We start from the raw sequence: 55,199 nt of genomic DNA, 5'->3' as shown, positions 1-55,199 counted from the left end.
GGGGGCGGAAATCAGAGGGTGAGGGTCTTCAGGGCCTGGAACAGCGCGCGGTAATGCTTCTTCTGCGGTTCCTGGCCTTGCAGCAGCGCGCCGTTGGCGAGCTTTTCCTTGCGCGCGGCGCGGATCAGCGCACGCAGCTGCTGCACGTCGGCCTGCGGATTGTTGTTCAAGAGGCGGGTGAGGGCGTCGTCGTCGTCCAGCAGGCGGTCGCGCAGGGTTTCCAGCCGGTGCATGGCCGCGGTTTCCTCGCGCGAGCCGTTTTCCCAGATATCGAGCTGGGTCCGGATCTCGTCGGCGGGGGCGTCGCGCATCAGCTTGCCCACGAAATGAACCTGGCGGCGCAGGCCTTCGCGGCCGGTGGTGCGCTGCGCCATGCGGATCGCTTCATACAGGCGCTCTTCGAGCGGCAGCTGCTTGAGGCGTTCGGGGGACAGCGCGATCAATTGCTTGCCCAGGTCCAGCAGGGCGTGCATTTCACGCTTGACCTGGGACTTGCTGGGACGGTCGTAGCCGTTCTCGTCGTAACCGTCGTCGACGGATTCTTCTTCAGGATGGGAATTCATGGAAAACTGCGCAATGACAGACTTGGCTATGATAACCGTCTCTGCAAATTGGACTGCAATGGTTAAAACCTCCTCTTCCTTGCCGCTGGCGGCGAATCACGCGCGTTTTTCCGAACTCGTCGAGCAAACCCTGGCCTACGCGCGCCAGATCGGCGCTTCCGATGCCGCCGCGGAAGTCTCGGAAAGCCTGGGCCTGTCGGTCTCGGTACGCAAGAACGACATCGAAACCGTAGAGCAGACGCGCGACCGTTCGCTGGACCTGACGGTCTACGCGGGCCAGAGCCGCGGCTCCGCCTCGACGTCCGACTTTTCCGAGGCGGCGCTGCGCCAGACGGTCGAAGCCGCCTGGCACATCGCGCGCCACACCGCCGCCGATCCGGCCGCCGGGCTGCCCGACGCCGACCAGCTGGCCACCGAATTTCCCGACCTGGACCTGCACCGCGCCTGGGGCGTGTCCACCGAAGAGGCCGCCGAACTGGCGCTGCGCGCCGAGCGCGCCGCCCGCGAGGTCGATCCGCGCATCACCAATACCGACGGCGCCACCGTGGGCACCTACGAAGGCCAGTTCGTGATGGGCAACACGCGCGGCTTCCTGGGCGGCTATCCCTATTCGCGCCACAGCCTGTCCGTGGCGCCCATCGCGGGCCGCGGCAACGGCATGCAGCGCGACTACTGGTACAGCTCGGAACGCGACCCGGCCAAGCTGGCCTCGCCCGAGGCCATCGGCCGCTATGCCGCCGAACGCACGCTTTCCCGCCTGTCGGCGCGCCGCATCCGCACCGGCAAGTTCCCCGTCCTGTTCGAGGCGCCGCTGGCGCTGGGGCTCGTCGGCGCGCTGACGCAGGCGGTGAACGGCGGGGCGCTGTACCGCAAGGCCAGCTTCCTGGTGGACTCGCTGGGCAAGCCCATCTTCCCCAAGCACATCAACCTGACCGAAGACCCGCACATTCCCGGCGCCATGGGCAGCTCGCCCTTCGACGACGAAGGCGTGCGCACGCGCCGCCGCAACGTGGTGTCGGCCGGCGTCCTGGAAGGCTATTTCCTGTCCTCGTATACCGCGCGCAAGCTGGGCATGACCACCACCGGCAATGCCGGCGGTTCGCACAATCTGGTGTTCAGCTCCACGCTGACCCGCCGCGGCGATAACTTCGAAGCCATGCTCAAGAAGCTGGGCACGGGATTCCTGGTCACTGAACTGATCGGGCAGGGCGTCAACTACGTCACGGGCGACTACTCGCGCGGCGCGTTCGGCTACTGGGTGGAAAACGGCAAGATCCAGCACGCGGTGCAGGAAATCACCATTGCCGGCAACCTGGCCGACATGTTCCAGCAGATCGTCGCCGTCGGCGCCGACACCATCTCGCGCGGCACCAAGACCACCGGCTCGATCCTCATCGAGCAGATGGCCATCGCCGGGACCTGATTCCCCCTGCTGGCGGCCCGCAAGGCGCCGCCAGCCGCGTGCGCCGCTTCTTTGCAATCCCTTACCTGCTGGGGAATTCCTCTAGCCATTCCAGCCCCCGCCAGCGTGTAATATCCGGCGGGTATTGCTCGAAGTCCCGGGTGTTGCTGTACAGGAGCAAAGAGATGCAACGACGTTCATTCTTGAAGCGCGCCGGCCTGGGCGCCGTCGCGGGAGCCGCCGTCAGCGCGCCCGCGTTCGCGCAGGACATGCCGTCGCTCAGCTGGCGCCTTTCCTCCGGCTTTCCCAGCGCCCTGGACCTGCGCGTTGGCGCGGCAGAAAACTTCTGCAAGTTCGTGTCCGAGTCCACGGGCGGCAAATTCAACATCCGGCACTTCCCCGATGGCGAGATCGTCGCCGCCCAGGATCTGCTGGAAGCCGTGTCCACCAACAAGGTGGAATGCGGTCACGTGTCCTCGCGCCTCTACTACGGCAAGAATCCGGCCTTCTGCTTTGACGCGGTGGTGCCCTTTGGCCTGAACGCGCGCCAGATGAACGCGTGGATGAGCGAAGGCGAAGGCCTGCGGCTGACCCGCGAACTTTTCAAGCCCGAAAAAATCATCAACTTCCCGCTGGGCAACACCGGCGCCCAGATGGGCGGCTGGTACACCCGGGAAATCAAGCGCCCCGGCGACCTGAAAGACCTGAAAATGCGGGTGGACGGCCTGGCCGGCGACGTGCTGGCGCGCCTGGGCGTGGCGCCGCAGCAGGCGGATCTGGCCAAGCTGGCGGAGGCCTTCGAAAAAGACGGCCTGCAGGCGGTGGCGGGGGCGGGCGCGTATGACGACGCCAAGCTTGGCCTGAATAAGGTAGCTAAGTATTACTACGCACCCGGCTGGTGGGCCGGCGGCGAGCAGTTGTCGCTCTATATCAATGATGAGGCGTGGAGCAAGCTGCCCAAGAACTACCAGGCCGTGGTGCAGGCCGCCGCGCAGGCGGCGCATGCCGCCACCACGGCCCGCTACGACGCCCAGAACCCGCAGGCGCTGGCCCAATTGACGGCCAACGGGGCGCAAGTGCGGGCATTTCCGCGATCCATCATGGACGAGGCGTTCGAGGCCACGCAGCAGGTCTACAAGGATTTGGGCGCGAAAGACCCCAGATTCAAGGCGATGCACGACAGTTACATGGGCTTTCGCGACAGCGAGATGCCGTGGTTCCGCCTGACCGAGAGCGCTTACGGCCAGTACCTGGGCGTGGCGCTGTCGGGCAGGAGTTAGGGAGGCGCCGTTGCCGAATGGCATTCGGCGGGATTTAGGGTTTTTGCTAGTAACCACACGTTTTTTACAAAAAAATGGGCGGTTTTGAGGCTTTTGTTGAACGGCATTCGAGTTTCGGCCTGATACAAAGGAGTAATATCCCGGGTCTTGACGCGCAAACACGCCGCCTTTAGGCGGTATCCGACGTCAATCCGGCAGGATTACAACAGCCCGGATTACCAATATTCCGAGACAGACTTTAAGGTGGTAAGAACCATGCAATCCAAGACCAAGAAGCTGCTGGCCGCGCTGATCGCTGCCGGTATCGTTCCGGCTGCCCACGCGGCCGACATCAAGCTGGGCGTGGCGGAAGCCCTGTCCGGCGGCGCCGCTCAGTACGGCGTCTCGATCCGCAACGGCTTCCAGCTGGCGGCCGACGAAATCAACGCCGCGGGCGGCATCAACGGCAACAAGCTCGTGCTGGTGGTCGAGGACGAACAAGGCAAGAAAGAAGAAGCCATCAACGTCTTCAAGAAGCTGATCTTCAAGGACAACGTCCTGATGGTCTTCGGCCCGACGCTGTCGAACTCGGCCCAGGCTGCCGACCCGGTCGCCCAGGCCGCCAAGACGGTCGCCTTCGGCACGTCCAATACCGCTGACGGCATTACGTCCATCGGCAACTACGTGTTCCGCAATTCGGTTACCGAAGCCGACGTGCTGCCGGCCACCATCGCCACCGTTAAGGCCAAGACCGGCCTGAAGAACGTGGCCGTGCTCTATGGCAACGACGACGTCTTCACCAAGAGCGGCTACGACAACTTCAAGAAGGCCCTGGAAGACCAGAAGATCCCGGTCACGACGACCGAAACGTTCGCCAAGGGCGACGTGGACTTCAAGGCCCAGCTGACCAAGATCAAGGGCACCAACCCCGACGCCATCGTGCTGTCCGCACTGCTGGCCGAAGGCGGCCCGATCATGGTCCAGGCCCGCCAACTGGGCCTGAACGTGCCCGTCATCGGCGGCAACGGCATGAATTCGGTCAAGATTTTCGACCTGGCCCCCGGCGGCGCGTCGAACAATCTGTGGATCGGCAGCCCGTGGTCGATCGAGAACAAGGCTCCCGAGAACATCAAGTTCATCGACGCCTACAAGGCCAAGTTCACCAACGCTCCGGACCAGTTCGCGGCGCAGTCGTATGACGCCATGTACATCGTGGCCCAGGCGCTGAAGAACACCAAGATCACCGGGGAACTGGCCAAGGACCGCGCTGCCCTGCGCGATGCTCTGCCGAGCGTGACCTGGACGGGCGCCACCGGCCCGTTCAAGTTCCGCCAGGCCACCGACCGTGCCGGCAAGCCTGCCGGCTACGACGCCGACCAGGCGCCGATCGTCAGTGTGACCAAGGACGGCAAGTACGTCATCGAGAAGTAAGCAGTACGCATCCCCGCGCGGGGGGATGCGCCTTGCGGACGGCCTCCCGGCTGCCCGCAAGGCGCTTTTTATCGCAGGGCCGCACCAAGCAAAAAGCTTCGCCAGAAGCACATCAGACCCCGCTGTGGGCACGGCGGGGTGGCCCTCACTGATCTGGAAAGTCCCATCATGTTCGAACAACAATTCGTCAATGCCTTGTCGCTGGGCTGTGTGTATGCACTGTTCGCGCTGGGCTTCACGCTGATCTTCGGCGTGCTCGGGGTGATCAACCTGGCGCATGGCGCCGTCTTCATGGTTGGCGCCTACGCGGCACTGTTCGTGGTCCAGCAGTTCAGCCTGCCCCTGTGGGCGGCGCTGATGGTCGCGTTCTTCGTCGCCGGCTTTACCGGGGTCATCATCGACTACCTGGTGCTCAAGCCGCTGCGCAAGCGCAACGCGCCCCACCTGATTCCCATGATCGCCACGATCGGCGTGGGCATCATCCTGAACAACGGCGCCCAAGCCATCTTCGGCGCCAGCAACCTGCGCTTCCCGCATGGCACCGTGCCCGAGGAAGTGATCGAGATCGCCGGCCTGCACCTGACCGTCATCGAGCTGGGCATCATCTTCCTGTCGTTCGCGCTGATGGCCGTGCTGATGTACGTCATGCGCCGCACGCAGTTCGGCCGCGCGCTGCGCGCCATCGCGGAATCGCCCAAGGCTGCCTGGCTGCTGGGCATCAACGTCGAGAAGCTGTTCGTCACCACCTCGTTCGCCGCGGCTGCCCTGGGCGGCGTCGCCGGCGTGCTGATCGGCCTGTACTCGAACGCGCTGTTCCCGCTGATGGGCCAGCCGATGCTGCACAAGGGCATCGCGGTCATCATCCTGGGCGGCATGGGAGACATCCGCGGCGCCATGCTCGGCGGTCTTTTCCTGGGCTTCGCCGAGGTGCTGTCCGTGGCTTACATCGGCTCCACCATGCGCGACGCGGTGGCTTTCGGCCTGCTGTTCCTGATCCTGCTGGTGCGCCCGCAAGGTCTGTTCGGCAAAGTGGTTCAACGCAAGGCTTAAGGTATGAGCGGATTCGAAAACTTCTGGGCCATCTATGGCAACCTGGTGCTGACGCTGGGCACCAACGCACTGCTGGCCCTCTCCATCTGGCTGACGCTGGCCTGCGGCATGCTGGCCATGGCCAACGCCGCCTTCATGGGCATCGGGGCGTATACCGCCGCGCTGCTCACCATGAACTACGACGTGCCTTTCACGGTCGCGCTTGCCGGCGGCATGGCCGCGCCCGCCCTGGTGGCGGCGCTGATCGGCCTGCCGACGCTGCGGTTGTCGGGGGTCTATCTGGCGATGGCCACGCTGGGCTTCGGCGAGGTGGTCCGCGTGACCATCCTGAATACCGAGTCCATCACGGGCGGCGCCCTGGGCCTTAACGGCATTCCGCAGCTGACGCAGTGGTGGCATGTGCTCCTGGCCGTGATCATCGTGCTGTTCGTGCTGTGGCGCGTGCGCGCCTCCAAGATCGGACGTTCGTTCGACGCCATCCGCGGCGACGAAACGGCGGCCGGCCTGATGGGCATCGACGTGCGCGCCAACAAGATGCTGGCGTTCGTCGCGGGCGCGATGATCGCCGGCCTGGCCGGCGCCCTGAATGCGCACCTGACATTCTTCATCGGCCCCAACGAATACGGTTTCGACCGCGGCGTCGAAATCCTGACCATGGCCATCCTGGGCGGCATCGGCGGCCTGGCCGGTCCCGTGCTGGGCAGCTTCATCATTACGGTGCTGCCCGAATTGCTGCGCGGATTTGCGGATCTGCGCCTGATCGCGAATGGAGTGATCCTGGTGGTGATTGTGTTGTTCCTGCCGCAAGGCATCTGGGATCCGGCGCGCTTCAAGCGCTGGATGCGTCAAGGCCGCCAGGGAGGGAAGCGTCATGCTTGAACTGTCCTCCGTCTCCAAGAGCTTTGGCGGCCTGCATGTGCTGCATGACGTCAGCCTGTCCGTGCCCCAAGGCGCCATCTTCGGCCTGATCGGGCCCAACGGCGCCGGCAAGACCACGGTGTTCAACCTGATCACCGGCCTGTTGCCGCCCAGCGGCGGCTCGATCACGTTCCAGGGCGAGAGCGTGCTGCGCAAGAAGCCGCACAGCATCACGCGCATGGGCATCGCCCGCACGTTCCAGAACATCCGTCTCTTCAAGGAGATGACGCTGCTGGAGAACGTGGTGGTGGGCGCCTACCGCCACATGAACTATGGTTTCCCCAGCCTGCTGCTGGGCCTGCCCGGCTACCGCGAGCACGAACAGCGCGCCCGCGAGCGCGCCCACGAACTGCTGACGTGGATGCGCCTGGACCACAAGGCCAACGACCTGGCCGACAACCTGTCCTACGGCGAGCAACGCCGCCTGGAGCTGGCGCGCGCGCTGGCCACCGAGCCCAAGCTGCTGCTGCTGGACGAGCCTGTCGCGGGCATGAACACCGGCGAACGCGCCGAACTCATGCGCGAGATCCTGGCGATCCGCGACCGCGGCTACACCATTCTCATGATCGAGCACGACATGCGCTTCGTCATGGGCTTGTGTGAACGCATTGCCGTGCTGAACTTCGGCAAGATCATCGCTTGCGGCGGTCCCGACGAAATCCGCAACAATGAGCAGGTCATCGAGGCCTATCTGGGCCGCGAAGACGACGAAGACATCGAACAAGCGGAGGCCGCAAAATGAGCGCCATGCTGGAAGTCCGCGGGCTCGAGGTCAACTACGGCCACATCGAAGCCGTGCGCGGCATCGACCTGGACCTGAACGCCAACGAGATCACCGCCCTGGTCGGCGCCAACGGCGCCGGCAAGTCCACCACGCTGCTGGCGCTGTCGGGCCTGTTGCCCAAGGCGCGCGGCCGCATCCTCTTCGAGGGCGAAGACGTCACCAACCTGGCGCCGAACCAACTGGTCTCGCGCGGCATCGTGCAAGTGCCGGAAGGCCGCGCCATCCTCACCACCATGACGGTGCTGGAAAACCTGGAGCTGGGCGCCTACCGCCGCGGCCTGAAGAACGTCGACTCCGACCTGGAATACGTGTTCAACCTGTTCCCGCGCCTGAAGGAACGGATCCACGGCATGGCCGGCAACCTGTCGGGCGGCGAACAGCAGATGCTGGCGATCGGCCGCGCCCTGATGGCCAAGCCGCGCCTGCTGCTGCTGGATGAGCCGTCGATGGGCCTGGCGCCCATCGTGGTGCAGGAAATCTTCCGTTCGCTGCGCGCCATCAACGCCGACGGCCTGACGCTGTTCCTGGTGGAACAGAACGTCCGCCAGGCGCTGAAGATCGCGCAGCACGGCTACGTGCTGGAAAACGGCGCCATGGCGCTGACGGGTTCCGGCCGCGAACTGCTGGGCCATCCGCGCGTCCTGGAAGCCTACCTGGGCGCCTGACATCCATGGGGGCGCAATGCGTCCCCATGCACGCATCCGCGGCCATTCCCTCGGTGGGGACGACCGTGAACCGCCTGATTTCTTGCCTGATGCCCAATTTTTGAGCAACCGTGTTAGAATTTCAGGCTTTCCCTCATTTTGACTTTTGCACGGGCGGATTCATAACGCTTAGGCGGGGGTCGATAAGGGCTTGAAATTTCAGGGTTTTCCAAAGCAGCTTTTTGTCGCTTGGAGAAGAATCGCCTGGGGTTTTTGCCTAGTTTGGGAAAAAACACTGGCAGGATGTTCCGGCCAGAGCAAATTTTTATTCTTAGGAACCATCATGAAGACCTTTGTGGCCAAGCCGCATGAAGTCCAACGTGACTGGTTTGTGATCGACGCCAAGGGCAAAGTCCTCGGTCGTGTGGCCAGCGAAGTCGCACGTCGTCTGCGTGGCAAGCACAAACCTGAATTCACGCCTCACGTTGATACCGGTGACTACATCGTCATCATCAACGCGTCCGATATCGTCGTTACCGGCGCCAAGGCGAAGGACAAGAAGTACTTCCGCCACACGACGTACCCGGGCGGTATCCGTGAAACGAACTTCGAGAAAATGCAAGAGCGTTTTCCCGGCCGTGCCATTCAGAAGGCCGTCAAGGGCATGCTGCCCAAGGGTCCTCTGGGCTACGCCATGATCAAGAAGCTGAAGGTCTATGCCGGTGCCGAGCACCCGCACACCGCCCAGCAGCCCAAGACGCTGGATATCTAAGGAAACGCCATGATCGGTAACTGGAATTACGGAACCGGCCGTCGCAAAACTTCGGTGGCTCGCGTTTTCATCAAGAAGGGCACGGGTAAGATCGTCGTCAACGGCAAGCCCGTCGACGAGTTCTTCGCTCGTGAAACCGGCCGCATGGTCGTGCGCCAGCCGCTGGAACTGACCGGCCACCTGGAATCGTTCGACATCAAGGTCAACGTGCACGGCGGCGGTGAAACCGGCCAGGCCGGCGCAATCCGTCACGGCATCACGCGTGCCCTGATCGATTACGACGCCACGCTGAAGCCCTCGCTGTCGCAAGCTGGCTTTGTCACCCGCGATGCCCGCGAAGTCGAACGCAAGAAGGTCGGCTTCCGCAAGGCACGTCGGCGCAAGCAGTTCAGCAAGCGTTAATGCCCTGCAAAAAGCCCGCTTCGGCGGGCTTTTTGTTTATGGGTCGCAATGCGGTGGCATTGCCGGCCCCGCGCGGAACTCCGCGCCCACCACCCGGTCGGACATAGGAGAATTGCAGTGCCGTTTGCGGCACGCTGGCGCAATGTCCTGTTTCCCGAGCGATACAATCGATACTCGTTCTCCGAAGAGCACACATCATGGCCCAAGCATCGAACACCCGCATCAAGGTTGGTATCGTCGGCGGCACCGGTTATACCGGCGTCGAGCTGCTGCGCTTGCTGTCGCAGCACCCCAACGTGGAACTGACTGCCATCACGTCCCGCAAGGAAGACGGCCTGCCCGTCGCCGACATGTATCCGAACCTGCGCGGCCGTGTGAAGCTTGCCTTCTCCGCCCCGGAAAAGGCCTCGCTGACGGATTGCGATGTCGTATTTTTCGCCACGCCCCACGGCGTGGCCATGGCGCAGGCCCAGGAACTGATCGCCGCGGGCACCCGCGTCATTGACCTGGCTGCGGACTTCCGCCTGCAGGACATCCCCACCTTCGAGCGCTGGTACAAGATCCCCCACACCTGCCCGGACATCCTGGCCGAATCCCAGTACGGCCTGGTCGAACTCAACCGCGAAGCCATCTCCAAGGCGCGCGTGATCGGCAACCCCGGCTGCTACCCGACCACCGTGCTGCTGGGCCTGGCCCCGCTGCTGGAAGGCGGCAAGTCGCTGGTCGATGCACAAACCCTGATCGCCGACTGCAAGTCGGGCGTGTCGGGCGCTGGCCGCAAGGCGGAAGTGGGTTCGCTGTTCTCGGAAGCCTCCGACAACTTCAAGGCCTACGGCGTGGCGGGCCATCGCCACCACCCCGAAATCGTCGCCCAGCTTGAAAAGATCGCCGGCGGCAAGGTCGGGCTGACCTTCGTGCCGCACCTGGTGCCGATGATCCGCGGCATGTTCTCCACCATCTACGCCCGTATCCTGCCTGAAGCGCGCGATACCGATTTCCAGGCGCTCTTCGAGCAGCGCTACGCGGACGAGCCGTTCGTGGACGTCATGCCCGCCGGCAGCCTGCCTGAAACCCGTTCGGTGCGCGCATCGAACAACCTGCGCATCGCGCTCAGCCGCCCGGGCAATGGCGACCAACTGATCGTCATGGTGGTCCAGGACAACTTGGTCAAGGGCGCCGCCGGCCAGGCCGTGCAGAACATGAACCTGATGTTCGGCATCCCTGAAACGGTCGGCCTGGACCAGGTCGCCATCCTGCCGTAAGCCATGGCGGCCCGCGCATGCGGGCCGCGGCCTTCGCGCTTCATGCCCGCAGAACCTTCCGCCCAGCCCCAGTCCCGCGCCGCCTTCGGTGGCCTGGCGCGGCTGTGCGCGGCGCTGCTGGTGGGCGTGCTGCTGGGCGGCGCGGCGGGCTTCTTCCATGCGCGCCAGCTCTATCGCCCGCAGGACGCCATCGTGATCAGCGCCCAGCAGGCCGAGGCGCAGGAAGAGGCCATGCGCCAGCAGGCCACGCAGTTGCGCTATACGCGCGGCCAGCTGGACACCGCCGATGGCGAACTCGTCATCGAGCGCTCGGCGCGCCAGGAACTCGAAACCCAGCTGCATGCCGCGCAGGCCGAGATCGGCCGCGTGCGCGACCAGCTGGCGTTCTATGAGCAATTGCTGCCCGCGGGGCCGGAAGGTTCCGTGGACATCCGCGGGGTGCAGATAGACCGCGCGGGCGGCGGCCTGCAGTACAAGGTGCTGCTGATGCGCAGCGGCCGCAATGGCGCGGCGCCGTTCGCGGGTGCGCTGCGGTTCCAGGCCACCGGCACCCTCAAGGGCGAAACGGTGACCGTGGAGCTGGCCCCCATGCAGGTCAAGGCGGAAACCGGTCCTGTCACCGCCGCCGGCGACAACCTCGCGGCGGCGTCCCTGGCCTTGCAGTTCGATCAATACCAGCGCAGCCAGGGCATCCTGGCCGTGCCCGATGGATTTGTCCCCGAAAGCGTGACTGTCAGCGTCCTGGAGGGCGAAACCGTCCGGGCTTCGCGCAGCGTCAAGCTGGAACTTTGAGTCTGGTCAAGCCCTGCGCTATAGTGACGCTATACGAGCGGCGACGCCGCTCACTGAAATATGGCCGTACCGGCCAGGAGTGAACCATGAATGCAGTGACCGAAACCGTCGACCTTCAGGCTGCCCCGCCTGTTCCCCTGGTGTTCACCGACTCGGCTGCCGCCAAAGTGAAAGACCTGTTGGCCGAAGAAGGCAACCCCGAGCTCAAGCTGCGCGTGTTCGTGCAGGGTGGCGGCTGTTCCGGCTTCCAGTACGGCTTCACGTTCGACGAAGTCGTGAACGATGATGACACCGTGCTGGACAAGGACGGCGTGCAACTGCTTGTCGACCCGATGAGCTTCCAATACCTGGTCGGCGCCGAGATCGACTACAAGGAAGACCTGGAAGGCGCGCAGTTCGTCATCCGCAATCCCAACGCCAGCACCACCTGCGGCTGCGGTTCCTCGTTCTCGGTGTAATCGCCGGGCAGGAAAGGAAAAAGCCCTTCGGCGCGCCGAAGGGCTTTTTTGCATTGGGCGGGCGGGATGTCGAATCGCGTCACGCGGGGTAGAGCGCGCCCAGGATGCGCGGGCCGCGCGCACCCGTAACCGCCGGCAGGCCGGCAGGCTTGCGCTCCATGAAGGCCTGCGCCAGCCAGGCGAAAGCCAGCGCCTCGACCTGCTGGGCCGGGACGCCCAGCGAGTCGGTGGGATGAAGCGGGCGCTGCAGGCAGTACGCGAGCTCCCGCATCAGTCCGGCGTTATAGGCGCCGCCGCCGCACACGAAGACCTCTTGTGTGCCTGCCGCCGCCGCGTCGATGGCGTTGGCGACGGTCCGGGCGGTGAGCCGCTGCAGGGTGGCCTGGACGTCCTGCGGCGCGGGCGTGGGGCCGCCGAACTCCGCCAGCCGGGTGTCGAGCCATTGCATGTTGAACAGGTCGCGGCCCGTGGATTTGGGCGGCGGCAATCCAAACCAGGGCTCGCTGGCGATCAGCTGCTCGAGCAGCGGCGCCAGGACCTGGCCCGTGGCCGCCCAGCGGCCGTCGGCGTCATAAGGCCGGCCCAGATGGCGCTGGCACCATCCGTCCAGGAATACGTTGGCGGGCCCCGTGTCGAACCCGCGCGCGGGCTGGCCGGGCGACAGCAGCGTCACATTGGCGATGCCGCCCAGGTTGAGCACGGCCCGGCCATGGCTGGCGCCGAAGATGGCGGCGTGAAAGGGCGGCACCAGGGGCGCGCCCTGGCCGCCGGCCGCCACGTCGCGGCTGCGGAAGTCCGCCACCACGTCGATGCCGGTCAGTTCGGCCAGCAGGGCGGGGGCGTTCAGCTGCAGCGTGTAGCCGCTGTCGGGGCGGTGCCGGACCGTCTGGCCATGCGCGCCGATGGCGCTGACGTCCCTGGCGTCCACGCCGGCATCCTTGAGCAGGGATGCCACGGCCTGCGCATACAGACGCGCCAGGGCGTTGGCCGCCAGCGCGGCGCGCGCCAGTTCGTCGTCGCCGCTGGCATTGAGCGCCAGCAGTTCGCGGCGCAGGTTCTCGGGCATGGGCAGGCTGGCGCTTGCCAGCACTTGGGGCTGCTGGCCCTCGGCCAGCGTCGTCAGCACGCCGTCGACGCCATCGACGCTGGTGCCCGACATCAGGCCGATGTAGAGAGTCGAATTCCCGTGCGGTTCGGTCGGGATGGAATTCACAGGCGCCTCGGATGAAAAAAAACGGCCCGGCGACAAAAATGCGCGGGGCCGTCTTGATGGGGGGGCTTCGCCGGTCCGGTCAGCGGCTGGCCACGTTGGTCAGCGCATCGGGCAGGGTCTGCTGAAATTCGGTCAGCAACTGGATCTGCTGCTTGTAGGGAGCGACCGCCTGATTGAACGCGCGGACTTCCGCGGGCTCCAGGGCGCGCGCCACCGGCAGGTCGACCGACAGCGGATCGATCGGCTGGTTGTCCACGCGGAACTCGTAGTGCAGGTGCGGACCCGTGGCCCAGCCGGTGGAGCCGACATAGCCCAGCAACTGGCCCTGCGAGATCTTCGAGCCCTTGGTGATGCCTTCGGCGATGCGGCTCTGGTGGGCGTAGAGCGTCGAGTACTTGCCGTGGTGCTTGACGATGACGACGTTGCCGTAGCCATTCTGCCAGCCCGAGAATTCGACCGTGCCGTCCGCGGTGGAGTGGATCGGCGTGCCCGAGGGCGCGGCGTAGTCCACGCCCTTGTGTCCCGTCCAGGTCTTGTGGATGGGGTGCATGCGCATGCCGAACGTGGAGCTGATGCGGCTGAACTTCAGGGCGGTGCGCAGGAAGGCTCCGCGCAGGCTGGTGCCGTCGAAGTCGTAGTAGGAGCCGGTCTTTTCGTCGGGGCTGAACCAGACGGCGCTGTAGGTCTTGCCGCCGTTGATGAATTCCAGGGCCAGCACGCGGCCGGCGCCTGCGTAGCGGCCGTCGTGCGAACGCACTTCGTAGACCACGCGGAACTGGTCGCCCTGGCGCAGGTCGCGCAGGAAGTCGATCTTCGCGCTGAGGATGTCGGCCATCTGCATGGTGACCGAATCCGGAATGCCCGCGGAATCGGTGGCGCCGAACAGCGAGGATTTGATGGTGCCCACCGCCACGCGCGTCTGGCGTTCGGTGCTTTCGGTGATTTCCTCGGCCTTGTAGCTGTCGCCGGCAGGGGCGACGTGCAGCATGCGCGTCACGACCTGGCCGTCGGTTTCATTGCCGGGGGTGTGGATGTAGCGCAGCCAGATCAGGTTGCCCTGTTCGTCCGTGGCGGCCTGCACCGAGCGGCCGGGGTACAGCTTGTAGATGCTGCGGGCGCTGGCGTCGTGCGTCAGGAAGGACTGCAGGTTCGGCGCGTCCAGTTCCAGGCGCTGCAGCACCGCCGACAGCGTGTCGCCCGCGCGGATGCGGGTTTCGCTGATGTAGGGCGCGGCGCTCGGGCTGCTGACTTCGACTTGTTCGGCAGTCAGCGGCAGAATGCTCTGGATGATGCGCGAGGGGGGGAGTTCGGTGCGGTCGGGTTGCTGCACCATGCCGAGAGCGGCGGCGCCTGCGAACAGACCGATTGCGGTGACGAGAAGAGTGCGGCGGAAAAGTCCCGAGCGATGCGGCTTGGGCTCGACGGGCGCAAATACGGCAGCAACTTTGCGTTTGATGCTACTCGCCAGTTCGTGGAGGCCACGAGTCATCGTGAAAATACCCTCTCAGGTGGCTTGAGCTCGCAGGGTGCGTGACACGAACTGCCCTCGCGCGCACCGTTTCCGGGGCAAGGGCTGGCGCGGGGCGCATCTTGTGAACAGCGGGTGGTAGAGCGACCACAACTGCGTACATATGACAGTTGCGTATGATTAGGGCGGTATCCTAGCCGATTCGGCTAGAATTTTCGATAGTTTTCGTCACTTTTTACACCTTTTTGTCGGCTGAAGCCGCATTGGCCCCCTGTCATGTCACCATCCGAAGCCCCCATCACCCCCGAAGTCGAAGCCGACCTGCGTATAGCCAAGCGCGGCTGCGATGAGCTCCTGGTCGAGTCCGAGTTCGCCCGCAAGCTGGCCAAGAGCCGCGCCACGGGCGTGCCCCTGCGCATCAAGCTGGGGCTGGATCCCACCGCGCCGGACATCCACCTGGGCCACACGGTGGTTCTGAACAAGATGCGCCAGCTGCAGGACCTGGGCCACAACGTCATCTTCCTGATCGGCGACTTTACGTCCACCATCGGCGATCCCAGCGGCCGCAACAGCACGCGCCCGCCGCTGACGCGCGAACAGATCGAGGCCAACGCCAAGACCTATTACGCGCAGGCCAGCCTGGTGCTGGATCCGGCCCGCACCGAGATCCGCTACAACTCCGAATGGTGCGATCCCCTCGGTGCGCGCGGCATGATCCAGCTGGCTTCCCGCTACACGGTGGCCCGCATGATGGAGCGCGAGGACTTCACCAAGCGTTTCAAGGGCGGCATCCCCATCTCGGTGCATGAATTCCTGTATCCGCTGATGCAGGGCTACGACTCGGTGGCGCTGAAGTCGGATCTGGAGCTGGGGGGCACCGATCAGAAGTTCAACCTGCTGGTCGGCCGCGAGCTGCAAAAAGAGTATGGACAGGAGCCCCAGTGCATCCTGACGATGCCCCTGCTGGTGGGGACGGACGGCGTAGAGAAGATGTCCAAGTCCAAGGGCAACTACATCGGCATTTCGGAGTCGCCCGATTCGATGTTCGGCAAGCTGATGTCGATTTCCGACACGCTGATGTGGCGCTACTTCGAACTGCTGTCGTTCCGCTCTTTGGAGGATATCGCCGCGCTCAAGCAGGAGATCGACGGCGGCCGCAATCCGCGCGACGCCAAGGTCATGCTGGCCCAGGAAATCATCGCGCGCTTTCATTCCGCCAAGGCGGCGGACGACGCGCTGGCCGCGTTCGAGGCGCGTTTCCGCGACGGCGCCATCCCCGAGGACATGCCCGAAGTCAACATCGGCGGCGCGCCGGTGGGCATCCTGAAGCTGCTGCGCGAGGCCGGTTTGGTCGCCTCGGGCTCGGAAGCGCAGCGCAACGTCGAGCAGGGCGGGGTGCGCGTCAACGGCGATCGCGTGGAAGACAAATCGTTGCAATTGCCGGCGGGGACTTACGTCGTTCAGGTGGGCAAGCGCAAGTTCGCGCGTGTTAACTTGAACCCGTAATTGCGAAGTTTTGATACGCTGAGGGTACAGACAGGGGCAGGGCGCCTTTGCGGCACTTAAAGGAGCACGACATGGAACTTTCGAGTTTGTCTTTTTCCGATCACGAGTCGATCCCCGAACGCTATGCCTTCGGCAGGATCGATGCGCAATCGCACGTCGCGCTGGCAGACAACTTCAACCCGCAGTTTTCCTGGGACGACGTCCCCGCGGGCACGCAGTCGTTCGCATTGCTCTGCCACGATCCCGATGTGCCTTCTCGCCCCGACGACGTCAACCAGGAAGGCCGCGAAGTGCCGGCCGACCTGCCTCGCGTGGATTTCTTCCACTGGGTGCTGGTGGATCTGCCGGCCGACCTGCGCGAGATCGACGAAGGCGCGTTCTCCAACGGCATCACGCCGCGCGGCAAGGGCGGCCCGCTGGCGCCGATGGACGCGCGCCAGGGCATCAACTCCTATTCCTCGTGGTTCGCCAACGACCACGACATGAGCGGCGAATACTTCGGCTATGACGGCCCGTGCCCGCCCTGGAACGATGCGCTGGTCCATCGCTACATCTTTACGCTGTACGCGCTGGATGTGCCCAGCCTGAACCTGCAGGGATCCTTCACTGGCGAGGACGCCCTGCGCGCGATCCAGAAGCACAAGTTGGCGCAGGCTTCGCTGACGGGTACCTATACGCTCAATCCGAACCTGGCACCCAAGCAGATCGGCGCCACCTCGGCCTGACCCCGCCTGGGCTGTACGCAGGGCCGCCTTATGCGGCCCTTTTTATTTGCGGCGGCGACCCTCTACGCCCGGGCCGCGATGGCCGGCGCCGCCGGCGGAGCGTTTGCATGAAACTTTCTCAAGTCGCCATGAACCGGATTTCCGCGCCCGGGGCGATGGCGTGGTTTTCGCGCCCGTCCGCCGTAATTTGCCCGGGTTCTGGCGTTTTTGGCGGCAATTGATCCCGCGCGACGGGGTAAACTACACAGCATTCTCCGGGTTTACCCACCCGACGCAGTTTTCTCCTTTCTTACCGCTTCAGGAAACCCCCGTCATGTTTGACCGCAACATCACCCTGTCCAAGGCTGACCCGGACGTTTGGGCCGCCATCCAGAAGGAAGACGAGCGCCAAGAGCAGCACATCGAGCTGATCGCTTCGGAGAACTATGCCAGCCCGGCCGTCATGGAAGCCCAGGGCACGCAGCTCACGAACAAGTACGCCGAAGGCTATCCGGGCAAGCGCTATTACGGCGGTTGCGAATACGTGGACGTGGTCGAACAGCTGGCCATCGACCGCCTGAAGCAGATCTTCGGCGCCGAAGCCGCCAACGTGCAGCCCAACTCGGGTTCGCAGGCGAACCAGGGCGTGTACATGGCCGTGCTCAAGCCGGGCGACACCGTGCTGGGCATGAGCCTGGCCGAAGGCGGCCACCTGACGCACGGCGCGTCGGTCAACGCATCGGGCAAGCTGTACAACTTCATCTCGTACGGCCTGGACGAAAACGAAGTCCTGAATTACGCGCAGGTCGAACAGCTGGCCAAGGAACACAAGCCCAAGCTGATCGTGGCGGGCGCGTCGGCCTATGCCCTGCACATCGATTTCGAACGCATGGCCCGCATCGCCCGTGAAAACGGCGCGCTGTTCATGGTCGACATCGCCCACTACGCCGGGCTGGTTGCCGGCGGCGCCTACCCCAACCCGGTCCCGCACGCCGACTTCGTCACGTCCACCACGCACAAGTCGCTGCGCGGCCCGCGCGGCGGCGTCATCATGATGAAGGCCGAGCACGAGAAGATCATCAATTCGGCGATCTTCCCCGGCATCCAGGGCGGTCCGCTGATGCACGTCATCGCCGGCAAGGCGGTGGCCTTCAAGGAAGCGCTGGAGCCGTCGTTCAAGGACTACGCGCAGCAAGTGGTCAAGAACGCCAAGGTGCTGGCCGACACGCTGGTCAAGCGTGGCCTGCGCATCGTTTCGGGTCGCACCGAAAGCCACGTCATGCTGGTGGACCTGCGTTCCAAGGGCATCACGGGCAAGGAAGCGGAAGCCGTGCTGGGCCAGGCACACATCACGGTCAACAAGAACGCCATTCCGAACGACCCGGAAAAGCCCTTCGTGACCAGCGGCATCCGCCTGGGCACGCCGGCCATGACGACGCGCGGTTTCACCGAGGCCGACGCCGAGCTCACCGCCAACCTGATCGCCGATGTGCTGGACAATCCGCGCGATGAAGCCAACATCGCCGCCGTGCGCGCCAAGGTCAACGAACTGACTTCGCGCCTGCCGGTGTACGGCAAGAAGTAAGCACGCGACCCCTGGGCGCGGCCACGCCGGCGCTTCAGGGGGTAAGACAAAGGGACGGCCCCGCCAGGCGCCGTCCCTTTCTTTTTCCTGGCGATGGCGGGCGCCTGGCGCCACTATTGGGGACGAATTCGTCCCTATTGGGGCTTTGCAGGGGGCGCATCGTTACAATATGCTCAATTATTGCTTCCAGCGCCTTTAGGGATCACACATGCGGTGTCCATTTTGCGGCAATGCCGAAACGCAGGTCGTCGACAGCCGGGTCTCGGAAGAGGGAGACGCCATCCGCCGTCGCCGCCGCTGCCTGTCCTGTGACAAGCGGTTCACCACGTACGAACGGGTGGAGCTCGCCATGCCGTCCATCGTCAAGCGCAACGGCAGCCGCAGCGACTACGATCCCGCCAAGCTGCGGGCCAGCCTGAGCCTGGCGCTGCGCAAGCGCCCGGTCAGCACCGAGGACGTAGACGCGGCGGTCGCCCGCATCGAAGAGCAATTGCTGGCCAGCGGGCAACGCGAAGTGCCCTCCGAACACATCGGCGAGCTCGTCATGAACGAACTGCGCAAGCTCGACAAAGTGGCCTACGTGCGTTTCGCCTCGGTCTACAAGAGCTTCGAGGACATCGGCGAATTCGTCGAAGCCATCCGCGAAATGCAGGGGCCGCTGCTGCCGGGCAAGCTGCGCAAGGAATAGGGTGCCCTTTGCGGCCCGGCATGCAATGAACGGCGCTCAGGCGCCGTTCATTGCATGGGTACGGCGCCGGGCGCCCCGCGCATCAGGCTGGGCGTCAGTGGCTGGAACTTGCGCCATACGCGGCGCATGTGCTGCGCCGACCCGAATCCCGATTTTTCCGCCACGCGCTCCAGATCAAGCCGGGTGTCGCGCAGCAGGTCGCGCGCCAGCGCCACCCTGATCTGGTACAGGTAATCCATCGGCGTGCAGCCGGCGTGCTCGCGGAACAGCCGCGTCAGGTGGCGCGGGCTGGTGTGCGCCTGGTCCGCAAGCGACTGCGCCGACCAGGGCGCGGCCGGATCCCGCACGACCGCGTCCTGGACCCGATGCACGCCCGGATGCATGTGGCTGCGGTGGTCCAGCCATGGCGACAGCGCGGAATCCGTGCCGGCGCGGCGCTGGTACACGACCATGTCGCGCGCCACCTCGCTGGCGACGCGCGGACCGCAATGGCGCGACACCATGTGCAAGGCCAGGTCGATGCCGGCCGTGATGCCGGCGCTGCTGACCAGGTTGCCGTCCTCGACGAAGATGCGGTTGTCCAGCACGCGGGCGCTGGGATCGAGGGCCGCGAGCTGCGCCAGGCAGGAATGGTGCGTGGTGCAGTCGCGCTGCCGGGTCAGGCCCGCCGCGGCGGCGAACAGCGCGCCCGCGCACACCGTCATCAGGGTGAAGCCGTCGGCGGGGTGGCGGACGGCCAGCCAGTCCACGATGGCGCGTGCGTCGGGGTCGTCCAGCCGGGTGTGCTTGCCCACCACGCCGGAAATGATCACCAGCGCATTGCGCGGCAGCGCCGCGGGCAGGGCCTGGACGTGCGCCAGATGCAGGCCCGGGATGCCGCTTTCGACGTCGCGGGAGGGGCCGCAGAAGTGCTGTTCGAACGCGTCGGGGCACAGCTTGCTGGCCACGCGGAAGGCTTCCGCCGGACCCGCCAGGTCCAGCAGGACGATGCCCCGCGGCACGACAAAGTACACGGGTATCATGCGCGCCTCCCGCCCTGCCTTATGCCGCCAGCGCGTCGGCGGCGCGTACGATGCGGGCAAAACGGCCCTGCAGGACCAGTTCGGTGCGGTCGCGGATTTCCGCCGGCGTGTAGTCCCTGCCGGACGGACTCTGCATGGCGAAGGTCAGGGTGGCGTCCGTGGGAAAGGTCACCTTGAATCCGGCGTCGCTGGCGTGGCGGGCCGTGGTTTCGCAGCACTGTTCGGTGCGGATACCGGCCACGATGATGCCTTCGATGCCGTGGCGGGTCAGCCAGTCATGCAGCGAGGCGCCGTCCTCAGCCAGCGCGTAGAGCGAGGAATGGACCGTCTTGTGGAACACGGCGGTGGGGGAGATCCGCAGTTCCTTGAGCGTCCTGACGTGCCCCGAAGCCAGCGAGAACGGGTTGGCGGGGTCGCTGGACGGGCTTTTGTGAAACACCTGCAGGACCGGAATGTCCTTCGCGACGGCCGAATCGATCAGGGGCTGGATCTGCGATAGAAACGCCGGATATTCGGCTTCGTTCCAAAACGGACGTTGCCGAAAGGATTCCTGGACGTCGATGACGATCAGTGCCTGTTTCATTGCTGGGCCTCCTGGCCTGGGTTTTCAAGGGCAATGACGCTATTTTTACCCCGATCTGGCGTCCTTGCGAGCGCGTTCCAAGACGGCCGACGGCCTAAAACGGACATCCGGCGATGGCGTGGTGGGCGGGCCGGAAAGCGCTGCCAGCGCGGCCCCGGCCAGACATACAATCCTGGGCATGAACATTCCAAGCGACTCCGACGACCTTTTCTGGATGCGGCGCGCCCTGGCGCTGGCGCAGACCGTCATGTACACGACCGCGCCCAATCCCCGGGTCGGATGCGTGATCGTCCGCGACGGCCGGGTGCTGGGCGAAGGGGCGACCCAGCCGCCGGGCGGCCCCCACGCAGAGGTCTGCGCGCTGCGCGACGTCCAGTCGCGCGGCGAATCGGCCGCCGGCGCCACGCTGTATGTCACGCTGGAACCGTGCAGCCACTTCGGTCGCACCCCGCCTTGCGTGGATGCCGTGCTGGCGGCCCGGCCCGCGCGTGTGGTGGTGGCCATGGGCGACCCGAACCCCCTGGTCAACGGGCAGGGGCTGGCGCGCCTGCGCGCGGCCGGCATCGCGGTCACGACGGGCGTCTGCCGGGAAGAGGCGCTGGCGGTCAATGCCGGCTTCATTTCGCGCATGAGCCGCGGCCTGCCGTGGGTCTGGATGAAGATGGCGGCATCGCTGGATGGGCGCAGCGCGCTGCATAACGGCATGTCGCAATGGATCACCGGTCCGCAGGCCCGGGCCGATGGCCACCGCTGGCGGGCGCGCAGTTGCGTGGTCCTGACCGGCATGGGCACCGTCCTGAAGGACGACCCGCAGTTGAACGTGCGGGGCGTGGATACGCCCCGGCAGCCGCGCAAGGCCGTGGTGGACGGCAGATTCGAGATTCCCGAGGACGCGCGCCTGTTCGACGGCGCGCAAGTCATCGTGTTCACCGCCCGCGAAGACGCGGCCAAGGCGGCGCGCCTGGCCGACAGGAACGCCCGCGTGGTGTGCCTGCCTGGCGCGGAACCGGGCAGGGTGGACCTTGCCGGAATGATGCGCTGGATGGCGCAGGAACAGTTCAACGAGGTCCACGTCGAGGCCGGCGCCGGCCTGAGCGGCGCGCTGGTGTCGGCCGGATGCGTGGACGAGCTGCTGCTGTATCTGGCGCCGGTGCTGCTTGGCGACGCCGCCGGCATGGTGCGCCTGCCGATGCTCGAGCATCTGGATGCCGCCCGGCGCTACGAATTCATTGAGGCCGCACGCGTCGGCGCGGACCTGTGCGTGCGTGCGCGCGTGGCCGGCACGTGGCGCGAGCTGATGCAGCGCGTCGAATTGCCGGCGCTGTCGTGATTCGCGGACTCGCGATGCTGAACGCGCGCTTTGAAGCGCGCGTTTTTTCATTGAAGCGCGAACTTTATTCACGTCGCGCACGTCATTGCGCTGGCGAGTATCCGCACGGTAGCAAGGGCTACTAGCACTCTGCGCATGCGGCTGCCAATCGCTCGAAAGCCGCGCGCAGCCGACGTTTGCGCGATGCTGATGCAAATCTGGCGGCACAACGCGATGCAATGAGGGCATGCGCAAGCGAGCAATTGTCGTTGCGAACCCCATCGACAAGCGCTGCAATGCGCAAATGAATTGCCACAAAATCGTCAAATGGCTTTAGCATAGGCACATGACTTGGCGCTACGCGCTAACGGCCACACCGCACAGTGCCGCGCGCCCTCGTCACCACGGATTCCCGTGCCGCGACATCGGCGTTGTTCATGACCGACCGGCACGCTGCTGAACGAAGACGCAAAGCGCCGTTCAGACCGCCCGCTGCGATCGCATAGCGGGCGTCACCGGGTTTACTCCCGGCCCATAAGAATCCACCGGGATATCGCTCATCCCTTCAATTCATTGCTGACCATTTCATGCGCGGCCGCGTCAGGCACGCAATATGCGGCGATATGCTGAAGGCAAACGAGTGAACTTGCTCACGTAAGTTGCATTCCCTGACGGAACTTGTATCCAACGGGTGCAGCCTAAACGGAAAGGGCCCGATAGTGCTTACGGTTGATGTGTGGCGAAAGCAACATAACAACTAGCCGAAATCGCCAACTGCGAAGTTGTTTAGTAAAGCGCAGGCGCTGAGGCACAATGGGCATGTAGGGACGTATTGAATTTTTCGCGTGTTGTAGGAGGTTTCCGTGCAAAACATCGTCGAAGGCTTCAAGTCGCAGTATGCAAGAGAGCAGGAATCGGAGCTCTCCCTCGAGGAGTATCTGAACCTCGCCAAACGCGATCCCATGGCGTACGCCAGCCCTGCTGAGCGCATGCTGGCCGCGATCGGCGAACCTGAAATCGTGGATACGCGCAACGACCCACGTCTTTCCCGTTTGTTTTCCAACCGGACCATCCGGCGCTATCCGGCGTTCCAGGAGTTCTACGGCATGGAGGACGTGATCGGGCAGATCGTCGCGTTCTTCAAGCATGCCGCGCAGGGACTGGAAGAGCGCAAGCAAATCCTCTATCTGCTGGGACCGGTGGGCGGCGGCAAGTCGTCCATCGCCGAACGGCTCAAGTCGTTGATGGAAAGCTATCCCATCTACGCCTTGAAAGGATCGCCGGTAAACGAGTCTCCGCTCGGATTGTTCCATCCCGAACGCTTCGGCGACACGCTCGAAAAAGAGTACGGCATTCCGCGGCGCTACCTGACCGGCATCATGTCGCCCTGGGCCGTGAAGCGGCTGAAGGAATTCGACGGCGACATCTCGAAGTTCCGCGTCGTGCGCCTGAATCCGTCGGTGCTGCGCCAGATCGCCATCGCCAAGACCGAGCCGGGCGACGAAAACAACCAGGACATTTCTTCGCTGGTCGGCAAGGTCGACATCCGCAAGCTCGACCGCCACTCTCAGGACGACCCGGACGCCTACAGCTATTCCGGCGGCCTGTGCCTGGCCAACCAGGGGCTGCTTGAATTCGTGGAAATGTTCAAGGCGCCGATCAAGATGCTGCATCCGCTGCTGACGGCCACCCAGGAAGGCAACTTCAAGGGTACCGAAGGCTTTTCCGCGATCCCGTTCAATGGCGCCATCCTGGCCCACTCGAACGAATCGGAATGGCAGACCTTCCGCAACAACAAGCACAACGAGGCCTTCCTTGACCGTATCTACATCGTCAAGGTGCCTTATTGCCTGCAGGTGTCCGAAGAAGTCCGCATCTACGAAAAGCTGCTGCATCACAGCTCGCTGTCCGAAGCGCCGTGCGCGCCCGGAACGCTGGACATGATGGCACAGTTCTCGGTGCTGACCCGCCTGAAGGAACCCGAGAATTCCAGCATCTATTCCAAGCTGCGGGTCTACGACGGCGAAAGCCTGAAGGACGTGGATCCCAAGGCCAAGGCGTTGCAGGAATACAAGGATTACGCCGGCACCGACGAAGGCATGAACGGGGTGTCGACGCGCTTCGCGTACAAGATCCTGTCCAGCGTCTTCAACTATGACCAGACGGAAGTGGCCGCCAATCCGGTGCACCTGATGTACGTGCTGGAGCAGCGGATCGGCCGGGAAGACTATCCCGAGGAAATCCGCCGCCGCTACCTGGAATTCATCAAGGGGTTCCTGGCGCCGCGCTACGCGGAGTTCATCGGCAAGGAAATCCAGACCGCCTATCTGGAGTCCTACTCTGAATACGGCCAGAACATCTTCGACCGCTACGTGACGTTTGCCGACTGCTGGATCCAGGACGAGGAATTCCGCGACCCCGAAACCGGCGAAAGCTTCGATCGCAGCGCGCTGAACGACGAACTGGAAAAGATCGAGAAGCCGGCGGGCATCGCCAATCCGAAGGACTTCCGCAACGAGATCGTCAACTTCGTGCTGCGGGCGCGCGCCAACAACAATGGCCGCAACCCGACCTGGACCAGCTATGAAAAGCTGCGCGAGGTGATCGAGAAGAAGATGTTCTCGAACACGGAAGACCTGCTGCCGGTGATCTCGTTCAACGCCAAGGCGTCGGCCGAGGACAAGTCCAAGCATCAGAGCTTCGTGGACCGGATGGTTGAAAAGGGCTACACGGAAAAGCAGGTCAGGCTGCTGTGCGAGTGGTATCTCCGTGTGAGGAAGTCTTCCTGAGCGAGGAGGTGAATCATGAATTCACTGATCGATCGCCGTCTTAACGGGCGCAATAAAAGCGCCGTTAACCGGGAGCGCTTTCTTAGGCGTTACAAGGACCAGATCCGCAAGGCGGTCCACGGGATGATCCGTGACCGCTCGATCCAGGACATGGACCAGGGCGGGGAAATAAACCTGCCCGCCCGCGATATTTCCGAGCCGACCTTCCGGCACGGCGCGGGCGGCGACCGCGAGCTGGTGCATCCGGGCAACCGCGAGTTCGCCAAGGGCGACACCTTCGACCGGCCGCAGGGCGGCCAGGGAGAGGGCGGGTCCGAACCGGGGGAAGGCGAATCGGTGGACCAGTTCACCTTCAGCCTGTCGCGGGCCGAGTTCCTGAACCTGTTCTTCGAGGATCTGGAGCTGCCTCACCTGGCGCGCAACCAGCTGGGCGAAGTCAGCCAGAAGAAGTGGCAGCGCGCGGGCTATACCACCACCGGTTCGCCCAGCATGCTGAGCATCAGCCGCACGCTCAAGTCGTCCCTGGCGCGGCGGGTGGCGCTGAGCGTGAAGGCGCGCGCCGACCTGGAAGACGCGGAAAAGGCGCTGGCCGAGGCCCGGGGGGGGGGGGCGCCCCCCCCCCCGAGCAAAAAAAGTGAGCGAGAAGAATCTGTAAGGACCCCGAGCCGAGGCCCGGGCGGCGGGCGCGCCCGCCGCCCGGATCCAGGAACGGGAGCAAGACGTCGAGGACTGCCGCGAGCGCCTGGCCCGCGTGCCGTTCCTGGACGACCTGGACCTGCGCTATCGCAACCGTGTGTCGGTGGCCATTCCCATGGCGCGCGCCGTCATGTTCTGCCTGATGGACGTGTCGGGCTCCATGGATGAAGGCAAGAAAGACCTGGCCAAGCGCTTCTTCACGCTGCTGTACCTGTTCCTGTCGCGCAAGTACGAGCACGTGGACCTGGTCTTCATCCGCCACACCGACAACGCCGAGGAAGTGGACGAACAGACGTTCTTCTACGACCCCAAGAGCGGCGGCACCATCGTGCTGTCCGCGCTGGAGCTGATGCGCGAGATCCTGGAAAAGCGCTATCCGCCTTCGGCCTGGAACGTGTATGCGGCGCAGGCCAGCGACGGCGATTCGTTCGGCGCCGACGCCGGCAAGAGCGCGCGCTTCTTGGCGGAGCACCTGCTGCCGTCGACGCGCTACTTTGCCTATATTGAAATCCCCGATTCGCAGGAGGCGCGCAAGAGCAGCCTGTGGGCGGAATATGAACAGAAACTGGAGCCGCATTTCGTCATGCGGCGCATCTGCGACCGGGGCGAAATCTTCCCCGTGTTCCATGACCTGTTCAAGAAGGAGACCGCATGAATGCCATCGTGGGTGCGCTCGTGGAGCCGGAATCGGCCGGCGGGGCCCGGCCGATCTCCCAGGGTTCCGAATGGACGTTCGAACTGATCCAGTCCTATGACGACGCGATCTCCCAGGTCGCGCGCGAGTACGGGCTGGACACGTATCCGAACCAGATCGAGGTCATCACCTCGGAACAGATGCTGGACGCCTATGCGTCGGCCGGCCTGCCCATTGGCTATCCGCACTGGTCATACGGCAAGGAATTCATCCGCAACGAGCAGTTCTACCGCCGCGGCATGCAGGGGCTGGCGTACGAGATCGTCATCAATTCCAACCCGTGCATCTCTTACCTCATGGAAGAGAACTCCATGACGATGCAGGCGCTGGTGATCGCGCACGCCTGCTACGGGCACAACTCGTTCTTCAAGGGCAATTACCTGTTCCGCCAGTGGACCGACGCCGACGGCGTGCTGGACTACCTGGTGTTCGCGCGCAAGTACGTGATGTCCTGCGAGGACCGCTACGGTATCGATGCGGTCGAGGCGCTGCTGGATTCGTGCCATGCGCTGTCGCACCACGGCGTGGACCGCTACAAGCGGCCGACGCCCGTATCGTACAAGGAAGAGGCCGCCCGCCAGGCCGAGCGCCAGGAGCACGCGCGGCTGCAGTACAACGATCTGTGGCGGACGCTGCCGCGCATGGAAGCCGACAAGGACACGCGCGCCGCCGCGTCGGTGTTTCCGCCGGAACCCGAAGAAAACCTGCTGTACTTCATCGAGAAGTATTCGCCCAAGCTGGCCCCCTGGCAGAAGGAGCTGGTGCGCATCGTCCGCAAGATCGCGCAGTATTTCTATCCGCAGACGCAGACCAAGGTCATGAACGAAGGCTGGGCCACGTTCTGGCACTACACCATCCTGAACCGCCTGCACGAAAAAGGACTGGTGAACGACGGCTTCATGATGGAGTTCCTGCAAAGCCACACCAACGTGGTCAGCCAGCGCGGCTTCGATGAGCGCGGCTATGGCGGCATCAATCCGTACGCGCTGGGCTTTGCGATGATGTCGGACATCCGCCGCATCTGCGAGGCGCCCACGCCCGAGGACCGCCGCTGGTTCCCGGACATCGCGGGCGGCGACTGGCTCAAGACGCTGGACTTCGCCATGCGCAACTTCAAGGACGAGTCGTACATCTCGCAGTACTTGTCGCCGCGCCTGATCCGCGAATTCCGGTTCTTCGCGATTTCCGACCACCAAGCCAACCCGAAGCTGGAAGTGGCCGCCATCCACGACGACGACGGTTACCGCGACATCCGGCGCCTGCTGGCCGCGCAGCACAACCGCGACAACCAGGTGCCGGACATCCAGGTCATCCGCTTCAATCGCGATACCGACCGCTCGCTGGTGCTGCGCCACTTGAAGAGCCGCGGCCGGCCCCTGGCGGGCGAGGATGCCGAGCAGGTCATGAAGCATCTGGCCCGCTTGTGGGGCTTTCGCGTTCGGCTGGAGGAAACCGAGCCGGACGGCACGATCAGCTCCTACCGGGAGCAGGACCCACCGGCGTCCGTGTAACGGCGCCGGCAGGGGAAGGGACGCGCGTAGTGCGTCCCTTTTTCTTTGCCAGCTTGCTGTGGCTGCCAGGATTCTGCTAGAATCGCGGATTCGCATTTTTCGCAGCAGAAACTTTGCCGCAGAAAGTGCAGTAGGACAGGTGGCCGAGCGGTTGAAGGCGCACGCCTGGAAAGCGTGTATACGTCAAAAGCGTATCGGGGGTTCGAATCCCCCTCTGTCCGCCAGAATTCTTGCAAGCATTGCTCAGCAATGCCCGAAAACCCGCACCAGCCATGGCTGTGCGGGTTTTTTCTTGTCTGGGCTGCCGAAGCGCGCGCTGTCGGCAACCCCATGAACTCGTCCCGCACAGGCATGCCATGGCGGGGTTCGGCTGCTATGGGCGAATCAAGCGGGCCGTTGGCGCCAACAAGGTACGGCCAGCGCCACCCCGCCCAGCGCCAGGCCTGCGGCAATATCCGCCAGATCATGCTGCCAGGTCGTGACGGTGGAGATCAGGATCAGCAGGCACCAGGCATGCCAGGCCAGCGTTGCCGCATGATGGCCGCGCAGGCGCGGCAGCCACGCCCGCCACACCAGCAGCAGGACCGCCGCATGTAGCGACGGGAACATGTTGACCGGCTGTTCGAAGGCGCGCAGTTGCGCGAAGAGCATGCCCGTCACGCCGTCCGGTTGCGGCAGCGTGCGCGCATTGAATGTGGGCAGCAGCACGAAGCTTGCGAAGCACGCCAGCTGTACCGCCGCGATGCGCGCGGCAAACGTGCGCAGGCTGCGCACGGTGTCGAAGGCGAAGAATGTGCACGGAAACATCAGGTTCAGGGCAAGGTAGGGCCAGATCGTCCAGGCCCAGAACGGAACCGCGGCATCCCACGCGCCATGCCATGAGGCAGGATTCGCGCTGGCCGCGGCCATGCGGTTGCTGGCGCTGTAGCCAACCATGAACAGCAGGCTCAGCGACAGCATCCACGCCAGCGCTTCGCGCCAGGGTTCGGCGTTCGCCAGCGCGGCGCTGCCCTTACCGCTAGAATCCATATCCGGTTCCCTAAGTGAAGACGACTCGCTTTCGATGAACGATCATTCCGGCACGCTGTCCCTGGCCGCCAGTGACTGGGTCAACCACCCCGCCTGGACGCTGATGGAACAGCAACACGATGGCCAGCTCCTGCTCGTCCTGACGGCGGGCTCCGATGAGAGCTATATCGTAGACGAGGCCGCGCCCGACGATGTGGCCCGGCAGGTGTTGGCGGCGTGGCAAGAGCAGCGCCTGGCCACGCTGCTCGACGATCCGCGCTGCGGCGCCGCGGCGCGGCAGATTCAGCGGGCCGGCGCGTTGGCCCCGGCACGGGCGGTGCGTCCCGTCACGGGATACCGCCTGAGCTGGCTCGGCGATCCGCTGCCCGGCCTGGCCGAAGCGCTGCAGGCGCAGCCTGGCGCGGACGGCGGCGGCGAGAACGCCATCGACATCATCGTGCGCACGAATGCGAGCTGGCAGCAGGCGCTGGCGCAATACGCCGGCCTGCGCCCGGACACGCCCCATCTATTCGTTGACGCGGCCTACCACCATACCGTCTGCATCGGCCCCTACGTCGTGCCGGGGCAGACGGCCTGCCTTGCCTGCCTGGGCAACCGCGTGGCGCACCGCTGGGGCGATTTGCCCATGCCGGCCGGTCCCGCCGCATGCCGTCCCGAACTGTTGGCGGCGCTGCTGGCACCGCTGCTCGCGGCGGGCCAGGGCCTGCTGCCGTTTGTCGAATACAGTGTCAGCCTGAACCTGCAGACATTGGCCAGCACGCGCGATAAGGTGTTTCAACTGCCATGGTGTCCGGTGTGCGGCACCGCCACGGCCACGGGAATGCTGCACCTTCCCTGGCACGCCGGCCAGTAGGCCATCAAGGAGTCAGTCAGTCATGTATCGCATGCCCAGCCAGTTTGATCCCGACGGGCGCCAGGACCATCTGGCGGCCGCGGGCGGTGGTTCGACCTCCACCACGTGCTCGAGCTGCGTGGTGACACTGGGGGCGGCCAGCGTCATTACCGCATCGATTTTCGCCAATCTTGGCGAGCGGCCGCCTGCCGTCCAACCGATCGAGGGGCAGGCGCCGGAACCCGCGCTCCCGCCTGCGGTGAAAGAGCCCGCTGGCAACATTCCCACGGCGGGCCTGTCCTCGCCGCCGATGGCGGCCGGCACGCGCAGGCTGCTGGGCGCCCTGGCCCTGGTGCTGGCCACGCTGGGAGGCCTGGCTGGCCTTGGCTTGAGCCTGGGCTTCGCCGCCATCCTGTTCTGCGCGGTCTACATCGGCATTTTCTGCATGGTCTACGAGCGCTCGCAGCGGTCGCCGGGGCGCGGCGCCATCGTTGCGGTGGTGATGCTGGCGGCCATCGGGGTCTGCGCGGCCTTCGAGATGTACGTCTGGATGTCGAATCTGTGACCCTGCCGGGCCTGTTGTCGCGTCATTTGCTGGATCGGGCGGCGGGCACGCGCTGCGGCCTGGTGTTGCCGGCGCAGGGTGTCGAACCGCAGGCCTGTGACGCGCTCGGACCTTTGCTCGATGGGTTGGCGCTGGCCAATGCGGCCGTCCCTGGCGATCCCGTCAATGCGTGGCAAACGGTGTCGGGCGCGGTGGGCGTGGATGAGGACGCCGCGCGGCAAGGCGCGATCGCGGAAGCGCTGGAACGCCTTGCGGCGGCGCGCGTTGAATTGCCTTTGCGCGCACGCGCATCGCTGGATCCGGCTCAGCGCCTGGACGAAGACGCGTTCGCGCTGTTCAGTCCGGCGCAGCGCGGCGCCGACGGCTTTCCCTGGCCCATGGCCCGCCATGACACGGATCTGTTCGCGCCGGTGCATCACCTGGGCGACAACAGGGAACGCTGGGTTCCTCAGGAACTGGTGGGGCTGGGTCCGCGCGCGGGCGACGCGCGCCTGCCTTCCACGTCCAGCGGGCTGGCCGCCTGGCGCGACGCCGCCGAGGGCCCCTGGCTGGCCGTGCTGCGTGCCGCGCAGGAGGTGCTGGAACGCGATGCGCTGGCCGTCACCTGGCTCAATGGCCTGGGCGGACGCCGCCTGGATGCTCCGGCCGACTGGCACGCCTACGCCGTGGAACGCGGCGGCGAACTGGCGGTGTTCGACCTGACGCAGGCCTGGAATCCGCACCCCGTGATCGCGGTGGCGGGCGGCCTGCCTTATCAAGGGCGGCCCCGCCATGTGCTGGGCATCGCGTGCCGCGCCACCGCCGGCGCGGCCTTGCACAAGGCATTGATGGAATGGGCGCAATCGCTGGCGTTCGCTGCGCATCTCGCGAACCGGCAGGCCGGCAGCCTGCCGCGCGATCCCGATCGTCTGCGGCGTTTCGACGAGCATGCGGTGTTCTACACCCTGCGTCCCGAGCTCTGGCGGCAGATCGCGCTGCTGGCGCACGCGCAGCGCACCGGCCGCGCGGCGCCCGTGCCCGTGCCCGACGAAGGCATCGCGTCGCCCGCGGCAGCGGTGCACGCGGTGGTCGACGCGCTTGGCGCGAATGGCATCGACCTCTACTACCGTGAGCTGACGACGGTCGATGTCGCCGCTTGCGGCCTGCGCGTCGTGCGGGTGCTGTCGCCTCAACTGAGCGGCCTGCATGCCGATGAGCGGGCGCCGTTTCTCGGCGGGCGCTGCGGCGATGTGGCGTGGCGCTATCCCGGCAGCACGCGGCGCACCGCGTTTCCCAACCCCTTGCCGCACCCCCTGGGCTGACGCGCATGACTGAACCTTCCGACGCGCCGTTGTTCCGGCTGTTCTGGCAGAACGGCGAGCTCAATCCCACCCGTGCGGCGCTGCTGGGCCGCCGTATCGCCGCTGATGCCGTGCGCCCGCCGGGCACGCCGGCGCCCCGGCATGGCCAGGCGGCCCAGCCCTTGCCGGACGCGCCGGGCGACGAAGCGCGGCGCCTGGCCCGCCGCGAAAGCGCGCGGCGCTTTGGCGCGTCGCCGGTTTCACCGGAAGAACTGGGCCGGCTGCTGCACCCGCTGCGAGCGCACGCGGGCCGGGAGAACCGGCTATTGCCGTCGGGCGGGGGCAAGTATCCCTTGCATGTCTACGTGGCCCTGCGCCATGCCGGAATGCCGTCGGCGTGGCAAGGCCGGATCGCCTGGTACGACAGCGCCAGCCACGGCCTCGCGCCGGTCGGCGACTGTCCGGCCTGGCCCGCGCTATCCGGCATGCTGGGCGTCGACTGGCCCGAGCCGCCGGCCGCGGTGGTCTTCTTGATTGGCCGGCCCGAAACCATGCTGGCCAAGTATGGTGAACGAGGCGGGCGCTTCCTGCTGATCGAGGCGGGCGTGTATCTGGGCGCGCTGGGCCAGCAGGCGGCTGACATGGGATGGTCGGGTTGCGCGATCGGGTCGTTTCACGATGAGGCCGTGCTGGACCTGCTGCAGCTGGACGCATCCCGGCATCTGGCGGTGCTGGCATACGCGTGCGGGCCGGGCGCCGATGCAAGCCGCGGTCCGACGACATGAGCTGGCTCTATCAGATGGCGGGCGCGGGCCCGCGGGTTGCCCGTGCTGTTCATCACGGGCTGGTCTGGGTGCTTCACGCGGCGCCGATCATCGTCATGCTCGCGGTCTGGTACGCGAACGATGAGTATTGGTTTGCGCCGAGGGGCGACGCGCTGGCGATTTCGTCGGGCTGGCTTGCGTTCCTGACCAGCCGGCGTGCGCTCCTGTGGCTGCGGGCCGATTCGATCGAGGCAGGTTTCAGCGCGCAGCGCGGCCAGCCCCTGATCGAGCGCGACAGCCGAGGCCTGGACCTGCAAGCGGTGGATAGCCAGTTGCGTCGCTTCGGATGGTTGCTGTTGCCGCTGTGGCTGGCGTGGATCGCGCTGGTGCAGCAGTTCCTGCCGCCGCACGCGGCCGAGAAGTATCCGCTGCTGCGCAACGTCGCCGTTCACATGGACGCGATCAACGGTGCGCCGCGAACCCGAAAGGACGTGGACAGGCCGGGCAAGGCCAGCATTTCGCTGGAATACAGCGTCTATCCCTGGAACGAGGTCATCTACCTGGCAAACAGGGCCTGGCTGGCGCACGACGGCTGGCGCATGCTCGAAGACGATGGCGGCGCGCTGTTCTGCAAGGACGGCATGGTTGCCGTACTGCGCAAGCCGGATGAATTGGCGTACGGCAACTACGTCATCCTGCTCGAGTACACCATCGAATCCCTGAAGTGCCCGGCTAAGCGCCATTGCCCACGATCGGCGACACGTCCAGCACATACATCTGCCGCTCCCCTTCATGCACGGAGTCGATGCTGGCCTGGGCCAGGGAACGACCAGGCGGTAACGGTTACTAAGCACGCACGATCGTGTTTTTTACAGAGACCCCCACATGTCCGCCGACCACGCCCCTGTTCCGGGCCGCGCTTGCGTCCCGCGCAGCGCCGGAGCCCCCCGATGATCCCGCGCGCCGGGCAAACGCTCGGCCTGGAGATGGAGATGGCCGTGGCGCGCCGCGACACGGGCGCCAGTCATGCTGTGGCGGGCTACTTCGGGCGGTTGGCCGGGATCAAGGCCGCGCGCGATGAACTGCCGGACTTGTACCGCATTGCCGGGCGGGATGCCGGGGTGCTGGTGGCCGCGGGCGAGAGCGGGCTGGACAATGGCTTCAACCTGCTGGAGACCGCCTTTGCGCCGGTGTCCGCGGAACAGGGCGGACTGGCGGAACTGGGCCGCCGCGTGCGGCGCGAACTGGAAGACGCGCAGGCGGCGCTGGATGCGGAAGGCGCGATGGTGCTGAACGTGTCCGAGCACCCGGCCTGCACGCTGGACCCGGCCTGGTACGCCGCCGTGCAGGTGCCGCGCCCCATCTACCGCGAACTGGTTGGACACCGGGAGTGGCTGCACCGCGTGGGCATCGACGCCAAGGCGCAGAACAGCCCGTGCACGTCGATCGACGTGCGCCAGGCGGCGCGCGCGCTGAACGTGGTGCTGGCGCTGGCGCCCGCCAGCGTGGCGCTGTTTGCAAACAGCCCGTTGGAGAACGGCCGCGAAACCGGCTTCAAGGAGAACCGGCTGACGGTCTGGGACCGCATGTTCCGCTATTCGCGCTACGCGGGCGATCACTATCTGCAGCGGTTGCCCGAACGTCCCTTCGCCGACCTCGGGGATTATTTCCGCTGGATGTTCGGAGCCGGGACGGCAAGCCGTTGCCTGCCCCTGGCGGTGGAGGACGGCTACAAGTCGGCGGTGGGCGTGTACCTGCAGGGCAGTCCGGCGCTGTCGCGTTTCATGGCGTCCGACGGTTGGCCGGGATTGCGCACCGACACGGGCGCGGCCGTGACCGTGACGCCGCACGGCGGGCATTTCGAGTACTCGCAGTTCGCGCATTTCCTGGACGCGCGATGGCGCTATCGCCTGCAGTCGCCGCCGCCGCTGCAGGCGCTGCGCGACGCGTGGCAGCGGCCCGGCGGCATCGAAGAACTGTATGCGGGCCTGGGCGTGACGGGGTATATCGAAGGGCGCGCGCCGGGCGCGGGCTTTGCCGATGCGCAACTGGTGCAGGAAGCCGGCGAGGCGGTGGCGGCCACCACGGTGATGGCGCCGTCCGCTTTGCAGCTGGGCCTCATGCGCAACCTGGACCAGGCGGAAGACCTGGTGCGCGAATGGAGCTGGCTGCGTCTGCGCGGCCTGCGGGCCGAGGCGATGCGCCACGCGCTGGACGACGACGCCGTGTGCGCGCTGGCGCGCGACACGCTGGCCGTGGCCGCAGGCGGGCTGGATGCCGGCGAACGGCATTGGCTGGACTACGCGCGTTACGTGGCCGACAGCCGCAGCACCGGCGCGGACCGGCTATTGCGGCTGTGGCGCGGCCATGCCGGCGATTCCAGCCGCCTGCAGGCCGTGTGTCGGGCGAGGGCGGCGCTGCCGCTTTGACCCGGCAGCGCAACCCGGACCGCATCCCGAGACCGGGGCGGATCCGGGCAGGCCGGGCCGCGGCTACACCTGCAGCATCGTCAGCGGGGGCGGCGCGCCGTTGCCCGGGCCATTGATGAGCGCCAGCAGCCGCGACTGCTGCGCGTCCGGACTGGGCAGGGACTGCAGCGCCAGCTTTTCGTCGGGCGTCAGCATGGCCGCCACTTCTTCCAGGGAGTCGCATCGCATCGAGTAGGCCTGCTGCGTGCGGGCGTCGATCTGCTCCAGCGCCTTCCAGGCGGACAGCATGTGGGCCTGGTGCTGCGTCTCGTCGCTGATGCTGGACGTGAGCGTCTTGATGTCGCCATGGAAAACCGGCAGGGCGTTCGGCCCGGCATTCCACACCTTCTTCTGGTCCTTCAGGTTGGCGCCGGCCTGGTCGGGATGGCTGGTGATCAGGTTCACGAAAAACGCCTTGACCTTGTCCAGCACGCCTTGCGGCTTGGGCTCGGGCTTGCCGCCGTGCATGATCTGGTAGCCCTTGCCGTTCTCGTCGAAGGTCAGGAGCAGGGTGCGGGCCCGCATCTCGCCCTTTGCGCCGTCGTCCAGATGCACGCGCGCGCCGGTGGCGTCGTTGGGCTTGAGGAACACCTCGGACGGCATGTTGCTGCCGATGCCGCCGTCGGCGAAAACCTTCTTTTCGCCGTCCATCTCGATCGACACGGCCTTGAAGGCGATGGGGAAGGCCATCGACATGCGCGCGGCGTAGGCGACCGGCATGTCGGGCGCGGTCTGCGCGTCGAAATACATTTCCTTCTGGTCGGTCTTGTTCCAGCCGGTCAGCGTCAGGTTCTTGAATTTGTCGGGCGCCAGTTCATGCATCGATTTCAGGTCGCCGAAGGTGACCATCTTGCCTTGCCGGTTGTCGTCGAAATCCTGCGGCTGGCGCAGTTCGTCCAGTCGGACCTGCGCCACGGGGTCAAGCTGCGCCAGCCTGGCCTGGAAGGCGGGGTTGTTCCAGTTGCTGTTCAGGAAGGCGGCGACGCTGTTGGCGCTGCTCTGGTCCACGACCTTCAGCGAGGCGACGGCGGGCGCGAGGCCACCCTCCATTTGCAGGTCCGGATACAGGCGGGTGAGGTCGCTGCCGCCCTTGAGCGCGTCCAGCACGCCGGGGCGGAACAGCGCGTCCGCGGGGCCGCTTTCGAATTCCGACGCCGACAGGCCGCAAGCCAGGCAGGTGGCCGTCAACGCACCAGCGGAGGAACCGGCCAGGTTCTTCAGGCCGGCCATCATGCCGGACTTCTCCATCTGGTCCAGCGCGGCGCTGTAGCCGATGCCCTTGGCGCCGCCGCCGCGCAGCACCAGGTTTTCGAGTTGCGGCGCGGGCCGGATGACGACGAACTTGCCCTTGTGCGGGATGATCTGCGGGCTTGTGTCCGCCGGGCGCAGGTTGGACAGCAATTCGTTGCGCGCGGCGTCCACCTTCAGGCGGTCCAGCGCCATCGCGGCCTGCGAGCCGGCCTTCTTCATGGCGGAGGCGAAGTCCTTGCCGCCGACCGAGCCGTCTTCCTTGCGCGGCAGCGCGTCGAAGGTGCGCTGCATGATGGATTCGAACTTCGCCACCGCTTCGCCGGCGAAACCTTCGATGCCCTTCGGGCCCATCATGTCGACCAGCGCGCGGGACTCCTGCATGAAGTACTGCGTGAAAGACTGCTTGGCCGCCTGCACGTGATCGGCGTTGCTGTCGGGCGTGACGAACAGGCCCTTGAGCTGGCCGAGCAGCGAGGTGGGGGCCTGGGCCGGCGCCTGCCAGACCTGGGCGCTGGCGCTGTTCTGGATCTGGCTGGAAATGTTCGTCATGCCAGTTCTCCCGGTGCGACCGACACGGCGCCGCCGGTGCCGCCAAACGCGACCTGCGCGTTCTCCAGCGACAGGCTCCTGACGAGCGCGCGCGTGTCCAGCGCCTGCGTCACCTGGTACTGCAGCCAGCGCGGCCAGATGTCGTCGTCCAGCCGGTCCAGCGCGATGCGGGCGGTGGCGGCCACGAAATCGCGGCTGTCCAGGCCGATGGCGAAGGCGTTGCCGCGCAGCGCGTTCTGGTTGATCAGCAGGGCGCCCTTGATGACGGCGCGGCGCAGGCTGCCTAGCAGGGCCACGGCGTCGTGCAGGTAGAAGTCCGCGACGATGAGGCGGTTGGACGGATGCAGCGTGATGCGGCCGGGCAGGTCGTCGAACAGCAGGTCGAACTGGCGGGCGCCGGCGGGCAGGGCGTCCAGGCCGCAGCTCCGGGCCAATCGCGCCAGATCACGCTCGGCGCGCTGCGCATCGCCGGGCAGGGCGCGCGCGTCGGCGGGCAGCAGGGGCAGGGCGTCGGCGGCTTCGCCGGGCGCGTCCTCCATCTGGTCCAGTTCGCGCAGCAGCGCTTCGGCCGCATCCTGCAGCGGCTGGGCGTCGCAGGCGGCGTAGAGCGGCACGCTCAGGCTGACGCCCAGCTCGGGCGTGATGCCGCCGACCAGGCCGGCGCCCATGCGCGTGTCGAACGTGCGGCGCAGCAGGGCCTCGCCCATCAGGTCGTCGGTATCCGGCGCGTCCTGGAAGGCGCGCCGCCAGGCGGTCAGCACGACGCTGCCTTCGTTCGGGTTGGTCGCCATGCCGAGCTGGCGCTGGTCGTCCAGCGGAACAGCCCATTGCGCGGGCGGCGGCGCGTCGCCGGCGGGGTGGAAGACTGCGCGCGTGTACTCGGCGGCGGCCTGCGCGATGTCGGAAATCGAGTTGTGTGCCATTGGGGGCCTCACGGAGTGGAATCTGGTCCGTGAGTAACGGGAGTCCGCCAGTGAGTTCCCCGATTGGCCGGCGCACTGAACGCGGGTAAGATGGCGCCTCGTCTTTTCCGCCCCAGCTTGCGCAGCCGCCTGGACTTCGCGGCCGCAGCTCCTTAGCCTACCGTGTCAGATCCCCTATTCGCCCGGATCCTCTCCGAACTCGGCCAGACCCTGGGCATACCCGCCCTGGCGCCCGCGGAAGGCGGGCTGTGCCAGCTTGCCTTCGATGGCCGGCATCTGGTGCAGATCATGGAGCACGGCGCGCGCGCGCAGATACTGCTGTCGTGCGCCGTCGGGGGCAAGATGGACGGCGCGCTGGCGCTGCTGGCCGCGCAAAGCAATTTCATGCAGGCCGGCGGCGGCGTGGTGGCCTGCGCGGCGCCCGACGGGCGCTTGCACCTGCAATTGGGCGTGCCGCGCGCCGATTGCCGCGCCGACACCCTGATGGCCGCGATCGACGCGTTGCTTGCCCAGGCCGAAGCCTGGGAGAAGCGCAGCGCGCGCGCGGAGCCGGACGTGGATGCGCTGCGGCGCAACCCCGCCTTCATGATGCAGTCGGTATAGGGCGGCGACGCCGCCCGGACCTTCAGCTCGACTTCTGGATCACGCCCTTCAGCGAATCGGCGATCTGCTTGGTGATCGTGCTCTGGATGTCGATCATCATCGTCCACTGCTGGATCTGCTGCTGCATCTGCAGCATCTGCGCCTGCGACACGCTGCCGTCGGCGTTGGTGCCCATGTTGGCCAGCGTCGACTGCAGATTGGTTTCCTGCGTGCGGATGCTGTCGTAGATGGTGCTATTGACGGTGTTGAAGTTCAGGCCGGACGAGCCGGAAAGACCGTTGATTGCCATGCTGCGTCTCCTTAGCGGGACAGGGGATTGAATGCGGACGGCCGTCGCGGCGCGCCGGCGTCCGGGGTGGATTGGGAAGGGTGCTGCGCCAGGACTTCGCGGGCCGCCTTGGCGGCTTCAGCCACGGCGACGCAATCCTGGAACGCGGCGGGCGGCAGGCCCGCGTCCAGCCGGGTGCGGGCGGCGTGTTCCAGCCGCGCCAGGCGCGCGGCCAGCGATGCGCCCAGTTCCGCGCCGCCGGGGGCGGCAAGGCGTTGTTCCAGTTCGGTCAGGGCGGTGGGCGTGTTCATGGGCGGCGGGTGTCGGGTTGGGGCGATGGGGCCTGGGCGCTCAGCGCGTCACGATGGCGCTGCGCGGTCCCTCGAAAATGATGCGGGTGTTCTCCACGGCGACCAGCCGGTACTTGCGGTAGGTGCCGCCGACCAGCAGCTTGCTGCCGTCTTCCAGGACGATGAAGGGCTGGGGTCCGCCCACGACGCTGCGGATGACGAACGGTACGCTGTCTGAGGGCGTGGCCGCGCTGGCGGCGGCGATCCGCGCCACGCCGAAATACTGCTTGTTGAAGTCGTCGACCAGTTCCTGCAGGCGCTGCTGCTGGTCGTCGTCCAGCGCGCCGGGGGCGATGTCCAGATAGTCCGTCTTCCAGGCCAGGGTGACGCCGGAAAGCCCGGCGTCCACCATCTGGCTGGAGAACGTATCGCTCACCTGCTGCGTCAGCACGATGTCGTTGCCCAGCACCGTCATGCCGGGAAGCTGCGCGCGCAGCGCATCCATGGCCGAGGCGCGCTCGCGCGCGCTGCTGGCGATGCCGGCGATGTTCAGGCGGCCATCGCCCTGGTAGCGCGGTTCGTATCTGACGCTGAAGGCGCGCAGCGCGGCGCGCGCCGTGCGCACGGCGTCGTCCTCGTTGCTGATGCGCATGGCGGGCATCGGCCAGATCTGCGACAGCGACGCCGCGACGGCGTCCTGCTCGGCCGCATTGCGCACCCAGCCCGACACCGTGACCGTGCCGTCGCGCGACATCGCGACATGCAGGCGCGACGCCAGCCCCATGCGTTCGAATACCGCGGATATCTGCCCCATCGATTTTTCGGCGGCTGCAAGCCGCGGATCGGGCGTGGGGGCGCGCTTCGCGGTGGAGGGCGGGATGAGCGCCAGCGAAATCGCCACGATGATGGTCAGCACCACCGCGCCCAGGCCCAGCGCCATCGGCCAGGAATCGCGCTTGCGGCGCCGGCCCGGCGCGGGCGGCAGGGGCAGGCGGCGTTCGAGCTGGCGGTCCTCGTCGGCTGCGGCCTCGGCAGCGGGCGCCGGTTCGGCGTGCGGCGGGGTCTGGACGTCGCCGGCTGCGGGCGCAGGCGCATCTTCCACGACCGGCGCCTCGCTGGCGGCGTCGGGCACCCGCGGCCAGGGATCGCCGCGCCGCGCCACCGTGATCCAGACCGGGCCCAGCGGCGCGGGCCGGTTCCAGGGCGTGGCTGGCACGCCGGCCGGCTCGTTGCCGTCGACGACGGCATCCCATCCGTTCGGGCCGAGGCGCACGCGAGCCGCGCGCGGGCCCATGCCGTCGTCGGCCAGCACGATGTCGCAGGCAGGGTCGGCGCCCAGCACCGAGCCGTCTTCCACCAGGCAGCGCGCGTCGCGATGCAGGCCGCTCAGGACGCGCAGTTCCAGCGCTTCGCTCATGCGGAGCCTCCGTGGCGGCGCGCGTTCACAGGTCCACCCTTGCCAGCGGCTGCACGTTGATCTCCTGCGTGAGCTCCTGGTAGGACAGCACGGGCAGTTCGTACAGGTCCTGCTCGATCATCTTGCGCAGGTAGCGGCGGATGTCCATGGACGTGAGCAGCACCGGCTTTTGCGCGGTGGCGTTCAGGTCGCCGGTGGCGCGCTTGATGTTGTCGACCAGTTTCTTGGAGGCGTTGGGATCCAGCGCCAGGTAGCTGCCCGCCGACGTCTGGCGGATGGCGCCGCGCACCGTTTCCTCGACGTTCGGGGCCAGCAGGTAGGCCGGCAGGATGTTCTGTCCGGTCGAGTACTTGTAGCTGATGTGCCGCTTGAGCGAGACCCGCACGTATTCGGTGAGGAGCACCGTGTCTTTTTCCTTCTGGCCCCATTCGATCAGCGCTTCCAGCACCGCCCGCAGGTTCCGGACGGAGATGTCCTCCGACACCAGGCGCTGCATGATCTCGGCGATCTTCTGCACCGGCATCACCCGCAGCGCTTCCTTGACCAGGTCGGGGAAGCGGTCTTCCATGGCGGTGAGCAGGAATCGGGTTTCCTGGATGCCGATGAAGTCGGAGGAATATTTCTTCAGCACGAAGGCCAGGTGCCAGGTCAGCACCTGGTGCGGATCGAGGAACGGGATCCCGGCCGCGGTCAGCGTGGGCGCCAGGTCGGCGGACACCCAGATGGTGGGGATGTTGGGCAGGAAGCGCTTGTCGGTTTCGTAGGGCACCTGCAGCGCCTGCAGGTTCTGCTCGGTGTCGCGCACCAGCACCGCGCCAGGGCGCAGCTTGCCCTGCGACACGGGCACCTCGGACAGCAGGATGTTGTAGGTGTCCTGCGGCAGCGCGTCGTTGAACCGCAGCTGGATGCCGGGGAACGGCACGCCCAGGTCGAAGTACAGCGCGCGGCGGATCTTGAGCAGTTCGTCGTTCAGTTCGTCGGCGTCGAAGCTGCGCTGAAGGTGGGCGGCCACGTCGATCATCAGGGGCAGGGTGGGCGCGAACTCCGCGCTGCCGTCGCTGCGGGGCTTGGCCGCCGGCTTCTGCCCATCCGCCGCCAGCGCGGGGATTTCGGTGATCTCTCCCGTCTTTTCGTCCACCACCTTGCGCGTGCCGCGCAGCAGCACGAAGCCGATGGTGCCCACCACGGCGGCCAGCGCCAGGAAGGTCAGGGTGGGCATGCCGGGAATCAGCCCCATGCCCACCGCGATGGCGGCCGCGATCAGCAGGGCGCGCGGCTGCGCCAGGACCTGCGCGCCGATGTCCTTGCCGACGTTCGACGGGCCGTCGCCCGTCTGCACGCGCGTCACGATGATGCCGGCGCAGATGGCGATGAACAGCGCCGGGATCTGCGCGATCAGGCCGTCGCCGATGGTCAGGATGGAATAGACCTGCACTGCTTCGCCCGCGGACAGCCCGCGCTGCATGGTGCCGATGAGGATGCCGCCCAGCAGGTTGACCGCGACGATGATCAGCCCGGCGATGGCGTCGCCCTTGACGAACTTCATGGCGCCGTCCATGGCGCCATAGAGCTGGCTTTCCTTTTCCACGACCGAGCGGCGCTTGCGCGCTTCGTCCATGTCGATGGTGCCGGCGCGCAGGTCGGCGTCGATCGACATCTGCTTGCCCGGCATGGCGTCCAGCGAAAAGCGCGCGGCCACTTCCGCCACGCGCTCGGCGCCCTTGGTGATCACCACGAACTGCACGATGGTCAGGATCAGGAAGACCACCAGGCCCACGAGCAGGTTGCCGCCCACCACGAAATTGCCGAAGGTCTCGATGATGTGGCCCGCGTCGCCCTGCAGCAGGATCAGGCGGGTGGTGGCGATGGAGATGCCCAGGCGGAACAGCGTGGTGACCAGCAGCACCGACGGAAACGACGAGAACGCCAGCGGCGACGGCAGGTACATGGCGACCATCAGCAGGATGGCCGACAGCGTCATGTTGGCGCCGATCAGCACGTCGACCAGGGTGGTCGGCAGCGGCAGGATCATCATGAAGATGATCGAGACGATCAGGATCGCCAGGACGATATCGTTGCGGCTGGTGGCGGCGGCGACGGCGCGGTTGAGGGCTTGCATGGTGCGGCTCAAGAGGATTCGGTCTCGGTGGGCTGGGCGGTGGCGGCCGGACGCAGCGCGACGTAGGCGCGCATGGCCGCGGCGGCCTCGTCCCGCCGCTCCAGGGCCAGCAGCGTCTGGGCGCGGATGAGGTGAAAGGGCGCGTCGACGCCGCCCTGCATGGCCAGGCCGTCCAGGGTCGACAGCGCGCTCTCGGGCTTGCCGGCGCGCAATTGCGCCAGCGCCAGCGCGGCCAGCTGGCGCGGCTGGGCCTGGCCCAGGGCGCGCAAGGCGTTCAGCAGCACGGCCGTTTTCTCGGGCCGGTTGTTTTCAAGGTAGACATAGGCGAGCAGGCTGAGCAGCTCGCGCGCCTCGTGGGTCAGCGCCATGCGGTGTTCATCCTTGGTACAGCGCGCTGCGGTACATGGTGACCAGATCGCGCAGGCCGGCTTCGTCCTTCAGCAGCCGCAGCGCGCGGTTGAGCGTGCGCGTCGCGTCTTCGTTTTGGTGCTGCATCTGCTCGGCCGCCGCCGACAGGCCGTCCAGCGCCGATTGCAGGGCGTGCTGGAACTTGCCGGGCATGAGCAGGTCGCGGTTCTCCAGGGTTGGCCGCAGGTGTTCGTCCAGGTAGCGGGCCGTGTTGGGCTTGTCCAGCAGCTGCGCCAGCTGGGCGCGCACGCCGTCGGCGGGCGGCGTGAGTTCATGGCGTTCCGGCAGTTGCTGGCTACCGGTTTCGCGGCCCGCGTAGGAAATGCTGTCGATGCCCCGGTCGAAGGCCAGGCCGTTGATGCGCATGTCGGACATGATGGTTCTCCGTGTCCCTGGGTCAGTCGTCGCGCGCGGCGTCCAGCCAGCGGGACAGGTAATCGACGGCCTGCGCGAGCTTGTCGGCGCTGGCGTCGGCGGCGGCCATCCGCGTCACGGCCAGCAGGCGCGGCAGGCCGTCCTGGTCGCGCAGCGCGGCCTGCACCGGCCAGCCGTCCAGGCGCGAGTAGTGCGCGCGCCGCCAGGCTTTGTGCAGGCGGTCGGGCGCGTCATAGGGCACGGGCTCCGACACGTAGACCAGCACTTCCTCGCCGGCCGGTTCGAAGACGACCCGGCGGCCGGATTCCAGTTGCAGGGCGGTATTGCCGCCGGCGCCCAGCGCCAGCCCGGGCATGCCGATGCCTGCGCCGAAGTCGCTCAGGGCGCGATCCACGCTGTTCATTCGTATTCCTCGTCGATGGCCGCATCCAGGGCCTGTTGCGCGGCGTTCAGGACCGATTGCCGGGTGTCCGCGTCGGCGTAGACCTGAACGGGCAGGTCCTTGAGCACGGCGCGCACGCCGCCCAGGAAGGCGATGCGGCCTTCGACCGTGGCGACGCCATGCGAGCCGGCCAGGCCCGAGAAGCGGGCTTCGGCCACCCATTTTTCGTTGCTGACGTTGATCAGGTCCTGCATCAGGCGTTCGGTATTGAGCCCCGCGCCGTGGTCCCGTTTCAACTTGGCGGCCAGCTCCGCGCATCCGTCCAGCACGGTGACGGCGGTGCCCAGCTGGTACAGGTCCTGCACCAGGGATTGCAGGCGGTCGGGGCTGATCGACGGGCGGGCGGCGGCCAGATCCTGGCCCAGCGCCGAGATCAGCTGCTGCAGGCCGCGGCCGACGTCCTTGCCGCCGAAGCGTTCCAGCGCCAGCGCCAGCGTCTTGGCCAGCGACGATTCGCCCAGCACCACGTCGCGGTAGGTGCGTTGGAAGTCCGCGACGCCCTGGCTGTCCTGCGCATAGGCGCCGGCGGCGCCCACGGTGTTCAGGCCCGCGCGAATCTGCGGGCCGCTTTCCAGTTCCAGGTCGGCCAGCGCTTCGCGCAGGCCTTCCAGCACATCCTCGGCCGCGCCTTCGCGCTGGCCCTTTTGCAGTGCGTACTGCAGTCCCAGGTACTGCTGGGTGACGTCGCCGAACGCCTTGCCGGCGGCCTGGCGCGGATCGCCCTTGCCGCCGAGCAGGAAGCGCGCCAGCTCGACCAGCTTTTCCTGGGCGTCCGCATCGTGGGTTTCGGCCAGGAACGCCACGATGGCTTCCATGCCCAGCAGCTGCAGGGGCGTGTCGCCCCGCATCTTGCGTTCGGAGTGGTGCTTGTCCTCGGTTTTTTCAGCCATGTGCAGGCTGAGTTCTTCCGCGGAATCCGCCAGCGAGAACTCGCCCTCCACGGCGACGGCGGCCTGGCCCAGCATCGTGCCGACCTGCTGCTGGCCGTGCTGAACGTCGGCGTGCGAGGTCGTCGAGGAAAAGGCGGAAGAGGGCAGTCCAGCTTCGATACGGTTCATAAGGCGCGTGGAGCGGCAGGTACAGGCCGCACATAGTCAGGTGGTAGTAACGGGCGGGCGGAATAAGTTCCATCGATGTCGGGTGGAACCAAGGCGGGGCAGGCGTTACGAACACGGGGTGGAGGCGGCCGACGTCAGCGTCGCCGCCGGCAATGAAGGTGGATAAAGGGTTAACCCTTAATGACGTGGCGCCTGCCGCGTTGAACGCGCAATCAATTCAAGGAGAAGGCGATGTCGGTATCGGGAGTAGGCGTGGGCGGGGTGTCGGGCCTGGACCTGTCCAGCATGGATCTGGAAACCGCGCTCATGGCGGTCCAGACGCAACGCACCCAATTGCTGGAAGACTCGCTGCGCCAGCAGCTTGATTCCGTGAATGCGCGCAATGCGCAAATCGCCGGCCTGAACGAGTCGATGTCCGCGAAGTCGGCCGACAACCTGAAGCTGGAGGCATCCAATGTCGAGATGCAGGCGCAGATCGCCGAACTGAAGGACCTGCAGGGGCGGCTGGCGGCCAGCAAGTGCCCGAATGACGAGGGCTGGTACGGCTTGTCGTGGGGTCAGGGCGACGACCATGCGCTGTCCCACGCGACCCTGAAACAGGTCCAGGACTCCGGACTGACGGTGCCGACCGGCGCGGACGCGCCCCGCGACGTGGACAACAACGGCACCATGGACGCCAAGGGCAAGGTGGTGCAGGGCTGGGTGAACCAGATCGACGGCAAGGTGGCGGAACTGGAAGCCAAGATCAAGGCGAACGCCGCCACGGTCGACACCAACAAAAGCGACATCGACGCGGCCAAGCAGCAGGTCGATTCGCTGGGCAATACCCAGCAGATGGAAATGATGCGGCTGCAGAGCATGACCGGCAAACGCAACGAGGCCTTCGACGTGATGACGAACTTCATCAAGAAGATGCAGGACAGCCGGTCCAGCATCATCGGCAACATGCGTTGATCGGGCAGTCCGGCGCCTTGCCGGCGTCCGCGGCCGGGACGGATAAAAAGTCCGCCCGGCGTGGAACTCCCGGCAAGGGCCGGTTACTTACACGGTATGCGGGGCCGGGCAGGCACGGACCCAGGCGCGATTACCAACATCGCGGCGAACGACCCAATTCTTGGAGATAAGCAATGACCACGGTGAGCGGATCTAACGGCGCGGCTGGCATCGGGCAGATCGACCTGTCCAGCATGGATATCGAGACCGCATTGATGCTGGTGCAGACCGAGCGCACCAAGCTGCTGGACTCCCAGCTGCAGACCCAGATCAATGAAGTGCAGGCCCGCAACAAGCAGATCGGCAAGCTGAACGAGGCCATGAACAGCCTGAATGCCCTGGTGGGGCTGTTCAAGTCCGGCAAGGACGGCAACACGCAGATGAAGGACGGCGACATTCCCGACTGGAACAAGGCCGGCACGGAAAACGACAACCGCTACAACCAGATGCGCGACGCGATGTTCAAGGCCATGGAAGAAGCTGGCATGGACCTGAACACCGACAAGTACAAGCTGCAGATCGACGGGGGCATCAGCAAGGTCACCAAGGGCAGCCTCGATACCGCCATCCAGGACATCAAGAACAAGGTGGACGCGTTGTCCAACACGCAGCAGATGGACATGCAGCGCCTGCAGAGCATGTCGAACAAGCGCAACGAAGCCTTCGATGTGATGACGAATTTCGTGAAGAAGATGCAGGACAGCCGCTCCTCCATCATCGGCAACATGCGTTGATTTTTTCCCCATACCCCTGAATCGCGACGAAACCATGAGCCAGAAAATGACCCCCGAACAGATCCACGCCGAAGCCGAGCGCGTGCTGGACAACGCCCGCCGTTCCCTGGAGCGGTCCGACGAGTTCTACCGCGAACAGGGGCTGGACCCGGAAAAGGTCAAGGCGGTGACGGCCGCCGGCCTGGGCCCCAAGGAAAAGGCCGAGGCCGAGGAACTGTTCCGCCAGGACCTGGAGGCCGTCGAGGCCGAAGTGGCGCAGGAAATGGCGCGGCAGAGCTTTGCCGCCGCCGCGCCTTCCGGCGGCATGAAGAAAATGCGCCCGATGGTCTGAGCGCGCAGGCGCCCCGGGGAACAAGGAGAGCGATATGAGTCTGGACGCCAAGGAAAACGCCGCGCTGGCCGAGAACCTGGCCGCGGCCATGGAAGAGGCCACGGGCGGACTGGCCAGCTATATCCGCGAGGGCGGCAAGCTGGGCGACGTGCTGGGCCTGACGCCCGCCGAACTGGAAGCGATGTACGCGCTGGGCTATTCGATGTACGAGCAGCAGCGCTACAGCGACGCCTTCAAGGTGTTTTCGGCGCTGGTGTCCTATGACCACACCCAGCCGCGCTACGGCCTGGCGCTGGCCGCGGCCAGCCGGATGCTGGGACGCCACGAGGACGCCATGCGGCAGTACCTGCCGGCCATCGCCGCCAATCCCCTGGACCCCGCGCCGCTGTACCACAGCGCGGAATCCCTGGTCGAAATGGGGCGGCCCGACGAAGCCATGGAAGCGCTGGATGCGGTCATCGCGATGTGCGAAGGCGAGGCGCAGCACGCCACCCTGGCGGCGCGCGCGCAGGTGCTGCGCGGCGCCCTGGCGGGGCCGCAGGCCTGAACCCCATACCGGCGCCGGGCGGCGCCGAACCAAGATACTGGAGCCATTCCATGACGAGCATTCCCGCAGGCGGCGCCGGGTCCTTCCCGATGCAGAACATCGACGACCTGATCAAACCGGCGTCGCCCGATGTCATCAAGACCATCACCGACAACGCGAAGCAGATCGCCGCCGAGAACGAAGCGCTCAAGCAGACGCTCATGGGGGCGCTGGACGCCGCGGGCAAGATGGATCCGGCCTCGTTGTCGCAGTTGACGGCCGCGATCGAAAAGCAGATGCAGGACGTGGTGGGCGGCGTGCGCCATCTGCAGGAGCCCGAGGGCAAGCTCGGCGCCGACGTTTCGGGCACGCTGGCCAAGCTCACCGGGCTGAGCGAACAGGACGTGCAGACGGACATCTACGCCTTCATGGCGCTGTTCCAGAAGCTGGCGCAGGAAATGCGCACCTCGGCGCGAGAAGTCCGCCAAAGCGAAATGAACGCGCAGATCAACGTCCTGAAGAGCGCCGCCCAGGAAATCCGCAACGCCGCGCAGGATCGCATGGTGGGCGCCATGGTGGCCGGGGCCTTCCAGATCGCGGGCGGCCTGGCGCAGGTGGGCGCGGGCCTCAAGCAGGGCCAGACGCTGACCGCCGGGGGCCAGTTCGCCGAGTCGCAGGCCAAGAAGCAGTCGGACATGGGCGGCGGCCTGTCGGGCATCGCCGGCGGCATCGGCTCCATGGTCAATGCCAGCCAGGAACGCAAGGCGGCCGAGCACGACGCCAAGAAGGCCGAACTGGAAGCGCAGGCCAAGGTGCATGAGTCCGGCACGCAGCAGGCGACGGAGCTGGCGCAGCAGATGATGGACGTGATCCGCGACGTGCGCGACAAGCTTGGGGCGATCGAGCAGTCCCGCATGGAAACCAATCGCGGCATCGCCCGCAATATCTGAGCCGGCGCGCCGTAAAGGATCCCGACATGAGCGCAATATCTTCCAACTCTCCCGCCATCGGCGCGGGCGTGCCCCTGTCCGGCGGCGACGCACTGCAGGAATCGGTCGCGTCCCAGGGCGCCGCGGGCGCGGCCAAGGTCCGTGAACTGCTGGATGCCTTCGTGGGCATGGCGGGTTCGCTGCCTGGCGCCAAGGACGCGGGCGGCAGCGGCGGCGACGGCGTGTTCAACGCCAACGGGGCGCCCGCGCTGGCGCCGCCGGCGCAGTCGTTCTCGGCCAACGACATGATCGACCTGTTGCGCAGCATTCGGTCCAAGTCCGACGAGACCCAGATCGCCAGCGCCAAGGAAAGCCTGCTGGTGGCGCGGACGAAGACTGAAAAGAACAACGAGGCGCAGCTCCAGAAGATCCAGGACTACGTCAAGAAGTGCGAGGAAGCCGACCGCAAGGGCGTGCTGGGCAAGATCTTCGGCTGGATCGGCAAGATCGCGGCGCTGGTGTTCTCGGCGATTGCCGTCGCGGTGCTGGCGGCCGGCACCGTGGCCTCGGGCGGCGCGGGCGCGCCGCTGCTGGCCCTGGCGGTGATGGCGCTGATCGGGTCGACCATTGCGCTGGCGGACCAGGTGTCGAAGGAATGCGGCGGCCCCGAGATCAGCCTGGGCAACCTGATGACGACCATCGCCAGCAAATTCCTGCAGGCCTGCGGGGTCAGCGAGGAAACGGCCCAGCGCATCGGCAAGGTGGTCGCGGGCCTGGTGGGCCTGTCGTCGCCCGCCATGCTGCTGATCGAACCCAACCTGATCGGCGGGATGGCCGGCGGCATCGCCGAACTGGCCGGCGCGGATCCCAAGACGTCGATGGCGATCACCATGGCCTTCGGCATGGCCGCGACCATCGCCGTGGGCGTGGTCACGATCGCCGTGACGGCCGGCGCCAGCTCGGTGAGCATGGCCGCCCGGATCGTGGGCGCCGCGGGCCAGATCACGCAGGGCGCGACGCAGATCGCGCAGGGCGCCGTCAAGATCGACGTGGCCAAGACCCAGAACGAGGCCGAAAACATCCAGGCCGACAAGAAAGAGCTGGACGCCATTACCCGCAAGCTCCAGGCCAGGATGGAAGAGTCGCGCGAGGAAATCACCAAATTGATCCAGCAGATGGAAGAGGGCTTGCGCATGGTGACGCAGATGATCAACGGCACGGCGGACAGCATGTCGCAGGTCACCGCGAACATCGGCAAGCGCATGGCCGTCTGATGGCGCGCCCCGCAAACGCATACGCAGCAAGGACAGGAAATGGCCGATACCGCAATTGAACGCAGTGAATTTGGCGAGGCGCTGTACCAGGGCATGGAAGCGCTGCCTTCCAGCCGCCGGCTGACGCCCGAACAGCTGGAGGTGGTCTACGCGCTGGCCTACGCCCAGGTGGCGCAGGAGCAGTACGCCCAGGCGCTGCCCATGTTCGCCTTCCTGGCGCAGTACGGGCCGTCGCGCAAGCATTACCTGGTCGGCCTGGGCGTCTGCCTGCAGATGCTGGGCCGGGCGGACGAGGCCATCAATATCTATTCGCTGGTGCTCACCCTGTATCCCGATTCCCTGCCCACCGCCCTGCGCGTGGCGGAGTGCCACCTGGCGCTGCGCCAGACGGACCAGGCGCGTCGCACGCTCGAGCTGCTGTGCACGCCGGGCACGCCCGACGATGTGCGGTTGCGCGCGGGGGCGCTCCTGCAACTTTCTTCGCGCGAGGCCGCGTCATGAACCATGAACGATAGCGCCGCCAGGCCGGCATCCGCCGCCGCCCAGGCCGTCTCTCCGGAGACGGCTTTTGTGCTTGCGGCGGACGACGCCAGGCTGCTCACCGAAGTCGGCTTCCTGGCCGCGGGCGCGGGCGCCGCCGCCCGCGCCGAAACCATCTTCAAGGCGCTGCGCCGCGTGCGTCCCGGGGCGGCCTATCCGCTGATCGGCCTGGCCGTCGCCTGCCTGAATTCGGCGCGCGCGCCCGAGGCCGTGGCGCTGCTGGAGTCCGCCGTCATCGCCGACCCCGCCGAGCGGGCGCTGCTGGACGCCTGGCGCGGATTCGCGCTGCAGCTGGCCGGCCGCAACGGCGAAAGCCGGCGCCTGCTCGAGGCCGTCGCGCGCGGCGAGGGCGATGGCGCCCAGCTTGCGCGCGGCCTGCTCGGCCTGCCGCGGGAGGGCGCCTGACATGCGCGCCGCTTCCGCTCGTCAACCTGATAACCGGAGTTAGGGAACATGGAAATCGCCGCGCTCTCGGCCGCCCTGCCGCCCATACTGAACGCGCCGGCCGCCGCGCCCGCGCAACTTGCCACCGAACGCTTCAACGCCGTCATGAACGCGCCCGCCGCCGTCGAACCGGGGGGCGAAACGCCCGCGTTGACCGGGCTGCAGGCCGCGCTGCAGACGGCCTTCGCCGCGCCCGTGGACGCGGCGCCGCAGACGCTGGGCAACCAGATCCTCTCGAGCCTGCGCAGCACGACCACCGAATACTCGGAGAAGTGGCAAGGCATCTCGGGCCGGCTGGACGCCATGGCCGCGCAGCCCACGGTGGCCGACATGATGCGGCTGCAGGCCGACCTGCTGCAGGTGTCGGTGAACTACGAGATGGTCAGCAAGGCCGTGTCGCGCACCACGCAGAACATCGATTCGCTAGTCAGGATGTCGTAATGCCATACGTTGCAAGCTTTTCTTCCGGCGCGGCGCCGCGCGGCGCCGCGTTCGCGCCGCTGGGGCGCCTGCGTTATCTGCTGCTGGTCCTGCTGCTGGCGCTGGCGGCCTGCGGCTCGCGCGTCGAGCTGTTCTCCGCCGCCAACGAGAGCGAGGCCAACGAGGTCCTGTCGGTGCTGCTGGACGCCGGCATTTCGGCGCAGAAGGCCACGACCAAGACGGGCGTGGCGGTGTCCGTCGACGGCCAGCAGGTGGCGCGCGCGCTCGACATCCTGCGGGCGCGCGGCCTGCCGCGCGAGCGTTTCGACGGCATGGGGCAGATATTCCGCAAGGAAGGCCTGGTGTCCTCGCCGATGGAAGAGCGCGCCCGCTATATCTATGCGCTGTCGCAGGAGCTGACCAACACGCTGTCGCAGATGGACGGCGTGCTGGCCGCCCGGGTGCACGTGGTGCTGCCGGAACGCGGCGGCGTGGGCGAAACCACCACGCCGTCCACCGCCGCCGTCTTCATCAAGCACCAGACGGGCTACAACCTGGACGCCCTGCAGCCGCAGATCCGCAAGCTGGTGACGCACGCCATTCCCGGCCTGACCGAAGACCGCGTGTCGATCGCGCTGGTGTCCGCGCAGCCGGCGGCCGCGTCCGCGGCGGCCGGCAATGCGACGCGCCAGGTGATGGGCATCGAAGTCGCTGACGGCTCGGCCGGCACGCTGGCCGTGCTGCTGGGCGCGCTGACGCTGCTGGTGCGGGCGCTGGCCGCCGCGATCGGCTGGCTGCTCTGGCGCTACGGCCGGCCCGCCGCCGCGGCGCCGCAGCGCCGCGAGCCGGTCGCCGAGGCGCGCCCATCATGACGCTGGCGGCCCGTGCGCTGGATCGCCGGCTGGTTGCCTTCAACCTGCTGCCCAGCCGCACCCTGCATCCCAGCCGCCACGCCGCGTTCGCGGCCCCGGCGCCGGTCGTGCCTGATGCGCTGGCGTCGTCCTGGCACCGCCACTGGTCGCGCGAGATCCTGTGCGCGCTGGGCCTGCAGGAGCGCCCCGTGACCGACCCCAACCGCCCGGAACTCGCGCTGGCGCTGCTGCCCCCCGACGCGCTGGCGCAGTGCGCGCGGCGCATGGGCGCGACGCTGTGCGGTCCGCGCCTGCGCCGCGCCATCGCGGGCGACGAGGTCCGCCTGTTGATCGGCAGCCTGGGCGCGGAGCTGATGGACTTCACGCGCCGCACCGCGGGTGCGCTGCACGCCGGCATCGCGGAAAGCGCGGCGTGGCCGGTCGAGCAGGCGGCGGCCGCCGTCGATACGCTGGGCCTGGCCGCCCTGCGCGCCGCGCTGAGCTCGGGCGGTTCAGAGCTGTCCCTGCGCGCCGAACTGAAACTGCCGGAGCAGCCAGCCCAGGATGCTCCCCTGCCTGCCTTTGACGCGCTGTCGCTCGGGCTGTCGATACTGAAGAACACGGATCCCCTATGGCATTCCTCATTCCCCGCGCTCCGCTGACGCCTCGCGCGCTGGCGGGACGGACCGATCCCGGCGCGCGCGTGCTGCGCGCCGCGGACCAGTCCGCCTGGGCCGACGCGCAAGCGCTGCTGGCGCAGGCGCGCGAGCAGGCCGACGCGATCGTCGGCGGCGCGCAGGCCGCGTTCGACGCCGAAAGCCGCCGCGGCTACGAAGAGGGCCGCGAGTCGGCCCTGCTGGACCAGGCCGAGAAGATGATCGAGACCGTGGGCCGCACGGTCGAATACTTCGCCGGCGTCGAAAACGAAATGGTCGAACTGGTGATGGCCGCGGTGCGCAAGGTCGTCGACGGCTTCGACGACCGCGAGAAGGTCATGGTGGTGGTGCGCAACGCGCTGGCCGTGGTGCGCAACCAGAAGCAGATGACGCTGCGGCTCAATCCCGCGGAAGTCGATACGGTGCGCGAACAGATCAACGACCTGCTGGCCGCCTATCCCGGCGTGGGCTACCTGGACATCCTGGCGGACGGCCGGCTGGCGCGCGGCGCCTGCATCCTGGAAAGCGAGATCGGCATGGTCGAGGCCAGCCTGGAAGGCCAGATCCAGGCGCTGCGCCAAGCCTTCCAGCGCACGCTGGGCAGCCGGGTCTAGCGATGCGCCAGTTCGACTACATCGCCGAAATGATGGGCCTGGCGCTGCAGGACACGCCGACGCTGCGCATCAAGGGCCGGGTCACGCAGGTGATCGGCACCATCATCAAGGCCGTGGTCCCGACCGTGAAGGTGGGCGAAGTCTGCATCCTGCGCAACCCTGGCGAGAACTTCGAGATGAAGGGCGAAGTGGTGGGTTTTGCGCGCGACGCGGCGCTGCTCACGCCCATCGGCGACATGTACGGGATCTCGACGGCGACCGAAGTCATTCCGACCGGCCGCGCGCACATGGTGCCGGTCGGCCCGGGCCTGCTGGGCCGGGTGCTGGACGGACTGGGGCGTCCGCTGGACGAGGCAGAACTCGGCCCGCTCGAGGCCAGCAAGTTCTACCCGGTGTTCGCCGAGGCGCCCGATCCCCTGAAGCGCCGCATCATCTCGCAGCCGCTTGAATTGGGCGTGCGCGCGCTGGACGGCGTGCTGACGTGTGGCGAGGGCCAGCGCATGGGCATCTTCGCGGCCGCCGGCGGCGGCAAGTCCACCCTGATGGGCATGCTGGTCAAGGGCGCCGACGTGGACGTGACCGTGGTGGCGCTGATCGGCGAACGCGGGCGCGAGGTGCGCGAATTCCTGGAGCACGAGCTGGGCCGGGAAGGCCGGCGCAAGAGCGTGATCGTCTGCGCCACCAGCGACAAGTCGTCGATGGAGCGGGCCAAGGCCGCGTACGTGGCCACCGCCATCGCCGAATACTTCCGCGACCAGGGCAAGCGCGTGCTGTTCCTGATGGACTCGGTGACGCGCTTTGCGCGCGCCCAGCGCGAAATCGGCCTGGCGGCGGGCGAGCCGCCGACGCGCCGGGGCTACCCGCCCTCGGTGTTCGCGACGCTGCCCAAGCTGATGGAGCGCGCCGGCATGAATGAGCACGGGTCGATCACGGCGCTGTACACCGTGCTGGTCGAAGGCGACGACATGACCGAACCCATCGCCGACGAGACCCGTTCCATCCTGGACGGCCACATCGTGCTGTCGCGCAAGCTGGGGGCGGCCAACCACTATCCGGCCATCGACGTGCTGGCCTCCGCCAGCCGCGTGATGAACGCCGTCATCACCCCCGAGCACAAGCGGGCGGCGGGACGGCTGCGCGAGCTGATGGCCAAGTACCAGGAGGTGGAGCTGCTGGTGAAGATCGGCGAATACAAGCGGGGCGGCGACGCCGTCACCGACGAGGCCATCGACAAGATCGGCGCGATCAACACCTTCCTGAAGCAGCGCACGGACGAGCGCGCGGCCTTGTCCGAGGCCCTGGCGCGCATGACCGAGATCGTGGGGGCCTGATGAGCGTCTTCGACGAACTGCTGGCCATCAAGCGCTTCCGCGAAGGGCAGGCGGAGATCGCGGTGTCGCGGCAGCGCCTGCGCCATGCCGAGGCGGATGCCGCCCGGCGCGGTTCCGAAACCGCACTGGAGGCCTACCGCGACGAGGCCGAGCGCCGCGAGCGCGCCATGTATGGCGACCTGTGCAGCCGGGTCGTGCGCGTGCGCGAAATCGAGGACGTGCTGCAGGGCGTGGCCGGCCTGCGCGAAGGCGAGCGCCAGCGCGAGCAGGCGCTGGAAGCCGCTGAGCGCCAGCTGGAAGCGGAAAGCCAGGCGCTGGCCGCCAGCCGTCAGCATCATCAGCAGGCCGTGCGCCACACGGGCAAGTTCGTGGAACTGGCGCGCATCCACCTGGACGAGCACCTGAAGGCGCTGGAACAGAAGGAAGACCTGGAAATGGAAGAGGCCGCGTCGATCTCGCGCGATCGCGAGGACTGGGAGCAGCACGAGGAGTTCGAACCGGCATGAGCATCGACCGACGCATCGGCCTGGAAACGGCCATCTCGCAGGGATCGTGGAATGCGGCGAACTCCGACGGCCAGGCCGCCGGACGGCAGGCGAGCGACGCCGACCGCCAGGCGTTCGAGCAGGCCATGTCGCAGGGCGAGGCCGACGCGCCACCCGCGCCGCCGGCCGCCTCGTCGCCGTTTGCGCTGTTCGGCGCCGGCGCTCCCGTGGCCGCGGCGGGCGCCGAGGGCCAGTCCGCAGCCTTGGCCCAGGCCTTGAGCGACACGGCCGGACAGTTGCTGGTGGCCGACGGCAGCCAGGGCCGACGCCAGGTCCGGATCGAACTGAAGGACGACGTGCTGCCGGGCGTCAGCGTGTCCGTCTACGAGGACGAAGGCCGCCTGGTCGCGGATTTCGTCTGCGCCCATGAAGGGTCGCGCGAACGGCTCTGCGCCATGGCGCCCGATCTGGCGGCGCAGATGGCCGCCAGCCTGGACCGGCCGACGCGCGTGCGCGTGGCCACGGACGACCCGGAAGACCCCCGTCTGGCCGAGACCGACGCGCAGCCGCCCGGCCGCTGACTTTCCCTGATTCCCCATGACCGCCAGTACGCATATTTCCCTGTCTTCCTTTCCGCTGCCGCGCCTTAGCGGCAATGAGGCGCGCGCGCGTTCGCTGATCGCGCACCACGGCGCCGACCTGCATGTTGTGTTGCCCCCGCCGGAAGGTGCGGACGCCGAACCGGCCGCGTGGCGCCTGGGCCTCACGCCAGGCGTGCCCGATGCCATCCGCCAGTCCGCCACCCTGTCCGCCGACCTGGAGTGGGCTGGCGCCCGCCTGCGGGTCGGGCTGCCGCCATCGGCCGCGCAGGCCTGGCTTGCCGCCCGGTATCCGGAACTGGACGGCGCGGCGCCGCCGCCCGCGC

General features: G+C 66.7%; 56 protein-coding genes, 1 tRNA gene and 2 pseudogenes. 43 read left to right on the top strand and 16 right to left on the bottom strand.

Annotated features, from left to right (window positions below):
• Positions 1-11: 11 nt before the first annotated feature.
• Entirely contained in the window at positions 12-563 is a 552-nt protein-coding gene (yjgA, locus tag ABE485_RS16485; protein WP_346516340.1) for a ribosome biogenesis factor YjgA, read from the bottom strand.
• Positions 564-621: 58 nt separating this feature from the next.
• Between yjgA and pmbA the strand changes: the two genes are divergently transcribed.
• The 12 genes from pmbA (at position 622) to erpA (ending at position 11,737) form a co-directional block, all read left to right on the top strand.
• Positions 622-1,986 (top strand): metalloprotease PmbA, encoded by a 1,365-nt coding sequence (gene pmbA / locus ABE485_RS16480; protein ID WP_346516339.1) that lies wholly within the window; start codon positions 622-624, stop codon positions 1,984-1,986.
• Between the two features lie 164 nt (positions 1,987-2,150).
• A complete protein-coding gene (dctP, locus tag ABE485_RS16475; RefSeq protein WP_346516338.1) occupies positions 2,151-3,245 on the top strand; it encodes a TRAP transporter substrate-binding protein DctP in 1,095 nt (364 codons plus the stop codon).
• A 255-nt stretch (positions 3,246-3,500) separates the two neighbouring features.
• The gene (locus tag ABE485_RS16470; RefSeq protein WP_346516337.1) at positions 3,501-4,655 is read left to right on the top strand and encodes an ABC transporter substrate-binding protein; all 1,155 of its coding nucleotides are present in this window, start codon (positions 3,501-3,503) and stop codon (positions 4,653-4,655) included.
• A gap of 168 nt (positions 4,656-4,823) precedes the next feature.
• A complete protein-coding gene (locus tag ABE485_RS16465; protein ID WP_346516336.1) occupies positions 4,824-5,705 on the top strand; it encodes a branched-chain amino acid ABC transporter permease in 882 nt (293 codons plus the stop codon).
• Between the two features lie 3 nt (positions 5,706-5,708).
• Complete coding sequence (locus ABE485_RS16460; protein WP_346516335.1) at positions 5,709-6,584, top strand: branched-chain amino acid ABC transporter permease; 876 nt, start codon at positions 5,709-5,711, stop codon at positions 6,582-6,584.
• On the top strand, positions 6,577-7,365 hold the full coding sequence (locus ABE485_RS16455; protein ID WP_346516334.1) for an ABC transporter ATP-binding protein: 789 nt from the start codon (positions 6,577-6,579) through the stop codon (positions 7,363-7,365). The genes ABE485_RS16460 and ABE485_RS16455 overlap by 8 nt, the downstream gene beginning before the upstream one ends.
• The gene (locus ABE485_RS16450; protein WP_346516333.1) at positions 7,362-8,072 is read left to right on the top strand and encodes an ABC transporter ATP-binding protein; all 711 of its coding nucleotides are present in this window, start codon (positions 7,362-7,364) and stop codon (positions 8,070-8,072) included. The genes ABE485_RS16455 and ABE485_RS16450 overlap by 4 nt, the downstream gene beginning before the upstream one ends.
• Before the next feature lie 322 nt (positions 8,073-8,394).
• A complete protein-coding gene (gene rplM, locus ABE485_RS16445) occupies positions 8,395-8,823 on the top strand; it encodes a 50S ribosomal protein L13 (protein ID WP_008163100.1) in 429 nt (142 codons plus the stop codon).
• Between the two features lie 9 nt (positions 8,824-8,832).
• Positions 8,833-9,225, top strand: coding sequence for a 30S ribosomal protein S9 (gene rpsI / locus ABE485_RS16440; protein WP_008163098.1), 393 nt, complete (start codon positions 8,833-8,835; stop codon positions 9,223-9,225).
• A 197-nt stretch (positions 9,226-9,422) separates the two neighbouring features.
• Positions 9,423-10,487 (top strand): N-acetyl-gamma-glutamyl-phosphate reductase, encoded by a 1,065-nt coding sequence (gene argC / locus ABE485_RS16435; protein ID WP_346516332.1) that lies wholly within the window; start codon positions 9,423-9,425, stop codon positions 10,485-10,487.
• A gap of 42 nt (positions 10,488-10,529) precedes the next feature.
• Positions 10,530-11,279 (top strand): DUF6776 family protein, encoded by a 750-nt coding sequence (locus ABE485_RS16430; RefSeq protein WP_346516331.1) that lies wholly within the window; start codon positions 10,530-10,532, stop codon positions 11,277-11,279.
• 86 nt (positions 11,280-11,365) lie between these two features.
• Positions 11,366-11,737, top strand: coding sequence for an iron-sulfur cluster insertion protein ErpA (erpA, locus tag ABE485_RS16425; RefSeq protein ID WP_346516330.1), 372 nt, complete (start codon positions 11,366-11,368; stop codon positions 11,735-11,737).
• Between the two features lie 79 nt (positions 11,738-11,816).
• Here erpA and ABE485_RS16420 read toward each other — a convergent pair whose 3' ends face one another.
• Complete coding sequence (locus tag ABE485_RS16420; RefSeq protein WP_346516329.1) at positions 11,817-12,950, bottom strand: anhydro-N-acetylmuramic acid kinase; 1,134 nt, start codon at positions 12,948-12,950, stop codon at positions 11,817-11,819.
• Between the two features lie 79 nt (positions 12,951-13,029).
• The gene (locus ABE485_RS16415) at positions 13,030-14,439 is read right to left on the bottom strand and encodes a M23 family metallopeptidase (protein ID WP_346516328.1); all 1,410 of its coding nucleotides are present in this window, start codon (positions 14,437-14,439) and stop codon (positions 13,030-13,032) included.
• 255 nt (positions 14,440-14,694) lie between these two features.
• Between ABE485_RS16415 and tyrS the strand changes: the two genes are divergently transcribed.
• The 4 genes from tyrS (at position 14,695) to nrdR (ending at position 18,901) form a co-directional block, all read left to right on the top strand.
• Positions 14,695-15,924 carry a tyrosine--tRNA ligase gene (gene tyrS, locus ABE485_RS16410; RefSeq protein ID WP_346516327.1) on the top strand — a complete coding sequence of 410 codons (1,230 nt, stop codon included), beginning with the start codon at positions 14,695-14,697 and terminating at the stop codon, positions 15,922-15,924.
• Between the two features lie 71 nt (positions 15,925-15,995).
• Entirely contained in the window at positions 15,996-16,649 is a 654-nt protein-coding gene (locus tag ABE485_RS16405; protein WP_346516326.1) for a YbhB/YbcL family Raf kinase inhibitor-like protein, read from the top strand.
• 313 nt (positions 16,650-16,962) lie between these two features.
• Positions 16,963-18,213 (top strand): serine hydroxymethyltransferase, encoded by a 1,251-nt coding sequence (gene glyA / locus ABE485_RS16400; RefSeq protein WP_346516325.1) that lies wholly within the window; start codon positions 16,963-16,965, stop codon positions 18,211-18,213.
• A 208-nt stretch (positions 18,214-18,421) separates the two neighbouring features.
• Positions 18,422-18,901 (top strand): transcriptional regulator NrdR, encoded by a 480-nt coding sequence (nrdR, locus tag ABE485_RS16395; protein ID WP_008163080.1) that lies wholly within the window; start codon positions 18,422-18,424, stop codon positions 18,899-18,901.
• 47 nt (positions 18,902-18,948) lie between these two features.
• On the opposite strand, the gene ABE485_RS16390 is transcribed toward nrdR, so the two are convergent.
• Both ABE485_RS16390 and ABE485_RS16385 read right to left on the bottom strand, forming a co-directional pair.
• Positions 18,949-19,923 carry a GlxA family transcriptional regulator gene (locus ABE485_RS16390; protein WP_346516324.1) on the bottom strand — a complete coding sequence of 325 codons (975 nt, stop codon included), beginning with the start codon at positions 19,921-19,923 and terminating at the stop codon, positions 18,949-18,951.
• Positions 19,924-19,942: 19 nt separating this feature from the next.
• Positions 19,943-20,506: a cysteine hydrolase family protein gene (locus ABE485_RS16385; protein WP_346516323.1), complete on the bottom strand. Its 564-nt coding sequence runs from the start codon at positions 20,504-20,506 to the stop codon at positions 19,943-19,945.
• Positions 20,507-20,684: 178 nt separating this feature from the next.
• Here ABE485_RS16385 and ribD point away from each other — a divergent pair, with 178 nt between their 5' ends.
• The 5 genes and pseudogenes from ribD to ABE485_RS16360 all read left to right on the top strand — a co-directional run bounded on the left by ribD (position 20,685) and on the right by ABE485_RS16360 (position 27,729).
• A complete protein-coding gene (gene ribD / locus ABE485_RS16380; protein WP_346516322.1) occupies positions 20,685-21,836 on the top strand; it encodes a bifunctional diaminohydroxyphosphoribosylaminopyrimidine deaminase/5-amino-6-(5-phosphoribosylamino)uracil reductase RibD in 1,152 nt (383 codons plus the stop codon).
• A gap of 851 nt (positions 21,837-22,687) precedes the next feature.
• The gene (locus ABE485_RS16375) at positions 22,688-24,604 is read left to right on the top strand and encodes a PrkA family serine protein kinase (protein WP_430795433.1); all 1,917 of its coding nucleotides are present in this window, start codon (positions 22,688-22,690) and stop codon (positions 24,602-24,604) included.
• Between the two features lie 15 nt (positions 24,605-24,619).
• A pseudogene (locus ABE485_RS16370) lies at positions 24,620-25,955 on the top strand (YeaH/YhbH family protein).
• The gene (locus tag ABE485_RS16365; protein ID WP_346516320.1) at positions 25,952-27,505 is read left to right on the top strand and encodes a SpoVR family protein; all 1,554 of its coding nucleotides are present in this window, start codon (positions 25,952-25,954) and stop codon (positions 27,503-27,505) included. Before ABE485_RS16370 ends, ABE485_RS16365 begins: the two are co-directional and overlap by 4 nt.
• A 133-nt stretch (positions 27,506-27,638) precedes the next feature.
• Positions 27,639-27,729, top strand: a tRNA-Ser gene (locus tag ABE485_RS16360).
• A gap of 160 nt (positions 27,730-27,889) precedes the next feature.
• On the opposite strand, the gene ABE485_RS16355 is transcribed toward ABE485_RS16360, so the two are convergent.
• A complete protein-coding gene (locus ABE485_RS16355) occupies positions 27,890-28,534 on the bottom strand; it encodes a phosphatase PAP2 family protein (protein WP_346516319.1) in 645 nt (214 codons plus the stop codon).
• Positions 28,535-28,568: 34 nt separating this feature from the next.
• On the opposite strand from ABE485_RS16355, the gene ABE485_RS16350 reads away from it, so the two are divergent.
• The 5 genes from ABE485_RS16350 to ABE485_RS31240 all read left to right on the top strand — a co-directional run bounded on the left by ABE485_RS16350 (position 28,569) and on the right by ABE485_RS31240 (position 34,404).
• Complete coding sequence (locus ABE485_RS16350; protein ID WP_346516318.1) at positions 28,569-29,387, top strand: hypothetical protein; 819 nt, start codon at positions 28,569-28,571, stop codon at positions 29,385-29,387.
• Positions 29,388-29,409: 22 nt separating this feature from the next.
• Entirely contained in the window at positions 29,410-29,931 is a 522-nt protein-coding gene (locus ABE485_RS16345) for a hypothetical protein (RefSeq protein WP_346516317.1), read from the top strand.
• Entirely contained in the window at positions 29,928-31,232 is a 1,305-nt protein-coding gene (locus ABE485_RS16340) for a YcaO-like family protein (protein WP_346516316.1), read from the top strand. Before ABE485_RS16345 ends, ABE485_RS16340 begins: the two co-directional genes overlap by 4 nt.
• Positions 31,233-31,237: 5 nt before the next feature.
• The gene (locus ABE485_RS16335; protein ID WP_346516315.1) at positions 31,238-31,996 is read left to right on the top strand and encodes a SagB/ThcOx family dehydrogenase; all 759 of its coding nucleotides are present in this window, start codon (positions 31,238-31,240) and stop codon (positions 31,994-31,996) included.
• Between the two features lie 929 nt (positions 31,997-32,925).
• Positions 32,926-34,404 carry a glutamate-cysteine ligase family protein gene (locus tag ABE485_RS31240; RefSeq protein WP_430795432.1) on the top strand — a complete coding sequence of 493 codons (1,479 nt, stop codon included), beginning with the start codon at positions 32,926-32,928 and terminating at the stop codon, positions 34,402-34,404.
• A 63-nt stretch (positions 34,405-34,467) separates the two neighbouring features.
• Here the strand turns inward: ABE485_RS31240 and ABE485_RS16325 are convergent, their stop codons facing one another.
• Together ABE485_RS16325 and ABE485_RS16320 are read right to left on the bottom strand one after the other, a co-directional pair.
• Entirely contained in the window at positions 34,468-36,243 is a 1,776-nt protein-coding gene (locus ABE485_RS16325; RefSeq protein ID WP_346516313.1) for a patatin-like phospholipase family protein, read from the bottom strand.
• A complete protein-coding gene (locus ABE485_RS16320; RefSeq protein ID WP_346516312.1) occupies positions 36,240-37,166 on the bottom strand; it encodes a hypothetical protein in 927 nt (308 codons plus the stop codon). The genes ABE485_RS16325 and ABE485_RS16320 overlap by 4 nt, the downstream gene beginning before the upstream one ends.
• 162 nt (positions 37,167-37,328) lie before the next feature.
• On the opposite strand from ABE485_RS16320, the gene ABE485_RS16315 reads away from it, so the two are divergent.
• Positions 37,329-37,769, top strand: coding sequence for a type III secretion system chaperone (locus ABE485_RS16315; RefSeq protein ID WP_346516311.1), 441 nt, complete (start codon positions 37,329-37,331; stop codon positions 37,767-37,769).
• Between the two features lie 22 nt (positions 37,770-37,791).
• Here ABE485_RS16315 and ABE485_RS16310 read toward each other — a convergent pair whose 3' ends face one another.
• Genes ABE485_RS16310 through sctW form a run of 8 tightly spaced genes read right to left on the bottom strand, consistent with a single transcriptional unit; the run spans position 37,792 to position 44,146 of the window.
• Positions 37,792-38,058, bottom strand: a complete 267-nt coding sequence (locus ABE485_RS16310) for an EscF/YscF/HrpA family type III secretion system needle major subunit (RefSeq protein WP_346516310.1) — start codon at positions 38,056-38,058, stop codon at positions 37,792-37,794.
• 11 nt (positions 38,059-38,069) lie between these two features.
• Entirely contained in the window at positions 38,070-38,348 is a 279-nt protein-coding gene (locus ABE485_RS16305; RefSeq protein ID WP_346516309.1) for a hypothetical protein, read from the bottom strand.
• Positions 38,349-38,388: 40 nt separating this feature from the next.
• Entirely contained in the window at positions 38,389-39,744 is a 1,356-nt protein-coding gene (sctD, locus tag ABE485_RS16300) for a type III secretion system inner membrane ring subunit SctD (protein WP_346516308.1), read from the bottom strand.
• A gap of 25 nt (positions 39,745-39,769) precedes the next feature.
• Positions 39,770-41,863 carry a type III secretion system export apparatus subunit SctV gene (sctV, locus tag ABE485_RS16295; protein WP_346516307.1) on the bottom strand — a complete coding sequence of 698 codons (2,094 nt, stop codon included), beginning with the start codon at positions 41,861-41,863 and terminating at the stop codon, positions 39,770-39,772.
• Between the two features lie 8 nt (positions 41,864-41,871).
• Positions 41,872-42,231 carry a hypothetical protein gene (locus tag ABE485_RS16290; protein ID WP_346516306.1) on the bottom strand — a complete coding sequence of 120 codons (360 nt, stop codon included), beginning with the start codon at positions 42,229-42,231 and terminating at the stop codon, positions 41,872-41,874.
• 7 nt (positions 42,232-42,238) lie between these two features.
• Positions 42,239-42,646 carry a hypothetical protein gene (locus ABE485_RS16285; protein WP_346516305.1) on the bottom strand — a complete coding sequence of 136 codons (408 nt, stop codon included), beginning with the start codon at positions 42,644-42,646 and terminating at the stop codon, positions 42,239-42,241.
• Between the two features lie 22 nt (positions 42,647-42,668).
• On the bottom strand, positions 42,669-43,049 hold the full coding sequence (locus ABE485_RS16280) for a hypothetical protein (RefSeq protein WP_346516304.1): 381 nt from the start codon (positions 43,047-43,049) through the stop codon (positions 42,669-42,671).
• Positions 43,046-44,146: a type III secretion system gatekeeper subunit SctW gene (gene sctW, locus ABE485_RS16275; RefSeq protein WP_346516303.1), complete on the bottom strand. Its 1,101-nt coding sequence runs from the start codon at positions 44,144-44,146 to the stop codon at positions 43,046-43,048. Before sctW ends, ABE485_RS16280 begins: the two co-directional genes overlap by 4 nt.
• Before the next feature lie 231 nt (positions 44,147-44,377).
• Between sctW and ABE485_RS16270 the strand changes: the two genes are divergently transcribed.
• The 16 genes and pseudogenes from ABE485_RS16270 to ABE485_RS16195 form a co-directional block, all read left to right on the top strand.
• Entirely contained in the window at positions 44,378-45,100 is a 723-nt protein-coding gene (locus ABE485_RS16270; RefSeq protein WP_346516302.1) for a hypothetical protein, read from the top strand.
• Between the two features lie 173 nt (positions 45,101-45,273).
• Complete coding sequence (locus tag ABE485_RS16265) at positions 45,274-45,873, top strand: hypothetical protein (RefSeq protein WP_346516301.1); 600 nt, start codon at positions 45,274-45,276, stop codon at positions 45,871-45,873.
• Positions 45,874-45,907: 34 nt separating this feature from the next.
• A complete protein-coding gene (locus tag ABE485_RS16260) occupies positions 45,908-46,204 on the top strand; it encodes a hypothetical protein (protein WP_346516300.1) in 297 nt (98 codons plus the stop codon).
• 34 nt (positions 46,205-46,238) lie between these two features.
• Complete coding sequence (locus ABE485_RS16255; protein ID WP_346516298.1) at positions 46,239-46,751, top strand: SycD/LcrH family type III secretion system chaperone; 513 nt, start codon at positions 46,239-46,241, stop codon at positions 46,749-46,751.
• Between the two features lie 50 nt (positions 46,752-46,801).
• Positions 46,802-47,680 carry a type III secretion system translocon subunit SctB gene (sctB, locus tag ABE485_RS16250; RefSeq protein WP_346516297.1) on the top strand — a complete coding sequence of 293 codons (879 nt, stop codon included), beginning with the start codon at positions 46,802-46,804 and terminating at the stop codon, positions 47,678-47,680.
• A gap of 26 nt (positions 47,681-47,706) precedes the next feature.
• Complete coding sequence (gene sctE, locus ABE485_RS16245) at positions 47,707-48,933, top strand: type III secretion system translocon subunit SctE (RefSeq protein WP_346516296.1); 1,227 nt, start codon at positions 47,707-47,709, stop codon at positions 48,931-48,933.
• A 39-nt stretch (positions 48,934-48,972) separates the two neighbouring features.
• Positions 48,973-49,434, top strand: coding sequence for a tetratricopeptide repeat protein (locus ABE485_RS16240; RefSeq protein ID WP_346516295.1), 462 nt, complete (start codon positions 48,973-48,975; stop codon positions 49,432-49,434).
• 3 nt (positions 49,435-49,437) lie between these two features.
• Positions 49,438-49,878 carry a tetratricopeptide repeat protein gene (locus ABE485_RS16235; protein ID WP_346516294.1) on the top strand — a complete coding sequence of 147 codons (441 nt, stop codon included), beginning with the start codon at positions 49,438-49,440 and terminating at the stop codon, positions 49,876-49,878.
• Positions 49,879-49,926: 48 nt separating this feature from the next.
• Entirely contained in the window at positions 49,927-50,358 is a 432-nt protein-coding gene (sctI, locus tag ABE485_RS16230; protein ID WP_346516293.1) for a type III secretion system inner rod subunit SctI, read from the top strand.
• Positions 50,358-51,209 carry a type III secretion system inner membrane ring lipoprotein SctJ gene (sctJ, locus tag ABE485_RS16225; RefSeq protein WP_346516292.1) on the top strand — a complete coding sequence of 284 codons (852 nt, stop codon included), beginning with the start codon at positions 50,358-50,360 and terminating at the stop codon, positions 51,207-51,209. The genes sctI and sctJ overlap by 1 nt, the downstream gene beginning before the upstream one ends.
• Entirely contained in the window at positions 51,206-51,850 is a 645-nt protein-coding gene (locus ABE485_RS16220) for a SctK family type III secretion system sorting platform protein (RefSeq protein WP_346516291.1), read from the top strand. The genes sctJ and ABE485_RS16220 overlap by 4 nt, the downstream gene beginning before the upstream one ends.
• The gene (locus tag ABE485_RS16215) at positions 51,820-52,458 is read left to right on the top strand and encodes an HrpE/YscL family type III secretion apparatus protein (protein WP_346516290.1); all 639 of its coding nucleotides are present in this window, start codon (positions 51,820-51,822) and stop codon (positions 52,456-52,458) included. The genes ABE485_RS16220 and ABE485_RS16215 overlap by 31 nt, the downstream gene beginning before the upstream one ends.
• A 2-nt stretch (positions 52,459-52,460) precedes the next feature.
• The gene (gene sctN / locus ABE485_RS16210; RefSeq protein ID WP_346516289.1) at positions 52,461-53,789 is read left to right on the top strand and encodes a type III secretion system ATPase SctN; all 1,329 of its coding nucleotides are present in this window, start codon (positions 52,461-52,463) and stop codon (positions 53,787-53,789) included.
• Positions 53,789-54,295 (top strand): type III secretion protein, encoded by a 507-nt coding sequence (locus ABE485_RS16205; protein ID WP_346516288.1) that lies wholly within the window; start codon positions 53,789-53,791, stop codon positions 54,293-54,295. Before sctN ends, ABE485_RS16205 begins: the two co-directional genes overlap by 1 nt.
• Positions 54,292-54,855, top strand: a complete 564-nt coding sequence (locus ABE485_RS16200; RefSeq protein ID WP_346516287.1) for a hypothetical protein — start codon at positions 54,292-54,294, stop codon at positions 54,853-54,855. Before ABE485_RS16205 ends, ABE485_RS16200 begins: the two co-directional genes overlap by 4 nt.
• Positions 54,856-54,871: 16 nt before the next feature.
• Positions 54,872-55,199 (top strand): annotated as a pseudogene (locus ABE485_RS16195) (type III secretion system cytoplasmic ring protein SctQ); the annotation flags it as partial.

Origin of the sequence: Achromobacter spanius (genome assembly GCF_039673305.1) — a bacterium.
Classification (GTDB): Bacteria; Pseudomonadota; Gammaproteobacteria; order Burkholderiales; family Burkholderiaceae_B; genus Achromobacter; species Achromobacter spanius_F.
The sequence above is the reverse complement of the archived record's forward strand: the minus strand, read 5'-3'. Positions and strand labels throughout refer to the sequence as shown.

Bases quoted from the DNA above. Each gene is read 5' to 3' on its own strand.
- yjgA (WP_346516340.1), bottom strand. From the start codon at position 563: ATGAATTCCCATCCTGAAGAAGAATCCGTCGACGACGGTTACGACGAG.
- pmbA (WP_346516339.1), top strand. From the start codon at position 622: ATGGTTAAAACCTCCTCTTCCTTGCCGCTGGCGGCGAATCACGCGCGT.
- dctP (WP_346516338.1), top strand. From the start codon at position 2,151: ATGCAACGACGTTCATTCTTGAAGCGCGCCGGCCTGGGCGCCGTCGCG.
- ABE485_RS16470 (WP_346516337.1), top strand. From the start codon at position 3,501: ATGCAATCCAAGACCAAGAAGCTGCTGGCCGCGCTGATCGCTGCCGGT.
- ABE485_RS16465 (WP_346516336.1), top strand. From the start codon at position 4,824: ATGTTCGAACAACAATTCGTCAATGCCTTGTCGCTGGGCTGTGTGTAT.
- ABE485_RS16460 (WP_346516335.1), top strand. From the start codon at position 5,709: ATGAGCGGATTCGAAAACTTCTGGGCCATCTATGGCAACCTGGTGCTG.
- ABE485_RS16455 (WP_346516334.1), top strand. From the start codon at position 6,577: ATGCTTGAACTGTCCTCCGTCTCCAAGAGCTTTGGCGGCCTGCATGTG.
- ABE485_RS16450 (WP_346516333.1), top strand. From the start codon at position 7,362: ATGAGCGCCATGCTGGAAGTCCGCGGGCTCGAGGTCAACTACGGCCAC.
- rplM (WP_008163100.1), top strand. From the start codon at position 8,395: ATGAAGACCTTTGTGGCCAAGCCGCATGAAGTCCAACGTGACTGGTTT.
- rpsI (WP_008163098.1), top strand. From the start codon at position 8,833: ATGATCGGTAACTGGAATTACGGAACCGGCCGTCGCAAAACTTCGGTG.
- argC (WP_346516332.1), top strand. From the start codon at position 9,423: ATGGCCCAAGCATCGAACACCCGCATCAAGGTTGGTATCGTCGGCGGC.
- ABE485_RS16430 (WP_346516331.1), top strand. From the start codon at position 10,530: ATGCCCGCAGAACCTTCCGCCCAGCCCCAGTCCCGCGCCGCCTTCGGT.
- erpA (WP_346516330.1), top strand. From the start codon at position 11,366: ATGAATGCAGTGACCGAAACCGTCGACCTTCAGGCTGCCCCGCCTGTT.
- ABE485_RS16415 (WP_346516328.1), bottom strand. From the start codon at position 14,439: ATGACTCGTGGCCTCCACGAACTGGCGAGTAGCATCAAACGCAAAGTT.
- tyrS (WP_346516327.1), top strand. From the start codon at position 14,695: ATGTCACCATCCGAAGCCCCCATCACCCCCGAAGTCGAAGCCGACCTG.
- ABE485_RS16405 (WP_346516326.1), top strand. From the start codon at position 15,996: ATGGAACTTTCGAGTTTGTCTTTTTCCGATCACGAGTCGATCCCCGAA.
- glyA (WP_346516325.1), top strand. From the start codon at position 16,963: ATGTTTGACCGCAACATCACCCTGTCCAAGGCTGACCCGGACGTTTGG.
- nrdR (WP_008163080.1), top strand. From the start codon at position 18,422: ATGCGGTGTCCATTTTGCGGCAATGCCGAAACGCAGGTCGTCGACAGC.
- ABE485_RS16390 (WP_346516324.1), bottom strand. From the start codon at position 19,923: ATGATACCCGTGTACTTTGTCGTGCCGCGGGGCATCGTCCTGCTGGAC.
- ABE485_RS16385 (WP_346516323.1), bottom strand. From the start codon at position 20,506: ATGAAACAGGCACTGATCGTCATCGACGTCCAGGAATCCTTTCGGCAA.
- ribD (WP_346516322.1), top strand. From the start codon at position 20,685: ATGAACATTCCAAGCGACTCCGACGACCTTTTCTGGATGCGGCGCGCC.
- ABE485_RS16365 (WP_346516320.1), top strand. From the start codon at position 25,952: ATGAATGCCATCGTGGGTGCGCTCGTGGAGCCGGAATCGGCCGGCGGG.
- ABE485_RS16355 (WP_346516319.1), bottom strand. From the start codon at position 28,534: ATGGATTCTAGCGGTAAGGGCAGCGCCGCGCTGGCGAACGCCGAACCC.
- ABE485_RS16350 (WP_346516318.1), top strand. From the start codon at position 28,569: ATGAACGATCATTCCGGCACGCTGTCCCTGGCCGCCAGTGACTGGGTC.
- ABE485_RS16345 (WP_346516317.1), top strand. From the start codon at position 29,410: ATGTATCGCATGCCCAGCCAGTTTGATCCCGACGGGCGCCAGGACCAT.
- ABE485_RS16335 (WP_346516315.1), top strand. From the start codon at position 31,238: ATGACTGAACCTTCCGACGCGCCGTTGTTCCGGCTGTTCTGGCAGAAC.
- ABE485_RS31240 (WP_430795432.1), top strand. From the start codon at position 32,926: ATGATCCCGCGCGCCGGGCAAACGCTCGGCCTGGAGATGGAGATGGCC.
- ABE485_RS16325 (WP_346516313.1), bottom strand. From the start codon at position 36,243: ATGACGAACATTTCCAGCCAGATCCAGAACAGCGCCAGCGCCCAGGTC.
- ABE485_RS16320 (WP_346516312.1), bottom strand. From the start codon at position 37,166: ATGGCACACAACTCGATTTCCGACATCGCGCAGGCCGCCGCCGAGTAC.
- ABE485_RS16310 (WP_346516310.1), bottom strand. From the start codon at position 38,058: ATGGCAATCAACGGTCTTTCCGGCTCGTCCGGCCTGAACTTCAACACC.
- ABE485_RS16305 (WP_346516309.1), bottom strand. From the start codon at position 38,348: ATGAACACGCCCACCGCCCTGACCGAACTGGAACAACGCCTTGCCGCC.
- sctD (WP_346516308.1), bottom strand. From the start codon at position 39,744: ATGAGCGAAGCGCTGGAACTGCGCGTCCTGAGCGGCCTGCATCGCGAC.
- sctV (WP_346516307.1), bottom strand. From the start codon at position 41,863: ATGCAAGCCCTCAACCGCGCCGTCGCCGCCGCCACCAGCCGCAACGAT.
- ABE485_RS16290 (WP_346516306.1), bottom strand. From the start codon at position 42,231: ATGGCGCTGACCCACGAGGCGCGCGAGCTGCTCAGCCTGCTCGCCTAT.
- ABE485_RS16285 (WP_346516305.1), bottom strand. From the start codon at position 42,646: ATGTCCGACATGCGCATCAACGGCCTGGCCTTCGACCGGGGCATCGAC.
- ABE485_RS16280 (WP_346516304.1), bottom strand. From the start codon at position 43,049: ATGAACAGCGTGGATCGCGCCCTGAGCGACTTCGGCGCAGGCATCGGC.
- sctW (WP_346516303.1), bottom strand. From the start codon at position 44,146: ATGAACCGTATCGAAGCTGGACTGCCCTCTTCCGCCTTTTCCTCGACG.
- ABE485_RS16270 (WP_346516302.1), top strand. From the start codon at position 44,378: ATGTCGGTATCGGGAGTAGGCGTGGGCGGGGTGTCGGGCCTGGACCTG.
- ABE485_RS16265 (WP_346516301.1), top strand. From the start codon at position 45,274: ATGACCACGGTGAGCGGATCTAACGGCGCGGCTGGCATCGGGCAGATC.
- ABE485_RS16260 (WP_346516300.1), top strand. From the start codon at position 45,908: ATGAGCCAGAAAATGACCCCCGAACAGATCCACGCCGAAGCCGAGCGC.
- ABE485_RS16255 (WP_346516298.1), top strand. From the start codon at position 46,239: ATGAGTCTGGACGCCAAGGAAAACGCCGCGCTGGCCGAGAACCTGGCC.
- sctB (WP_346516297.1), top strand. From the start codon at position 46,802: ATGACGAGCATTCCCGCAGGCGGCGCCGGGTCCTTCCCGATGCAGAAC.
- sctE (WP_346516296.1), top strand. From the start codon at position 47,707: ATGAGCGCAATATCTTCCAACTCTCCCGCCATCGGCGCGGGCGTGCCC.
- ABE485_RS16240 (WP_346516295.1), top strand. From the start codon at position 48,973: ATGGCCGATACCGCAATTGAACGCAGTGAATTTGGCGAGGCGCTGTAC.
- ABE485_RS16235 (WP_346516294.1), top strand. From the start codon at position 49,438: ATGAACGATAGCGCCGCCAGGCCGGCATCCGCCGCCGCCCAGGCCGTC.
- sctI (WP_346516293.1), top strand. From the start codon at position 49,927: ATGGAAATCGCCGCGCTCTCGGCCGCCCTGCCGCCCATACTGAACGCG.
- sctJ (WP_346516292.1), top strand. From the start codon at position 50,358: ATGCCATACGTTGCAAGCTTTTCTTCCGGCGCGGCGCCGCGCGGCGCC.
- ABE485_RS16220 (WP_346516291.1), top strand. From the start codon at position 51,206: ATGACGCTGGCGGCCCGTGCGCTGGATCGCCGGCTGGTTGCCTTCAAC.
- ABE485_RS16215 (WP_346516290.1), top strand. From the start codon at position 51,820: ATGGCATTCCTCATTCCCCGCGCTCCGCTGACGCCTCGCGCGCTGGCG.
- sctN (WP_346516289.1), top strand. From the start codon at position 52,461: ATGCGCCAGTTCGACTACATCGCCGAAATGATGGGCCTGGCGCTGCAG.
- ABE485_RS16205 (WP_346516288.1), top strand. From the start codon at position 53,789: ATGAGCGTCTTCGACGAACTGCTGGCCATCAAGCGCTTCCGCGAAGGG.
- ABE485_RS16200 (WP_346516287.1), top strand. From the start codon at position 54,292: ATGAGCATCGACCGACGCATCGGCCTGGAAACGGCCATCTCGCAGGGA.